The 56,694-nt window shown below is 59.3% G+C and carries 45 protein-coding genes, 2 other RNA genes and 3 pseudogenes; 14 read left to right on the forward strand and 36 right to left on the reverse strand.

Annotated elements, in window-relative coordinates:
- Positions 1 to 15 precede the first annotated feature (15 nt).
- Together HMPREF3142_RS07165 and HMPREF3142_RS07170 are read left to right on the forward strand one after the other, a co-directional pair.
- Positions 16 to 148: non-coding RNA, RtT sRNA (locus HMPREF3142_RS07165), on the forward strand.
- A gap of 43 nt (positions 149 to 191) precedes the next feature.
- A non-coding RNA gene (locus HMPREF3142_RS07170) (RtT sRNA) lies at positions 192 to 324 on the forward strand.
- A gap of 200 nt (positions 325 to 524) precedes the next feature.
- Here the strand turns inward: HMPREF3142_RS07170 and HMPREF3142_RS07175 are convergent.
- A complete protein-coding gene (locus tag HMPREF3142_RS07175; protein ID WP_070611925.1) occupies positions 525 to 968 on the reverse strand; it encodes an Lrp/AsnC family transcriptional regulator in 444 nt (147 codons plus the stop codon).
- A 107-nt stretch (positions 969 to 1,075) separates the two neighbouring features.
- On the opposite strand from HMPREF3142_RS07175, the gene HMPREF3142_RS07180 reads away from it, so the two are divergent.
- Entirely contained in the window at positions 1,076 to 1,972 is an 897-nt protein-coding gene (locus HMPREF3142_RS07180) for a DMT family transporter (RefSeq protein WP_012541354.1), read from the forward strand.
- On the opposite strand, the gene narI is transcribed toward HMPREF3142_RS07180, so the two are convergent.
- From narI to HMPREF3142_RS07205, 5 genes are all read right to left on the reverse strand, one after another.
- Complete coding sequence (gene narI, locus HMPREF3142_RS07185; protein ID WP_002910189.1) at positions 1,969 to 2,646, reverse strand: respiratory nitrate reductase subunit gamma; 678 nt, start codon at positions 2,644 to 2,646, stop codon at positions 1,969 to 1,971. The genes HMPREF3142_RS07180 and narI overlap by 4 nt on opposite strands.
- Complete coding sequence (gene narJ, locus HMPREF3142_RS07190) at positions 2,646 to 3,356, reverse strand: nitrate reductase molybdenum cofactor assembly chaperone (RefSeq protein WP_070611910.1); 711 nt, start codon at positions 3,354 to 3,356, stop codon at positions 2,646 to 2,648. Before narJ ends, narI begins: the two co-directional genes overlap by 1 nt.
- Complete coding sequence (gene narH, locus HMPREF3142_RS07195) at positions 3,353 to 4,888, reverse strand: nitrate reductase subunit beta (RefSeq protein WP_032735940.1); 1,536 nt, start codon at positions 4,886 to 4,888, stop codon at positions 3,353 to 3,355. Before narH ends, narJ begins: the two co-directional genes overlap by 4 nt.
- On the reverse strand, positions 4,885 to 8,628 hold the full coding sequence (locus HMPREF3142_RS07200; RefSeq protein WP_070611912.1) for a nitrate reductase subunit alpha: 3,744 nt from the start codon (positions 8,626 to 8,628) through the stop codon (positions 4,885 to 4,887). The genes narH and HMPREF3142_RS07200 overlap by 4 nt, the downstream gene beginning before the upstream one ends.
- Before the next feature lie 405 nt (positions 8,629 to 9,033).
- Positions 9,034 to 10,422, reverse strand: coding sequence for a NarK family nitrate/nitrite MFS transporter (locus HMPREF3142_RS07205; RefSeq protein ID WP_032733224.1), 1,389 nt, complete (start codon positions 10,420 to 10,422; stop codon positions 9,034 to 9,036).
- Positions 10,423 to 10,733: 311 nt separating this feature from the next.
- Between HMPREF3142_RS07205 and narX the strand changes: the two genes are divergently transcribed.
- Positions 10,734 to 12,512 (forward strand): nitrate/nitrite two-component system sensor histidine kinase NarX, encoded by a 1,779-nt coding sequence (narX, locus tag HMPREF3142_RS07210; protein WP_012541350.1) that lies wholly within the window; start codon positions 10,734 to 10,736, stop codon positions 12,510 to 12,512.
- Positions 12,513 to 12,522: 10 nt separating this feature from the next.
- The gene (narL, locus tag HMPREF3142_RS07215) at positions 12,523 to 13,173 is read left to right on the forward strand and encodes a two-component system response regulator NarL (protein WP_002910198.1); all 651 of its coding nucleotides are present in this window, start codon (positions 12,523 to 12,525) and stop codon (positions 13,171 to 13,173) included.
- Here narL and HMPREF3142_RS07220 read toward each other — a convergent pair.
- The 7 genes from HMPREF3142_RS07220 to nasR form a co-directional block, all read right to left on the reverse strand.
- Positions 13,170 to 14,552 carry a YchO/YchP family invasin gene (locus HMPREF3142_RS07220; protein WP_008804400.1) on the reverse strand — a complete coding sequence of 461 codons (1,383 nt, stop codon included), beginning with the start codon at positions 14,550 to 14,552 and terminating at the stop codon, positions 13,170 to 13,172. The genes narL and HMPREF3142_RS07220 overlap by 4 nt on opposite strands.
- A 151-nt stretch (positions 14,553 to 14,703) precedes the next feature.
- Positions 14,704 to 17,310 carry a nitrate reductase gene (locus tag HMPREF3142_RS07225; RefSeq protein ID WP_048330433.1) on the reverse strand — a complete coding sequence of 869 codons (2,607 nt, stop codon included), beginning with the start codon at positions 17,308 to 17,310 and terminating at the stop codon, positions 14,704 to 14,706.
- Complete coding sequence (gene nirB / locus HMPREF3142_RS07230) at positions 17,310 to 21,377, reverse strand: nitrite reductase large subunit NirB (RefSeq protein ID WP_077270030.1); 4,068 nt, start codon at positions 21,375 to 21,377, stop codon at positions 17,310 to 17,312. The genes HMPREF3142_RS07225 and nirB overlap by 1 nt, the downstream gene beginning before the upstream one ends.
- A gap of 10 nt (positions 21,378 to 21,387) precedes the next feature.
- Positions 21,388 to 22,176 carry an ABC transporter ATP-binding protein gene (locus HMPREF3142_RS07235; RefSeq protein WP_004145418.1) on the reverse strand — a complete coding sequence of 263 codons (789 nt, stop codon included), beginning with the start codon at positions 22,174 to 22,176 and terminating at the stop codon, positions 21,388 to 21,390.
- Positions 22,177 to 22,185: 9 nt separating this feature from the next.
- Positions 22,186 to 23,070, reverse strand: a complete 885-nt coding sequence (ntrB, locus tag HMPREF3142_RS07240; RefSeq protein WP_008804396.1) for a nitrate ABC transporter permease — start codon at positions 23,068 to 23,070, stop codon at positions 22,186 to 22,188.
- A gap of 1 nt (position 23,071) precedes the next feature.
- On the reverse strand, positions 23,072 to 24,328 hold the full coding sequence (locus tag HMPREF3142_RS07245) for a CmpA/NrtA family ABC transporter substrate-binding protein (RefSeq protein WP_023297843.1): 1,257 nt from the start codon (positions 24,326 to 24,328) through the stop codon (positions 23,072 to 23,074).
- 242 nt (positions 24,329 to 24,570) lie between these two features.
- Positions 24,571 to 25,752, reverse strand: a complete 1,182-nt coding sequence (gene nasR, locus HMPREF3142_RS07250; protein ID WP_008804394.1) for a nitrate regulatory protein NasR — start codon at positions 25,750 to 25,752, stop codon at positions 24,571 to 24,573.
- Positions 25,753 to 25,820: 68 nt separating this feature from the next.
- Here nasR and HMPREF3142_RS07255 point away from each other — a divergent pair, with 68 nt between their 5' ends.
- Both HMPREF3142_RS07255 and HMPREF3142_RS07260 read left to right on the forward strand, forming a co-directional pair.
- Positions 25,821 to 26,174, forward strand: coding sequence for a DsrE/DsrF/TusD sulfur relay family protein (locus HMPREF3142_RS07255; RefSeq protein ID WP_012541343.1), 354 nt, complete (start codon positions 25,821 to 25,823; stop codon positions 26,172 to 26,174).
- A gap of 238 nt (positions 26,175 to 26,412) precedes the next feature.
- Positions 26,413 to 26,655, forward strand: coding sequence for a DUF1883 domain-containing protein (locus tag HMPREF3142_RS07260; protein WP_002910387.1), 243 nt, complete (start codon positions 26,413 to 26,415; stop codon positions 26,653 to 26,655).
- A gap of 217 nt (positions 26,656 to 26,872) precedes the next feature.
- Here the strand turns inward: HMPREF3142_RS07260 and HMPREF3142_RS07265 are convergent, their stop codons facing one another.
- Together HMPREF3142_RS07265 and chaB are read right to left on the reverse strand one after the other, a co-directional pair.
- Positions 26,873 to 27,553 (reverse strand): gamma-glutamylcyclotransferase, encoded by a 681-nt coding sequence (locus HMPREF3142_RS07265; protein ID WP_004203203.1) that lies wholly within the window; start codon positions 27,551 to 27,553, stop codon positions 26,873 to 26,875.
- A gap of 136 nt (positions 27,554 to 27,689) precedes the next feature.
- Positions 27,690 to 27,920 (reverse strand): putative cation transport regulator ChaB, encoded by a 231-nt coding sequence (gene chaB, locus HMPREF3142_RS07270; protein WP_008804392.1) that lies wholly within the window; start codon positions 27,918 to 27,920, stop codon positions 27,690 to 27,692.
- 263 nt (positions 27,921 to 28,183) lie between these two features.
- Here chaB and chaA point away from each other — a divergent pair, with 263 nt between their 5' ends.
- Positions 28,184 to 29,284: a sodium-potassium/proton antiporter ChaA gene (chaA, locus tag HMPREF3142_RS07275; RefSeq protein WP_008804391.1), complete on the forward strand. Its 1,101-nt coding sequence runs from the start codon at positions 28,184 to 28,186 to the stop codon at positions 29,282 to 29,284.
- An 87-nt stretch (positions 29,285 to 29,371) separates the two neighbouring features.
- On the opposite strand, the gene kdsA is transcribed toward chaA, so the two are convergent.
- From kdsA to hemA, 6 genes are read right to left on the reverse strand one after another with little or no spacing between them, the layout of a single operon-like run.
- Positions 29,372 to 30,226, reverse strand: coding sequence for a 3-deoxy-8-phosphooctulonate synthase (kdsA, locus tag HMPREF3142_RS07280; RefSeq protein WP_002910393.1), 855 nt, complete (start codon positions 30,224 to 30,226; stop codon positions 29,372 to 29,374).
- Between the two features lie 39 nt (positions 30,227 to 30,265).
- Complete coding sequence (sirB1, locus tag HMPREF3142_RS07285; RefSeq protein WP_008804390.1) at positions 30,266 to 31,078, reverse strand: invasion regulator SirB1; 813 nt, start codon at positions 31,076 to 31,078, stop codon at positions 30,266 to 30,268.
- Between the two features lie 3 nt (positions 31,079 to 31,081).
- Positions 31,082 to 31,474, reverse strand: a complete 393-nt coding sequence (gene sirB2, locus HMPREF3142_RS07290; RefSeq protein WP_008804389.1) for an invasion regulator SirB2 — start codon at positions 31,472 to 31,474, stop codon at positions 31,082 to 31,084.
- Complete coding sequence (gene prmC / locus HMPREF3142_RS07295) at positions 31,474 to 32,322, reverse strand: peptide chain release factor N(5)-glutamine methyltransferase (RefSeq protein WP_032735945.1); 849 nt, start codon at positions 32,320 to 32,322, stop codon at positions 31,474 to 31,476. Before prmC ends, sirB2 begins: the two co-directional genes overlap by 1 nt.
- The gene (gene prfA / locus HMPREF3142_RS07300) at positions 32,322 to 33,404 is read right to left on the reverse strand and encodes a peptide chain release factor 1 (protein WP_008804387.1); all 1,083 of its coding nucleotides are present in this window, start codon (positions 33,402 to 33,404) and stop codon (positions 32,322 to 32,324) included. The genes prmC and prfA overlap by 1 nt, the downstream gene beginning before the upstream one ends.
- A 42-nt stretch (positions 33,405 to 33,446) precedes the next feature.
- A complete protein-coding gene (hemA, locus tag HMPREF3142_RS07305; protein ID WP_070611914.1) occupies positions 33,447 to 34,703 on the reverse strand; it encodes a glutamyl-tRNA reductase in 1,257 nt (418 codons plus the stop codon).
- Positions 34,704 to 34,974: 271 nt separating this feature from the next.
- Here hemA and lolB point away from each other — a divergent pair, with 271 nt between their 5' ends.
- The 4 genes from lolB to dauA all read left to right on the forward strand — a co-directional run bounded on the left by lolB (position 34,975) and on the right by dauA (position 39,495).
- Complete coding sequence (gene lolB, locus HMPREF3142_RS07310) at positions 34,975 to 35,586, forward strand: lipoprotein insertase outer membrane protein LolB (protein ID WP_008804385.1); 612 nt, start codon at positions 34,975 to 34,977, stop codon at positions 35,584 to 35,586.
- Positions 35,586 to 36,434 (forward strand): 4-(cytidine 5'-diphospho)-2-C-methyl-D-erythritol kinase, encoded by an 849-nt coding sequence (gene ispE / locus HMPREF3142_RS07315; RefSeq protein ID WP_012541338.1) that lies wholly within the window; start codon positions 35,586 to 35,588, stop codon positions 36,432 to 36,434. The genes lolB and ispE overlap by 1 nt, the downstream gene beginning before the upstream one ends.
- A 183-nt stretch (positions 36,435 to 36,617) precedes the next feature.
- The gene (gene prs, locus HMPREF3142_RS07320; RefSeq protein WP_002910407.1) at positions 36,618 to 37,565 is read left to right on the forward strand and encodes a ribose-phosphate diphosphokinase; all 948 of its coding nucleotides are present in this window, start codon (positions 36,618 to 36,620) and stop codon (positions 37,563 to 37,565) included.
- 250 nt (positions 37,566 to 37,815) lie between these two features.
- A complete protein-coding gene (dauA, locus tag HMPREF3142_RS07325) occupies positions 37,816 to 39,495 on the forward strand; it encodes a C4-dicarboxylic acid transporter DauA (RefSeq protein WP_077270031.1) in 1,680 nt (559 codons plus the stop codon).
- On the opposite strand, the gene HMPREF3142_RS07330 is transcribed toward dauA, so the two are convergent.
- Together HMPREF3142_RS07330 and ychH are read right to left on the reverse strand one after the other, a co-directional pair.
- Positions 39,496 to 40,542, reverse strand: coding sequence for a MerR family transcriptional regulator (locus tag HMPREF3142_RS07330; RefSeq protein ID WP_012541336.1), 1,047 nt, complete (start codon positions 40,540 to 40,542; stop codon positions 39,496 to 39,498).
- Positions 40,543 to 40,762: 220 nt separating this feature from the next.
- On the reverse strand, positions 40,763 to 41,038 hold the full coding sequence (ychH, locus tag HMPREF3142_RS07335; protein WP_002910437.1) for a stress-induced protein YchH: 276 nt from the start codon (positions 41,036 to 41,038) through the stop codon (positions 40,763 to 40,765).
- Between the two features lie 272 nt (positions 41,039 to 41,310).
- Between ychH and pth the strand changes: the two genes are divergently transcribed.
- Together pth and ychF are read left to right on the forward strand one after the other, a co-directional pair.
- Positions 41,311 to 41,895, forward strand: coding sequence for an aminoacyl-tRNA hydrolase (gene pth, locus HMPREF3142_RS07340; RefSeq protein ID WP_004180389.1), 585 nt, complete (start codon positions 41,311 to 41,313; stop codon positions 41,893 to 41,895).
- Between the two features lie 117 nt (positions 41,896 to 42,012).
- Positions 42,013 to 43,107, forward strand: coding sequence for a redox-regulated ATPase YchF (gene ychF, locus HMPREF3142_RS07345; RefSeq protein ID WP_008804380.1), 1,095 nt, complete (start codon positions 42,013 to 42,015; stop codon positions 43,105 to 43,107).
- A gap of 82 nt (positions 43,108 to 43,189) precedes the next feature.
- Here the strand turns inward: ychF and HMPREF3142_RS07350 are convergent, their stop codons facing one another.
- From HMPREF3142_RS07350 to HMPREF3142_RS27550, 13 genes and pseudogenes are all read right to left on the reverse strand, one after another.
- Positions 43,190 to 43,519, reverse strand: a complete 330-nt coding sequence (locus tag HMPREF3142_RS07350; protein ID WP_070611917.1) for a DUF1869 domain-containing protein — start codon at positions 43,517 to 43,519, stop codon at positions 43,190 to 43,192.
- Positions 43,520 to 43,602: 83 nt separating this feature from the next.
- Positions 43,603 to 44,517 carry a sugar ABC transporter substrate-binding protein gene (locus HMPREF3142_RS07355; protein ID WP_012541334.1) on the reverse strand — a complete coding sequence of 305 codons (915 nt, stop codon included), beginning with the start codon at positions 44,515 to 44,517 and terminating at the stop codon, positions 43,603 to 43,605.
- Positions 44,518 to 44,648: 131 nt separating this feature from the next.
- Positions 44,649 to 46,051: pseudogene (locus HMPREF3142_RS07360) on the reverse strand (VasL domain-containing protein).
- Between the two features lie 19 nt (positions 46,052 to 46,070).
- Positions 46,071 to 46,514 carry a type VI secretion system baseplate subunit TssE gene (gene tssE, locus HMPREF3142_RS07365; protein ID WP_032733231.1) on the reverse strand — a complete coding sequence of 148 codons (444 nt, stop codon included), beginning with the start codon at positions 46,512 to 46,514 and terminating at the stop codon, positions 46,071 to 46,073.
- 2 nt (positions 46,515 to 46,516) lie between these two features.
- Entirely contained in the window at positions 46,517 to 47,053 is a 537-nt protein-coding gene (gene tssJ / locus HMPREF3142_RS07370; RefSeq protein WP_077267007.1) for a type VI secretion system lipoprotein TssJ, read from the reverse strand.
- The gene (gene tssG, locus HMPREF3142_RS07375) at positions 47,034 to 48,050 is read right to left on the reverse strand and encodes a type VI secretion system baseplate subunit TssG (RefSeq protein ID WP_162535995.1); all 1,017 of its coding nucleotides are present in this window, start codon (positions 48,048 to 48,050) and stop codon (positions 47,034 to 47,036) included. The genes tssJ and tssG overlap by 20 nt, the downstream gene beginning before the upstream one ends.
- A 29-nt stretch (positions 48,051 to 48,079) precedes the next feature.
- Entirely contained in the window at positions 48,080 to 49,843 is a 1,764-nt protein-coding gene (gene tssF / locus HMPREF3142_RS07380; RefSeq protein WP_070611921.1) for a type VI secretion system baseplate subunit TssF, read from the reverse strand.
- A gap of 134 nt (positions 49,844 to 49,977) precedes the next feature.
- Positions 49,978 to 53,388 (reverse strand): ImcF-related family protein, encoded by a 3,411-nt coding sequence (locus HMPREF3142_RS07385; RefSeq protein WP_070611923.1) that lies wholly within the window; start codon positions 53,386 to 53,388, stop codon positions 49,978 to 49,980.
- The gene (locus tag HMPREF3142_RS07390) at positions 53,372 to 54,529 is read right to left on the reverse strand and encodes a hypothetical protein (protein WP_060619675.1); all 1,158 of its coding nucleotides are present in this window, start codon (positions 54,527 to 54,529) and stop codon (positions 53,372 to 53,374) included. The genes HMPREF3142_RS07385 and HMPREF3142_RS07390 overlap by 17 nt, the downstream gene beginning before the upstream one ends.
- 3 nt (positions 54,530 to 54,532) lie before the next feature.
- Positions 54,533 to 54,799 carry a PAAR domain-containing protein gene (locus HMPREF3142_RS07395; protein ID WP_004175522.1) on the reverse strand — a complete coding sequence of 89 codons (267 nt, stop codon included), beginning with the start codon at positions 54,797 to 54,799 and terminating at the stop codon, positions 54,533 to 54,535.
- A 297-nt stretch (positions 54,800 to 55,096) separates the two neighbouring features.
- A pseudogene (locus HMPREF3142_RS30080) lies at positions 55,097 to 55,546 on the reverse strand (DUF6392 family protein).
- Between the two features lie 114 nt (positions 55,547 to 55,660).
- A complete protein-coding gene (locus tag HMPREF3142_RS07400; protein ID WP_162536011.1) occupies positions 55,661 to 55,888 on the reverse strand; it encodes a DUF6392 family protein in 228 nt (75 codons plus the stop codon).
- A gap of 133 nt (positions 55,889 to 56,021) precedes the next feature.
- Positions 56,022 to 56,694 (reverse strand): annotated as a pseudogene (locus HMPREF3142_RS27550) (formylglycine-generating enzyme family protein); the annotation flags it as partial.

Here is a 56,694-nt window from a genome sequence, read left to right on the forward strand (position 1 = left end):
CTCTACGATATTTTATATTCTACCCTACGGGGAAGGATGAGAAGCTTCGACCAAGGTTCGACTCGAGCGCCAGCGAGAGAACGTTGCCGCAGGCAACGGCCCGAAGGGCGAGGAGCGATAGCGACGAGTTATCCTTCCCCCACCACCATCCTCTTAAAAACACCGCAATCCAATTACTCTACGATATTCTAGATTCTGCCCTACCGGGAAGGATGAGAAGCTTCGACCAAGGTTCGACTCGAGCGCCAGCGAGAGAACGTTGCCGCAGGCAACGGCCCGAAGGGCGAGGAACGATAGCGACGAGTTATCCTTCCCCCTCTATTCTCGCGCTCTCTGCAACCACCTGTACTGCTACCTGCTCGCTCGCGCTTCGCTTAGCGAGGCTACACACTGTTCTGCTCTCTCCTCGCTCGCGCTTCGCTTAGCGAGGCTACAAGCACTGTTTTGCTACCCCCTCGCTCGCGAGGCTACAGGTGGCGCCGTCTGGTAGCCCGGACAGGTGCGCAGCACCGCCTCCGGGAAACTCACAGCGGTGGCAAACGCCTTTTTACCGGCGAGCTTTTCACCACCGAGGTGTTACACTGCGCATACTCGGCCAGACCGTCCAGCAGGGTATCCAGCTGGGCAATATCGCGCACCACGAGGCGCATCACGAAACAATCTTCCCCGGTCACTTTGTCACTTTCAATGCATTCCGGCATCGCCTGGATATATTTATCCACTTTCTGCAGCAGCCCAGGCAGCGGCCGGACCCGCACCAGCGCCTGGAGGCTGTAGCCCAGCGCGGCGAGATTCACCCGCGCCCCATAGCCCTGAATGACGCCCCGCGCCTCCAGGCGCTTCACCCGCTCGGCCGTGCTCGGTGAGGTCAGCCCTACTCGCGCGCTCAATACCTTTAGCGAGACTCTGGCATCCTGAGTCAGGCAAGTGAGGATGGCCCGGTCAATTTCATCAAGTACGTCATTCATGTTTTTCACCTAATTATAAAAGGCATTCGCGTCTTTCTACCTTAATTCAGCCATATCACCCTGTCAGGGTTTTTCGCACAATAACTGAAAAATGATGGAGGTGAAAAATGCAACTTACCCGCGGCGTCTGGCAAATGAGCCTGGCAATGATAATCTCCGGCTCGATCGGCGCGTTCGTGCTGCTCTCTGGTTTGCCGGTGATGGATGTGGTGTTCTGGCGCTGCCTGATTGGCGCGCTAACCTTGCTGGTGTTTATCGTGTTAAGCGGCCAGCCCTTCAGCCGGCTAACGCGTTTCACTCTCGCTCTGGCAGTGATTGGCGGCGCGGCGCTGGTCGTCAACTGGTTGCTGCTGTTTGCCGCCTATTCGCGGATCTCAATCGGTATGGCCACCGTGGTCTATAACACCCAGCCGTTTATGCTGGTACTGATGGGGATGGTGCTGGGGGAACGGGTCAGCGCCGTGAAATGGGGATGGCTACTGCTGGCCTTTGGCGGCGTAGTGATCCTGTTGTCAAGCGAGCTGACGTCTGCGCATGGAGAGGGGCTTACCACCGGCGTTTTGCTGGCGCTGGGCGCGGCATTCTTCTATGCCCTGACCGCCATTATCGCGCGCAAACTGCATCCGCTCCCCGCGCAGCATATCGCCTTTATTCAGGTGCTCGTTGGCGTCGTGATGCTGCTGCCGCTGGTGCATGCCCCCGAATGGACGGCCAGCTTCCCCTGGCGCTATCTGCTGATCCTCGGCATCGTCCATACCGGGATCATGTATCAGCTTTTATATAGCGCGATACAGAAACTGCCGACGCCCATTACCGGTTCGCTCTCCTTTATTTATCCGCTGGTGGCAATGGTGGTCGACTATCTGGTCTTCCACCATGCGTTGACCCCTGTGCAGTTGATTGGCGGGATGCTTATTCTGTTTGCCGCCGCAGGGAATAACCTCGGCTGGGGCGAAAAAAAACCCCGCCGCGGCGGGGTCAGTGAGCAATCGCGGGCCAGTTAGCGACGGGCGCGGACAATCTGGTATTTGCGCGTCAGGTATTCGACCGGCGCGCTCCAGATATGAACCAGACGGGAGAACGGGAACAGCAGGAACAGGGTCATGCCCAGCACCAGATGAACGCGGAAAATAAATGCCACGCCATCCAGATGCTGTGACGCGCCGCCGTGGAACGTCACCACCGACTGCGCCCAGCCAACCAGCTTCATCATTTCACTGCCGTCCATATGCTGGGCTGAGAATGGGATCGTCAGCAGGCCGAGCGCACACTGCACCATCAGCAAGGAGAGGATCAGAATATCCGCTCCGGTGGTGGTGGCGCGAACGCGCGGGCTGAGCAGACGACGCTTGAGCAGCAGTAACCCGCCCACCAGGGTCATCACGCCGCAGGCGCCGCCGGCGATCATCGCCATCTTCTGCTTGACGTCGATCGGCAGAAAGGACTCATACATCCAGTGCGGGGTCAGCATGCCGAGGAAGTGGCCGGCGAAAATACCCAGGATGCCGATATGGAACAGGTTCGACGCCAGGTTCATCCCCTTACGGTCCAGCATCTGGCTGGAGGCGGCGCGCCAGGTGTACTGGCCATAGTCATAGCGCAGCCAGCTGCCGATCAGAAACACCGAGCCCGCAATGTACGGATAAATGTCAAAGAAGAACATATTCAGGAAGTGCATTATTGCTGTCCTCCGTTAGAGATATTCAGATATTGCGGGGCTACGGCTCCGGCAAAACGACGCTGGTGAGCGGAAATTTCCGACTCGCCGCAGCCCTGGTCGGCAAAGAATTTGACCTGTTCTTCTTCCCAGACCGCATCCAGCGCCTGCGGCGTATCGTCGCGCGCCTCGTCGGCAATCTTCTCCGCCACCTTCTGACTGTCGACCTGGGTATTGGCCAGCTTCAGCAACAGCTCGAACAGCACCGAATAGCGACTTTCGCGCTGCTGCAGGCGCGCGCTGAGCAGGCCGAGGATCGGCGCAACGTCCCGCAGGCCGCCGAGCGCTTCCTCTTCCGGCAGTTGCGCCAGATACTCCAGATACAGCGGCAGATGATCCGGCAGCTCGTGGCTGTCAAGCAGCAGACCGTGGCGCTCATACTGCGCCATCAGATCCACCATCGCCTGTCCGCGATCGCGGGATTCGCCGTAGACATGTTCAAACAGCAGCAGCGAGGTGGCGCGGCCGCGGTCAAACAATTCGCTATAGGCCGACTGGGCGTCCAGCGGATCCTGAGCCACTAAATCGCGCAGGAAAACGCCCAGCGCGTGGGCATCCTCTTTGCTGAGTTTCTCTGATGACGCGAGCGCCTCGAACATCTCCTGCTGATGCTGCCATAAGGCAGCGTCAGGGTATTCGAGCAGACGCGACATAATCACGAGTTCAATCATGCGTGCGGCTCCGTTTTGCTGGTCACGTCGATAGCGTCGATGCGACGGCTGTTGAACAGGTTGAACTGGCTGTCCGAGCCGTGGCAGCCATCGCCAAAGCTGAAGCCGCAGCCGTTTTTCTCCGGAAACGCTTCTCGCGCCTGTTCACGGTGGCTGCTCGGCACCACGAAACGATCTTCGTAGTTAGCGATCGCCAGATAGCGGTACATCTCCTGGGCCTGCGCTTCGCTCAGCCCCACCGCTTCCAGCGCGCGGGTATCGACGACGCCGTCAACGGTTTCCGCACGCTTATAGTGGCGCATCGCCAGCATGCGTTTCAGGGCCAGCAGGACCGGCTGGGTATCGCCTGCGGTCAGCAGGTTCGCCAGGTATTGCACCGGAATACGCAGGCTTTCCACGTCCGGCAGAATACCGTTGCTACCCAATTCGCCAGCGTCCGCAGCCGACTGAATTGGCGACAGAGGCGGCACGTACCAGACCATTGGCAGGGTGCGATATTCCGGGTGCAGCGGCAGGGCCAGCTTCCAGTCCATCGCCATTTTGTAGACCGGCGACTGCTGCGCAGCCTCAATGACCCCCTGCGGTACGCCATCTTTTAACGCCTGTTCAATTACTTTTGGATCGTTTGGATCGAGGAACACATCCAGCTGGCGCTGATACAGATCTTTCTCGTTCTCGGTGCTGGCGGCGTTTTCAATCGCATCTGCGTCATACAGCAGGACGCCGAGATAGCGGATACGGCCCACGCAGGTTTCGGAGCACACCGTCGGCATTCCGGATTCAATACGCGGGTAGCAGAAGATGCATTTCTCGGATTTCCCGCTCTTCCAGTTGAAATAGATCTTCTTGTACGGACAGCCGGTGATACACATCCGCCAGCCGCGGCACTTGTCCTGGTCGATCAGTACGATGCCGTCTTCTTCGCGCTTATAGATGGCGCCGCTCGGGCAGGTCGCGACGCAGGCCGGGTTCAGGCAGTGCTCGCACAAGCGCGGCAGATACATCATGAAGGTGTTTTCGAACTGACCGTACATCGCCTTCTGCATGTTGTCGAAGTTCTGATCTTTGGCGCGTTTTTCGAACTCGCCGCCGAGGATCTCTTCCCAGTTCGGACCGCTGGTGATCTTGTCCATCCGCTGGCCGGTGATCAGCGAGCGCGGACGAGCGATCGGCTGATGCTTGCTTTCCGGCGCGTTGTGCAGATTCTGGTAGTCATAATCAAACGGCTCGTAGTAATCATCGATCCCCGGCAGATGCGGGTTGGCGAAGATTTTACCCAGCAGCATCGCGCGGTTGCCCATGCGCGGCTGCAGTTTACCGTTGATTTTGCGGATCCAGCCGCCCTTCCATTTTTCCTGGTTTTCCCAGTCGTTCGGGAAGCCAACGCCAGGTTTGCTCTCCACGTTGTTGAACCAGGCGTATTCCATCCCTTCCCGGCTGGTCCAGACGTTTTTACAGGTCACCGAACAGGTATGGCAGCCGATGCACTTATCGAGATTCAGCACCATGCCGACTTGTGAACGAATTTTCATTTTACGCTCTCCTGTACCTGGTCGTTGCCTTCGCCGTCTAACCAGTTAATGTTCTTCATCTTACGTACCACTACAAACTCATCGCGGTTGGAGCCGACGGTACCGTAGTAGTTAAAGCCATAGGCCAGGTGGCCGTAGCCGCCGATCATGTGGGTCGGTTTTGGCGTAATGCGGGTGACGGAGTTGTGGATCCCCCCGCGCTGACCGGTGATTTCAGATCCCGGCAGGTTCACGATGCGTTCCTGCGCGTGATACATCATGGTCATCCCGGCCGGTACACGCTGGCTCACCACCGCGCGCGCCGTCAGGGCGCCGTTGGCGTTAAACACTTCAATCCAGTCGTTATCTTCGATACCCAGATCTTTCGCATCCGCTTCGCTCATCCAGACGATCGGCCCGCCGCGCGACAGGGTCAGCATCAGCAGGTTATCGCTGTAGGTCGAGTGGATACCCCATTTCTGGTGCGGGGTCAGGAAGTTCAGCGCCTTCTCCGGGTTGCCGTTGGACTTCTCGCCCATCACCGCTTTCACCGAACGGGTGTCGATCGGCGGACGATAGACCAGCAGGCTTTCGCCAAAGTCGCGCATCCACTGATGATCCTGATACAGCGACTGACGACCGGACAGCGTCCGCCACGGGATCAGCTCGTGAACGTTGGTATACCCAGCGTTATAGGAGACATGTTCATCTTCCAGGCCAGACCAGGTCGGGCTGGAGATAATCTTCCGCGGCTGCGCCTGAATATCGCGGAAGCGGATCTTCTCGTCTTCTTTGTTCAGCGCCAGGTGCGCGTGCTCGCGACCGGTGATCTCGCTCAGCGCTTTCCACGCCTTCACCGCCACCTGACCGTTGGTTTCCGGCGCCAGGGTGAGGATCATTTCCGCGGCGTCGATGGCCGTTTCCAGCTTCGGCTGGCCTTTCGCCGGGCCTTCCGCCTTGGTGTAGTTGAGCTTACGCAGCAGGTCCATCTCGCTCTGGGTGTTCCAGGCGATGCCTTTCCCGCCGTTGCCGATGGTTTCCAGCAGCGGACCGATCGAGGTGAAACGTTCGTAAGTCGCCGGGTAATCACGCTCAACCGGAATAATATGCGGCGCGGTTTTCCCCGGGATGAGATCGCATTCGCCTTTTTTCCAGTCTTTGACATCCAGCGGCTGCGCCATTTCCGCGGCGGAGTCGTGCTGGATCGGCAGCGTGACGACGTCGGTTTCTTTGCCGAGGTGGCCGACGCAGACTTCAGAGAATTTCTTCGCGATACCTTTATAGATATCCCAGTCGCTCTTCGATTCCCAGGCCGGGTCAACGGCGGCCGACAGCGGGTGAATAGACGGGTGCATATCCGAGGTATTCATGTCGTCTTTTTCGTACCAGGTGGCGGTCGGCAGCACGATGTCGGAGTAGAGACAGGTGCTCGACAGACGGAAATCGAGGGTCACCACCAGATCCAGTTTGCCGTCGAGGCCGTTATCCCGCCATTCGACTTCTTCCGGTTTCACGCCGCCCTGCTTGCCGAGGTCTTTGCCCTGAATGCCGTTCTCGGTACCCAGCAGGTACTTGAGCATATACTCATGGCCTTTACCGGAGGAGCCCAGCAGGTTGGAGCGCCAGATAAACAGGTTACGCGGGTGGTTTTTGCCGTTTTCCGGCTGCTCGGCCGCAAAGCGAATCGAGCCCTCTTTCAACGACTTCACGGTGTAATCCACCGGGGTCATGCCGGCTTTTTTCGCTTCATCAGCGATACGCAGCGGGTTCACCCCTAACTGCGGCGCAGACGGCAGCCAGCCCATGCGCTCTGCGCGCACGTTAAAGTCGATCAGGTGGCCGCTGTAACGGGATTTATCCGCCATCGGCGACAGCAGTTCCTGCGCGGTCACGGTTTCATAGCGCCACTGGCTGGAGTGGTTATAGAAGTACGAGGTACTGTTCATGTGACGTGCCGGACGCTGCCAGTCAAGGGCGAACGCCAGCGGCTGCCAGCCGGTCTGCGGACGCAGTTTTTCCTGGCCCACATAGTGCGCCCAACCGCCGCCGCTCTGACCGACGCAGCCGCAGAAGACCAGCATATTGATCAGGCCGCGGTAGTTCATGTCGAGGTGGAACCAGTGGTTGAGGCCCGCCCCGACGATAATCATCGAGCGACCATGGGTCTTATCGGCGTTATCAGCAAATTCGCGTGCAGTGCGGATGATGTGCGCGCGGGAGACGCCGGTGATCTTCTCCGCCCAGGCCGGGGTGTAGGCTTTCATGTCATCGTAGCCGGTGGCGCAGTTTTCATCGTTCAGACCGCGTTCCAGGCCATAGTTGGCCATGGTCAGATCGTAAACGGTGGTCACCAAAGCGGTGGAGCCGTCGGCCAACTGCAGGCGTTTGGCCGGCAGTTTGTGCAGCAGAATATTTTCGAGGTCGACTTTATTGAAGTGCTCAGAACCTTCGCCGCCGAAGTACGGGAAGCCGACACTCGCGACCTCGTCATGGCTGCCCAGCAGGCTCAGACGCAGTTCAATCTCTTCGCCAGTTTTACCGTCGCGCTGTTCGAGGTTCCATTTGCCTTTGTCGCCCCAGCGGAATCCGAGGGAACCGTTCGGTACGGTCATGTCGCCCTTCTCGTCAAAGGCGACGGTTTTCCATTCCGGATTGTTCTCCTGACCAAGGGAATCCACGAGGTCGGAGGCGCGCAGCGTACGGCCAGCGGCATAATAACCGTCGCGCTCCTCGAGCATCACCAGCATCGGCATATCGGTATAGCGGCGCACATAATCGGTGAAGTACTGGCTCGGTTTATCGAGATGGAACTCGCGCAGCATCACATGGCCCATCGCCAGCGCCATCGCGGCATCGGTACCCTGCTTCGGCGCCAGCCACAGATCGCAGAGTTTGGCGATTTCGGCGTAGTCCGGGGTGATCGCCACGGTTTTGGTGCCTTTGTAGCGGACTTCGGTAAAGAAGTGGGCATCCGGGGTACGGGTCTGCGGCACGTTGGAGCCCCAGGCGATAATATAGCTGGAGTTATACCAGTCCGCCGATTCGGGGACGTCGGTCTGTTCGCCCCAGGTCATCGGCGAAGCTGGCGGCAGGTCGCAGTACCAGTCGTAGAAGCTCAGGCAGGTGCCGCCGATCAGCGACAGATAACGGGCGCCGGAGGCGTAGGAAACCATCGACATCGCCGGGATCGGCGAGAAACCGGCCACGCGGTCCGGACCGTAAGTTTTGACGGTATAGACGTTGGAGGCGGCAATCAGCTCATTCACTTCCTGCCAGGAGGAGCGGACAAACCCGCCGCGACCGCGAGCCTGTTTAAAGCTTTTGGCTTTGTCGGCGTCTTCAATAATCGAGGCCCATGCCTCAACCGGATCGCTATGCTGAACTTTCGCTTCCCGCCACATCTTCATCAGACGTTTACGCATCAGCGGGTATTTCAGGCGGTTCGCGCTGTACAAATACCAGGAGTAGCTGGCGCCGCGCGGGCAACCGCGTGGTTCGTGGTTCGGCAGGTCCGGACGGGTGCGCGGGTAGTCAGTCTGCTGCGTTTCCCAGGTCACCAGACCGTTTTTCACATAAATCTTCCAGCTGCATGAGCCGGTGCAGTTGACACCGTGAGTGGAACGCACAATTTTGTCATGCTGCCAACGTTGACGGTATCCATCCTCCCAGTCCCGGTTGGTGTTTAGAAGCTGGCCGTGCCCATCGGCAAAGGTTTCACCCTTCTGTTTGAAGTAGCGAAACCGGTCCAGGAATTTACTCATCGGGTTTCTCCTGATATGGAGCCTGACGGCTCTCTGATAAATCGACATTGCTGGATTTGCAGCGAAGGTAACGCTATGAAAGAGGGCGAGAATTGATGGCGATCAATCCGGACTGGCTTGCTAAAGCGGAGGGAAACCGCGATTACCACCAAGGTGGTATGATATACTATTTTTTAATTTTATGTTTTATAAGCTCTTTTTCCTAAAAAGCCGTCATCATGGAAGGATTTGTTAACAAAGGAGGTATTAAGGGGTAGAGCCGTTTCGCTGGCAAGCCGTCCCTTCCCGGCTCTGTGGCCAATATGAATCAAATCATCCATTAGTATGTTGTAACTAACGAGTAACGTAAAAAAAGGCGCCGCCCTGGGAGCGCGCCTTTTCAAACTTCATGATGAACGCGGCGGATTACTGACGCTTACGGCCGTATACCGCCCAGGTGATGATCACGCAGGCGATATAGAAGATCAGGAAGATTTTCATCGCGCCGGCCGGCGAACCGGTCAGATCCAGCGAGATACCGAACGCTTTCGGGATAAAGAAGCCGCCGATGGCGCCAATGGCGGAGATAAAGCCCAGCGCCGCCGCAGTATCGGTCGCCGCCTCGCGCATCGCTTGCGCTTCGCTGCCGCCCTGGGCCTTCACGCGGTCCATGGTCAGCTTACGGAAAATCACGGAGATCATCTGGAAGGTGGAGGCGCTCCCCAGCCCGGCGGTCAGGAACAGCACCATGAACACCGCGAAGAAGGCGATGAAGTTGCCGCCCTGGCCGTTGGTCGGCAGGGTCAGGAACAGCAGCGCGCAGAAGACAGCCATCACCACAAAGTTAACCAGCGTCACACGGGTCCCGCCGAGGCGGTCGGAAATCGCCCCGCCCATCGAACGCGCCAGCGCGCCAATAAAGGGGCCGAAGAAGGCGTAGTGCAGGATCTGCACGTCCGGGAACTGGGTTTTCGACAGCATGGCGAAGCCGGCGGAGAATCCGATGAAGGAGCCGAAGGTCGCCAGATAGAGCAGCGCCATGATCCACAGGTGCAGGCGTTTGAGCACCGGCAGCTGTTCGCTCAGCGAGGCTTTAGAAGCCGACAGGTCGTTCATAAAGAACCACGCCGCCAGAGTGAAAATAATCAGGAAAGGTACCCAGATCCACGCGGCGTTTTCCAGATACAGCATTGAGCCGTCCGGCTGCTCGCTGCCGGTCCCGCCAAAAAAGGCAAACACTGAGACCGACACCACCAGCGGCGCGACCAGCTGCATCACGCTGACGCCCATATTACCAAGGCCGCCATTGACGCCGAGCGCCCCGCCCTGCTTCGCTTTCGGGAAGAAGAAGCTGATGTTAGCCATACTGGAGGCAAAGTTGGCCCCGGCGAAGCCGCACAGCAGCGAGATAATCACGAAGACGCTAAACGGCGTGGAAGTATCCTGGACCGCAAAGCCCAGCCAGACGCACGGAATAATCATGATCCCGGTGCTGAACGCCGTCCAGCGACGGCCGCCGAACAGCGGCACCATGAAAGCGTAAGGCACGCGCAATAAGGCGCCAGACAGCGCCGGCAGCGCGGTCAGCATAAACAGCTGATCGGTCGTAAACTGAAAGCCCACTTTGTTGAGATTAACGGCGACGGCGCTGAACAACATCCATACGCAGAACGCCAGTAACAGACAGGGAACGGAGATCCATAGATTACGGCTCGCCACACGGTGACCGCGCTGTTGCCAGAATTCAGGATCTTCAGGGCGCCAGTCGGTAATGACCGAGCGGTTAGCCTTCTCCGGTAGGGAAGATTGACTCATAGATACCTCTGATTATTCATATTTCCTGCCGCTACCTTAGGGGTTGCCCGGGGCGGTAAGTTGATATAAATCAAAGGAAAAGCGCGCACTAATTTGTGCAAAAATAAACCATGCTCCGAAGTGAGTAGAGAAAGGTGAGGAAAAAAGTGTGGTTTTTCACGCGGCTGCCGGGTTGCGTATAACCCCACCCCCAATAGCGCCTACCACCGACAATTAAGGAGTAACTCTTTAGGGGTATGGGTATACTCCAGGGGATAGCCGAGAATAAGCGCCACTCCCGGAGAGATCACCGGTCAGGAGCCACGCATTCCATGTTAAAACGTCTTTTTACTCCGCTGACGCTGGTCAATCAACTGGCGTTAATCGTGCTGCTCGCCACCATTATTGGCGTCGCCGGCATGGCGATCTCCGCGCGTCTGGTGAACGGCGTCCAGGGCAGCGCCCACGCGATTAACAAGGCCGGTTCATTGCGTATGCAAAGCTACCGGCTGCTGGCGGCGATCCCGCTGAATGAAAACGATCAAAAGCTGGTGTCGGACATGACCGCCACCGTCTTCAGCCCCGAGCTGCAAAATTCCGCCCGCCGCGACGGCCAGGAACAACAGTTAAAAGCGCTGCAGCAATACTGGCAGCAGGCGCTGGCCCCCGGCATGCAGCGTGCGATTAACCAGGCGGAAGTGGCTCAGGATGTCGCCGACTTTGTCGATCGTATCGACCAGCTGGTCACCGCATTCGACCACACCACCGAGCAGCGTATCGAGCGGGTAGTCTGGATCCATCGCATTCTCGCCATTGGTATGGCGCTGCTGCTGATTTTTACCATCATCTGGTTACGCGCGCGCCTGCTGCGGCCGTGGAAACAGCTGCTGGGCATGGCGCGGGCGGTCAGCCAGCGCGATTTCACCCAGCGGGCGCACATCAGCGGGCGTAACGAAATGGCGACCCTCGGCATGGCGCTGAATAACATGTCGGAAGAGCTGGCGGAAAGCTACGCGGTGCTTGAGCGGCGGGTGCAGGAGAAGACCGCCGGGCTGGAACAGAAGAACGAGATCCTTGCTTTCTTATGGCAGGCCAATCGCCGGCTGCATGCCAGCGCCCCGCTCTGCGAGCGGATTTCACCGGTACTGAATGGCCTGCAGGGGCTGACGCTGCTGCGCGATATCGAGGTACGGGTTTACGACCTGGAAGACGAAGATAATCACCAGGAGTTTACCTGCCACTCGGATGATGAGTGTGATGATAAAGGCTGCTACCTCTGTCCACGCAATCTGCCGCCGCTGCCGGATGGCGGAACAACGCTGAAGTGGCGGCTGTCGGATGCGCATAATCAGTACGGCATTCTGCTGGCGACGCTGCCGGTTGGCCGCCATCTCAGCCACGACCAGCAGCAGCTGGTGGACACTCTGGTGGAACAACTGACCAGTACCCTGGCGCTGGACCGCCATCAGGAGAAACAGCAGCAGTTGATCGTCATGGAAGAGCGGGCCACTATCGCCCGCGAGCTGCACGACTCCATCGCCCAGTCGCTGTCCTGTATGAAGATGCAGGTCAGCTGTCTGCAGATGCAGGGCGACGCCTTACCGGCGGAGAGCCGCCAGCTGCTGGGGCAGATACGCAACGAGCTGAATACCTCCTGGGCCCAGCTGCGCGAGCTGTTAACCACCTTCCGCCTGCAGCTGACCGAGCCGGGACTGCGCCCGGCGCTGGAGGCCAGCTGTCAGGAGTACAGCGCCCACTTCGGCTTTACGGTACAGCTTGATTATCAGCTTCCGCCGCGCTTTGTACCGTCGCATCAGGCCATTCACCTGCTGCAGATCGCCCGCGAAGCGTTAAGCAACGCCCTGAAGCATGCCAGCGCGACGGAAGTGACCGTGACGGTGTCACAACGCGATAATCAGGTCCGTCTGGTGGTGGCGGATAACGGCCGCGGCGTGCCGGATCACGCCGAGCGGAGTAACCATTACGGTTTAATTATTATGCGGGATCGCGCCCAGAGCTTGCGCGGTGACTGTCAGGTACGACGCCGGGAAACCGGCGGAACCGAAGTGATCGTCACGTTTATCCCGGAAAAAACGTTTTCCATCCAATAAGGAGACCCCCATGAGTCAACAGGAACGGGCAACCATCCTTCTCATTGACGACCATCCGATGCTGCGCACCGGCGTGAAACAGTTGATCAGCATGGCGCCGGACATCCAGGTGATTGGCGAGGCCAGCAATGGCGCGCAAGGTATCGAGCTGGCGGAATCGCTGGATCCGGACCTGATCCTGCTCGACCTCAATATGCCGGGCATGAATGGCCTGGAAACGCTGGACAAACTGCGTGAGAAATCGCTTTCTGGCCGGGTGGTGGTCTTTAGCGTCTCCAACCATGAAGAGGACGTTGTCACCGCCCTGAAGCGCGGCGCCGATGGCTATCTGCTGAAAGATATGGAGCCGGAAGATCTGCTGAAAGCGCTGCAGCAGGCCGCCGCCGGAGAGATGGTATTAAGCGAAGCGTTAACCCCGGTGCTGGCCGCCAGCCTGCGCGCCAACCGCGCCACCTCCGATCGCGACATCAGCCAGTTGACCCCGCGCGAGCGCGACATCCTCAAGCTGATCGCCCAGGGACTACCGAACAAAATGATCGCCCGTCGCCTGGATATCACCGAAAGCACCGTCAAAGTACACGTGAAGCACATGCTGAAGAAAATGAAGCTCAAATCCCGGGTGGAAGCCGCGGTATGGGTCCACCAGGAGCGAATTTTCTAAGGCGAGTCCGTCCAGGAGACGCCAGGCGTGGTGAACTTGACCAGCGGCTCGGTCAGCGCCAGAGCGATCTCATTGGAGGAGACGCGCTGCCCCTGTTTATCCTCCACCACCACCGACAGGCGCCAGCGGTTCGCGGCGCCCGGTTCACTGTTCCACACCGGCATGATCACGCTCCAGCCATCCGCGCTGCTGGCATCCACCGGCGGCGTCAGGCTGAGGGCCTGGGTGTCACCCTGCCAGTGCAGCGCCTTGATGCCATGCAGACTATGGATCTGCAGCTTCAACTGCACCGTCTCCCCGGACTGCAGATCCCAGGGCGGCGTGGCCAGATAGACCGTCAGATTTTTGCGCTGACGATACTCCACCACCGGCAGATTATCCCGCTCCGGACTATCGAAGCGGCTCCCGCGCAGCGAATTGCTGATCGCTACCTCGTCTGCGGCCAGCTGCTGCTTAAGGGGGACGCCAAAGCGATAGTTTAGCTTCAGGCCCACATTGTTCTGGCTGACACCATTTTCCCCCTGCTTATGCTTAGCGGTAACGGTGACCAGCGGGACCGGGGTGTAATTGAGCCCAACGGAGACGGCTACCGGGTTATGGTAGCCGGTACCGGTGTGAAAAAGATCGACGCTATCGCCGAAGTACTGTTCGACGCTGACGCTGGTATTAATGTGCTGGTAGAACGGTAGCCGCGCCTGGGCGGTGACGTCATACCCCGCGGCCATCCGCTGCTCCTGAGTCTGATTATCGCGCAGTTGCCAGTCGCCCAGCGGATGGTAATAGTTTGCCGACAGGCGAAGATATTCTCCCCACGCCTCCGCGCCGACGCTGCCGCGCGCCAGGCTTTCGCTCAACACTTTGTCGTAAAACGAGTTATAGCCCAGCAGCCAGCCGCCGACCCGCCAGCGCTGACCAAGCCCGATGTTGCCCACCAGATCGTTCTCGCGCCGGGTCACCGAATACTGGTTCCACGTCAGGTAACGGTCGTTATCCTGCAACGGCACGAACCAGCTCCCTTTACTGCCGGTGAATTTGCCCTCTTTATCGACCAGCAGGTCGACATTGGCGTTGCCCCACGGCGAGAGCCAGCTCTCCAGCTGATGGCTCACTTCATTGCCGATTTTACTGATGGCGAACAGCTGCGCCTGCTCGCCCGCCGTCAGGCCGTTATCGCTCATGCTGGCCTCGCCAAACTTCTTCGCCACCTCAGCAAAGTGCCGGGCGTCGTCATCGACCTGGGGAGCAATCCCCATATCGGGCAGCGGATCTTGCGCTGGCGCGGGGCGAGTGGTGTCGCTGGCGGTCAGCGCCCAGACGGGAACGCCCGGCAGCAGCAGGAGAAAGGTCAACGTTGGCAACAAACGGAAGGACACAGGCATCAACAGATTTTGAGCAGGCTCACAAAAATGGGAAGAAGTGTTAGTTTATCGTGTTTTCCCTGCTCCCGCAGCCCTGTGGGCAATTCCAGGAATATACTGAAACCGGTTGGGCAAGGTGTCGCCCAACCGGAGCCGTCGCTGCGCGCCACCGTTACGCCTGGGTTCGGGTTCGTTGCGCCGCCAGCAGCGCGTTGAGTTCCGGCACGCAGGAGCCGCAGTTGGTCCCGCATTTCAGCTTTCCACCCAGCGCCCCGACGCTGGCGCAGCCGCTGGCGATAGCCTCGTTAATTGACCGTTCCCCCACGCCAAAGCAGCTACAGACGATCCGCCCCCGCGGGGCGACGGCGGCGCCTGGTCGGCCGCTAAGCAACGCATGTCGTTGGACGGCATCGGACGGCGGCGCGGCAAAGGCGGCGCTTATCCATGCGCTATCCACCGCCGGCTCGCGCGCATCGCTCCACCAGCCGAGCATCAGCCTCCCCTGATGCCAGGCCAGCAGGTTCCATACCGCGCCGCCGTCAGCCACCTGTAGCTGCCAGCCGCGCCGGGCGCACCACGCGCTGATCCACTGTCGGGCAGACACCTCCCCGGCCAGCGAATAGTGCAGCACGCCAGGCGCCGCCCGCCGCCGCCAGTGCCAGGCGGCAGGAAACGGCAGCGGTTCGCGACAGAACAGCTCGCTGTGCCAGGCTGGTTGCCAGGCGGCGATGGCCACCGCCGCCTGTTTACTTTCCGGCTGGCCGGAATACGGGTCGGTGACGGCGGTCAGCAGGTTATTCACCCGCCCCTGACGGGCAAACTGGTTGTTCCAGTGCATCGGGACAAACAGCGAGCCGGGGCGCTGCCCTTCGCTGATCGTCACTTTCGCCACCATCACCCCATGCCGCGACCAGATCCGCGCCAGCCCGTCGGCGGGAAGCTGGTAGCGAACGGCATCCTGCGGCGTCACCTCCACCACCGGCTCCGCAATATGCTGCATCAGCCGCGGCACCGCGCCGGTACGGGTCATGGTGTGCCACTGATCGCGGATCCGCCCGCTGTTGAGGATCAGCGGATAAAAGACATCGGTGGTCGCCCGGGTCGGTTGAGGCGTCACCGGCACCATCCGCAGCCTGCCATCGCCATGCCAGCCGCGCGCGATATCCCAGGCGGCCTCGCTGCGACTGACCGGCCAGCGCACCGGCGCCATAGCCTCCCACGCCTCACGGCTGAGATCCGCCAGCGCGCCGATATCAAACGCCCGCTGACCGTCGTTTTCGAAACCGGACAGCGCCGCATGCTCGCGGAAGACGTCATGCGGATGCTGCCAGGCAAACGCCTCGCGATACCCTAGCGCCTGCCCCACTCTGGCGATGATCCACCAGTCCGCTTTCGCCTCCCCCGGCGGCGGCAGGAAGCTGCGCTGACGGGAGATCCGCCGCTCCGAGTTGGTGACCGTGCCATTCTTCTCGCCCCAGGCCAGCGCCGGAAAGCGGATGTGGGCGAAATGTCCGGTATCGGTCTGGGCGGCGACATCCGAGACGATCACCAGCGGACAGGCGGCCAGCGCCTGGCTCACCGCGTGGCTGTCAGGGAGCGACACCACCGGGTTGGTGCCCATGATCCACACCGCTTTGACCTCGCCGCGGCCAATGGCGGCAAACAGCTCCACGGCGGTCAGCCCTGGGGTCTGCGCCAGCCGTTCCGTCCCCCAGAAGCGGGCCAGCCGCTGCAGATCGTCTGGCACAAAATCCATGTGCGCGGCCAGCATCGTCGCCAGCCCGCCGACTTCGCGGCCGCCCATGGCGTTGGGTTGACCGGTCAGCGAAAAGGGGCCGCAGCCGGGGCGGCCATACTTCCCGCTGGCCAGATGGACGTTGATGATGGCGTTACATTTGTCGCTGCCGCTGGCGGATTGATTGATTCCCATGGTGTAGAGGGTGATCGCCCGCGGGGCGGCGATAAACTCGCGATAGAAGGCCGCCACCTCATCGACAGTCAGGCCGCAAAAATCCGCTACCTTCGCCACGTCCCAGCCTCTCGCCTCGGCCAGCGCCTGTGAGCCATCGCGAAAGCCGTCGATGCAGGCTCCGGCCTGCGCCACGGCGTTAAGCAGCCCCACGAACAACCCACCGTCGCTCCCCGGGGCCAGCGCCAGATGGCGGTCGGCGATCTCGCAGGTGGCGGTGCGCCGGGGGTCGATCACCACGATCCGCAGTCGGGGATTATCCCGCTTCGCCTGCGCCAGCCGCTGGAACAGCACCGGGTGCGCCCAGGCGGCGTTCGAGCCGACCAGCACCACCAGATCGCTGTTTTCCACATCCTCATAGCTACAGGGCACCACATCGGCGCCAAAGGCCCGTTTGTAGCCGGTCACCGCCGACGACATGCACAGCCGCGAATTGGTGTCGATGTTCGCCGCGCCGATAAATCCCTTCATCAGCTTGTTGGCGGCATAGTAATCCTCGGTTAACAGCTGGCCAGAGGCGTAGAAGGCCACCGCCTGCGGGCCGTGCTGGTCGATAACCTGTTGCAGGCGCGCAGCGGTCTCCGCCAGCGCCTGAGGCCAGGCTACTTGCTGGCCGTCCACCTCCGGCGCCAGCAGCCGCCCCGCCAGGCCCGTGGTCTCCCCGAGGGCCGCCCCTTTGACGCACAGGCGGCCGAGGTTGGCCGGGTGCTGATCGTCGCCGCGCACGCTCACCTGCCCCGCATCGTCCACGCTCGCCAGCACCCCGCAGCCTACGCCGCAGTAGGGGCAGGTCGTTCGGATGGTCTGCATCAGGAGGCCTCCGCTCGGGCCAGCAGCTGCTGGCTGCCCACCCACACTTTGCCGTTTTCCACTTTCACCGGCCAGGCGCGTACCGCCTGTTCACTGCCGTCGCACGGCCAGCCGTCGCGCAGGCGGATCCGCTGTTTGTACAGCGGGGAAATCACCACCGGCTCGCCGCCGACGTCCCCTAACAGCCCGCGTGACAGCACGTTGGCCGCGCTGCCCGGCTCGCGGTTGTCCAGGGCGTAGACCCGATCGCCAAAGCGGAACAGGGCAATCTGCCGCTCCCCTAAGCGGGCGCCGATCCCCGCCTGCGCCGGGATGGCGTCAAGGTCGCATACCGCCTGCCACGGCCGGGATGGGAGTTCGCCCTCGGGCAACGTCTCAGTCTGTAACAGCTGCGGCTGACCACGCAGCTCGTGGCGCTGCACCGCCTCGTCCGGCTGGTCGCTGTTCACGAAGGAGCGGAACAGCGCCAGACGCTGCGGATCGTTGAGGGTGGTCTGCCACTCGCACTGGTAGCTGTCGACGATCCGGGCCATCTCCTGCTCCAGCTCCTCGCCAATGCCGAGACTATCCTCCAGCACCACCTGCCGCAGATAGGCGACGCCGCCCTCCAGGTTATCCATCCAGGTGCTGGTCCGCTGCAGGCGATCGGCGGTACGGATATAGAACATCAGCAGACGATCGATGCTGCGGATCAGCGTCGCTTCGTCGAGATCGCTGGCAAACAGGTCGGCGTGACGCGGTTTCATCCCGCCGTTGCCGCAGACGTACAGATTCCAGCCTTTATCGGTGGCAATCACCCCGATATCTTTTCCCTGGGCTTCGGCACATTCGCGGGTGCAGCCGGAGACCGCCATCTTGATTTTGTGCGGGGCGCGCAGCCCTTTATAGCGATGCTCGAGCCGCACGGCGAGCCCGGTGGAGTCCTGCACGCCGTAGCGACACCAGGTTGAGCCGACGCAGGATTTCACCGTGCGCAGCGACTTGCCGTAGGCGTGGCCGGTTTCAAACCCGGCGTCGGCCAGCTCGCGCCAGATAGCCGGCAGCTGTTCCAGCCGCGCGCCAAACAGATCGATACGCTGGCCGCCGGTCACTTTGCTGTAGAGCTGGTAACGTTTGGCGATCTGCCCGATAGCGATCAGCCCGTCCGGCGTCACTTCCCCCGCCGCCATCCGCGGCACCACCGAATAGGTTCCGTCCTTCTGAATGTTGGCGAAATAGCGGTCGTTGGTATCCTGCAGCGGCAGGTGCGCCGGCTTCAGCAGGTACTCGTTCCAGCAGGAAGCCAGCACCGAGGCCACCAGCGGTTTGCAGACATCACAGCCGTGCCCCTGGCCGTAGCGGCTAATCAGCTGCTCGAAGGTATGGATATGATTGACCCGTACCAGGTGGTAGATCTCCTGGCGCGACCACGGGAAATGCTCGCAGACGTCTTTTTTCACTTCGACGCCCTGCTCCGCCAGCTGGTACTCCATCACCTGTTTCACCAGCGCGCTGCAGCCGCCGCAGCCGGTGGCCGCTCTGGTGCAGCTTTTTATCGCCGCCATATCCCCCGCCCCATTGTTCACCGCCTGGCAGATATCGCCTTTGCTGACATTATGGCAGGAGCAGATCGGCGCGCTATCGGGCAGCGCCGCGACGCCGAGCGCCTTCGGCGCGGCGCCCTCCAGCGCGGGCAGGATCAGGCTCTCCGGACGCGGCGGCAGCGCCATGCCGTTCAGCATCATCTGCAGCAGCGTGGCATAGTCGCTGGCCTCCCCCACCAGCACGCCGCCAAGCAGGGTTTTGCCGTCCTGACTGACGACGATTTTTTTGTACACCTGCTGCGGACCATCGGTCCATTGATAGCTCTGGCAGCCCGGCGTGCGCCCCTGCGCATCGCCAAATGAGGCGACGTCCACCCCCAGCAGCTTCAGTTTGGTACTCATGTCGGCGCCGCTAAAGCAGGCGTCTTCTCCCGCGAGGGTGGCCGCGGCGATACGCGCCATCTGATAGCCCGGCGCCACCAGACCGTAAATTTTATTGTCCCACAGGGCGCATTCGCCTATCGCCAGCACGTCCGGGTCAGAGGTGCGGCACTGGCCGTCGATGTGAATGCCCCCGCGTTCGCCCACCTGCAGCATGCAACCGCGGGCCAGCGCGTCCTGCGGACGGATCCCCGCCGAGAAGACCACCATGTCGGTCCGCAGCGCGCCGCCGTCGGCAAAGTTCAGCCGCAGGCCGTCGGCCTCGCGCACGATGGCGGTGGTCGCTTTGCTGGTATGCACCCCCACGCCGAGGGCGACGATCTTCTCCCGCAGCATCGCCGCCCCGCCGTTATCCAGCTGGACGGCCATCAGGTTCGGGGCAAACTCCACTACGTGCGTGTCCAGCCCCAGCTGTTTCAGGGCGTTAGCCGCCTCCAGCCCGAGCAGGCCGCCGCCGATAACCACCCCGCTCTTCGCCGCGGCGGCATGGGCGGCGATACGGTCGAGATCGTCAAGAGTGCGGTAGACAAAGCACCCCGCGAGATCGTTACCGGGGATTGGCGGAACAAAGGGATAGGAGCCGGTCGCCAGCACCAGTTTATCCCAGTGGATTTCATGCCCCTCGGCGTCCCGTACCAGCCGTGCGTCGCGGTCGATGGTCGCCACCGCCTCGCCGAGGCGGAGTTCAATACCGTGTTCAATAAAGAAATCCCCGGCCGCCAGCGACAGCGACTCGGCGCTGCGTCCGGCAAAATACTCGGAGAGGTGTACCCGGTCGTAGGCGGGGTAACGCTCTTCGCCAAACACCACGATTCGATATTGCTGATGCAGATTGCGGCTCACGCATTGTTCGAGAAAATGGTGGCCGACCATGCCATGTCCCACCAGCACTAATACAGGTTTCGTCATCGTCATTATTCCTGCAGCCTGCGGCTGCGTTGAAGAGGGGTCAAAAAGCCAGTCCGCGGTGGCGGGCTCGTCGCTTTCCAGGCGCGCGGTGAGCGCGGCGGCGGCGGTGCAGTCGCCCATCAGCAGCACGCCGCGCAGGCGGCCGTCGCGCAGCAGCAGGCGACGGTAGTGGCGATCGATGGGGTCCCAGCTGGTATAGATGTCATCCTGTTCGCCGGCCTGCTGCTCCCCGACGCTAAAGAGTTCAATGCCGGTAACCTTCAGGCGGGTCCCGGCGTCCTGCCAGACAAAGCCCTCACCGGGGGCGCCGCACAGGCGATCCGCCAGTACCTCGGCCTGGCGCAGGCAGGGAGCCACCAGCCCCCAGGTCTGGCCGTCAATTTCGCAACATTCCCCGACGGCGCTGATCCCCGGCAGCGAGGCGGCCATCTGGCGGTCAACCACGATCCCCCGCTGACACAGCACGCCGCTCTGCGCCGCCAGACGGCTGTTAGGCTGCACGCCGGCGGCCAGCACCACTCTGGCGGCACGGAAAGCGCGCCCGTCCGCCAGCCGCACGCCATCCTCTTCGATGGCGGCGATCCGGCATTCCAGCACACAGCGGATGCCGCGCGCTTCAAGCTGCTGCCTGAGCTCATCGGCGGCAAAAGCGTCGGTCAGCGGCGCCATTAATCCGCTGCCACGATGCAGAAGAGTGACCTCCCCGCCGTGGCGACGCAGCGCCGCCGCCGCTTCCACACCCAGAACCCCACCGCCAATCACCACCGCCGGCCCGGGTATCGCCAGAATACGTTCCACGTCCGCCAGGGTGCGGAAGGGGATAACCTGCGGACGATCACTGCCCGGCAGCGGCGGGATAAAGGGCCGCGAACCGGTGGCGAACACCAGCTCGTCCCACGGTAGCCAGGTTTCCGCGATGCGCAGCCGCCGTTGCTCAACATCGACTTCATCGACCGCCTCGCCGGACCGCAGGCACACCCCGTGCCGGGTGTACCACTCCGCCGGCAGCAACGGGAGCTGCGCCGCCGTTTTTTCGCCAGCCAGCAGCGGCGAGAGCTGAATGCGGTTATAGGCCGGATGCGGCTCGTCGCCGACGACAGTAATGGCAAACTGCGCGGGGTCGCGCTCAACCAGTCGCTGCACCAGTCGGGTGGCTGCCATGCCGTTACCGATCACCACCAGTCGCCGCGTCATGACCGCCTCCTCACGCCGCTTTCGGCTGTTTTTCATACAAAAAATGCAGGATCTGCTGGCGCAGATGGTGATACCGGCTGTCGTCCGCCAGCTGAACGCGGTGACGCGGACGCGGCAGATCGACCGCGAGGATCTCACCGACCGTCGCCGCCGGACCGTTGGTCATCATCAGCACCCGATCCGAGAGCAGCACCGCTTCATCAACGTCGTGGGTGATCATGACGATGGTAGTATTAAGCTCCTGCTGGATATGCATCACCGTGTCCTGAAGGTGAGCGCGGGTCAGCGCATCCAGGGCGCCGAAGGGCTCATCAAGCAACAGCACCTTCGGCTTCATCGCCAGCGCCCGGGCGATACCTACCCGCTGCTTCATGCCGCCGGAGATCTCCCCGGGACGTTTGTGCAGCGCATGCCCCATCTGCACGCGCGCCAGGTTGTGTTCGATCCACTCCCGGCGCTCACTCTTGCTCATGGTGCGACGGAACACCTGATCCACCGCCAGCGCCACATTATCGAAACAGCTCAGCCACGGCAGTAGCGAGTGGTTCTGGAAAACCACCGCCCGCTCCGGCCCGGGCCCGGCGATTTCCCGGTTATCGCACAGCAGTCCGCCCTCGGTGGGCGTCGTGATCCCGGCGATCAGATTCAGCAGGGTCGATTTTCCGCAGCCCGAGTGGCCGATCAGACTGATGGTCTCCCCTTCGACGATATCGAAGGAAACATTCTGCAGCGCCAGGAACTCGCCGCTGGCGGTGTTAAAGCGCTGGCTGACGGCCTGCACCTGAATTAATGGTTTCATGTTGGCTCCTTATTTGTCCTGCCAGCTAAAGCGGCGGGCGAGCAGCATCAGACCCTGCTCCAGCAGCAGGCCGACGACGCCGATAATGACGATGGCGATGATGATGTTTTCCACATTGAGGTTGTTCCACTCGTTCCAGATCCAGAAGCCGATCCCCAACCCGCCGGTGAGCATTTCCGCCGCCACGATCACCAGCCAGGCGATGCCGATGGAGAGACGCACGCCGGTGAGCACCGCCGGCAGCACCGCCGGAAAGAGAATTTTGCGCATCACCGTCCACTCTGAGAGCTGGAGGACGCGGGCGACGTTGAGATAGTCCTGCGGGATCCGCCGCACGCCTTCCGCGGTGTTGATCACCATCGGCCAGATGGAGCAGATAAAAATGGTCCAGCTGGAGGCCGGCTCCGCCTTCTGGAACAGCAGCAGGCCAATCGGCAGCCAGGCCAGCGGGCTGACCGGGCGCAGCAGGGCAATCAGCGGATTAAACATGCGGGCGAAGAACAGCGAACGGCCGATCAAAAACCCCAGCGGAATGCCCGCCAGCGCCGCCAGGCCGAAGCCCACCGCCACGCGCTGCAGGGAGGCCAGCACGTTCCAGCCGATGCCCATGTCATTGGGCCCGTCCTGATAGAACGGATCGGCAAACAGCGTCAGCGCCGAGTCCAGCGTGCTCAGCGGCGTGGGAAAACCTTTGCTGTGCATCGCCGCCAGCTGCCAGGCCAGCAGCAGCACCCCCAACCCCAACAGCGGGGGCAGCAGGCGCTGAATGAGCTCACGCAGCCAGCGCGTGACGGTTGGCGTGGTGCGCCGGACCTGCACCGGCGGCAGGATAATCACTTCGCCAGGCGCGTTCTCCACGCTGACGACCGGTTGCTTACGTTGTGCCTGCTTCATCTCATGCCCCCTTACGTTGAATGGCAAAATGGCGGGCGTAGCCTTCCGGGTCAGACCCGTTCCAGACCGTACCGTCCATCAGTGTGCTGTTACGCATCGTGGCTGCCGGGGTGCTGATCCCGCCGACCGCCTGGGCGGCAGCCTGCCAGACGTCGATGCGGTTAATGCGCGACGCCACCGCGAGGTAATCCGGAGCCTGCTTCAGCAACCCCCAGCGGCGGAACTGGGTGAGGAACCACATTCCGTCCGACAGCCAGGGGAAACTCACCTCGCCCCCGGCCCAGAAGCGCATCGGATGGGCATCCTGCCAGCGGCGGCCGAGACCGTTGTCATACTCCCCCAGCATCCGGCCGGTGAGGTACTGTTCCTTGGTATTGAGCCAGCCGCGTCTGGCGAGCAGGCGGGCCGTCTCCTGAGTGTTCTCCGGCGAGGCGGCGATCCAGCGCTGCGCCTCCATCAGGGCCGCCACCAGCGCGCGGGCGGTGTTCGGGTTACGTTCCACCCAGTCGCGACGGGTGCCCAGCACCTTTTCCGGATGCTCGGGCCAGATATCCTGGGAAGTGGCCGCGGTGAAGCCAATGCGGTCGTTAATGGCGCGCGCGTTCCACGGCTCGCCGACGCAAAAGCCGCTCATATTGCCGATGCGCATGTTCATCACCATCTGCGGCGGCGGCACCACGACGGTGCGCACATCGTTAAAGGGATCGATACCGGCGCTCGCCAGCCAGTAGTAGAGCCACATGGCATGGGTGCCGGTGGGAAAGGTATGGGCGAAGGTGTAGCTGCCCGGTGCGCTGCGGTCGATCAGCCGTTTCAGCCCGCTGAGGTCGGTTACCCCTTTCTCCTGCAGTTCGCTGGAGAGGGTAATCGCCTGACCATTGCGGTTGAGGGTCATCAGATTAGCCATCGCCTGCGGCTTGCTGGCGATCCCCAGTTCAAGACCGTACAGCAGGCCGTAGAGAATATGCGCCGCGTCCAGCTCACCGGCCACCAGCTTGTCGCGCACCGCCGCCCAGCTGGCTTCCTTACTCGCCACCAGGGTGATGCCATACTTTTTGTCAAACCCCTTCGCCGCGGCGATAGCCAGCGGCGCGCAATCGGTCAGCGGAATAAATCCGACCCGCACGCGGGTTTGCTCCGGTTTGTCCGATCCGCCGGCCCATGCGGCCTGCATCACCCCCGGCAGCAGCATCGCGCCGCCCAGCGCGGCCCCTGCCTGCAGCAAGCGCCGCCGGGAAATTGAAAACTTGTCGCTCATATCCGCTCCACCACGCGCAAAAAAAAAGCGTCCGACAGTGCATACGCACTGCAGGACGCCTTTATCCACGGACACCCGAACCGCCATTGGTTCGTTGTCCGGACTTTTATTCACTCAATAAGTAATGCAAACGGGATGCCAGCTTTGGCAATCGCGCGCTGGCAGGCTTTTTCCCAACATTGGCCGGTTTTTCACGTAAAAGTGCACCGCCGACAGGCAGAGAATGCCCATCGATTGTGCATCTACTCCTTTGGTGTTAGCGGCCAAATCGCCTTCACCATCAGCAGCGCGCGGGCTATCTCAACCATGCGCTGATTTTTGTCCATGGCCATCTTGCGCAGCGTCTGCCAGGCCTGCTCCTCCTGCATTCCCTGGTGCGTCATCAGCAGGCTTTTCGCTTTTTCGATCAGCTTGCGTTCTTCGAGCGCGTCTTTCAGCGAGGCCAGCTGGCTGGAGAGCTGCTGCAGCTCATAGGCCTGCTGGCGCACCAGCGGCAGCAGCTGTTTATCCAGATGCGGAGTCAGGGTATCGACTTCCTCGCCGGCCAGCCAGCCAGGCGCGTCGTCCACTAACAGCGCGTCGGTGGCGTTCAGCAGATCGTCGATCAATTGCTCTTCCACTTCGCGCAGGTGTTCAAGCCGCTGGGTTTGCAGGCCAAACCAGCGCAGCGCCGTTTCCCCGCCGTCGGCGGCCGGCTGGCGGGTACAGGCGATCCGCCGCAGTTGCTCAATGTCCAGGCCGGCCTGGCATTGGGTGATAAACAGCTGGACGGTCGCCGGGCTGCCCAGCGCCTGAAAGCTATCGAAGCAGGGCTGCTGACCGTCAATACGGTCCACCAGCTGCTGGCGCAGGCTGTCGCTGAACTCGCCGCGGGTAAAGCCCAGAGCGCCCAGCGCGCGCTCCTGACCCACCAGCTCTTTACCCTGCATAAAGCTGTACAGGGCGACCATGCGGCCGGCCACAGGCGGATCGTCAATGCTGTCATTGAGCTGCGGGACGATGTTCAGCAGATGGCGGATGACACGGCTGAACTGCTCCGTCGCGGCTTCCGCGGCAATCTGCCGGCGGGCGATCTGCTCGCGCAGCGCCGGAAGCTGCAGCAGATCGCCAACCGCCCTGGCAATGCGCCAGCACAGCGCGCTGCCGGCGACCGTACGTGCCCGTTCGAGACTGGCATAGAACAGCGCTAACCGCTCATCAACCAGCGCCCCGCCCGCCCGACACTCCGCCGCATACAGTTGGCCGCCCGAGCAAAGAAAAATATTCGACGCCCCGCGCTCGCACTGCAGCATATGCACCAGCGCGCTGAGCTGGCTGGCCAGTTCCCCCAGTTGGCTAAGCTGCTGAAGTTGTTGTTTTTGCAGGCGACGCGCCAGCTGCAGCCAGGCCGTCTCATCGTGCGCGTGACCAGTCGTATTATTCATACCCCTCCTCCGGGTTAACGCTTTATACTGCGGTAAAGCAATAACCGTGCCTTTAAGAAGGAGTTTGTATGCAACGTATTGTGATTATCGCCAACGGCGCCGCCTATGGCAGCGAATCCCTGTTCAACAGCCTGCGCCTGGCCATTGCCCTGCGCGAGCAACAGTCCGACCTCGATCTCAAGCTGTTTCTGATGTCCGACGCCGTCACCGCCGGGCTGCGCGGGCAGAAGCCGGCGGAAGGATACAATGTGCAACAGATGCTGGAGATCCTCACCGCCCAGCAGGTGCCGGTGAAGTTGTGCAAAACCTGCGCGGACGGCCGCGGCGTCAGCGCGCTACCGCTGATTGACGGCGTGGAGGTCGGTACTCTGGTTGAGCTGGCCCAGTGGACGCTGGCGGCAGATAAAGTGCTGACCTTCTGAATGTAGGCCATCGAACGGGATGAAATGTCACGTATTGGCGCTTGAAGAGACAAAAAAAACGTTAGCTGAATGCTTTCAGGAACAACGTCATTTTTGTTTAATCTTTATCCCTTTTTTTGATCAAAATCAGCATCCCGGCCCGCGCCGTTTGGTGTGATGCACAGAGCAAAGTGTGAACAATATCACGCGAGGACTGGGTGGGCAGGATGCTGTAGCGGGACAGAAACGGGGTACAAAAATGGCGATGGTTAAAGCAAGTTTGACGTTATTTGGTGGTGACACACTGGTGGTGCGGTGTTCAGAGCGCTGCCATATTCATCTAATGAGCGCGAAGGTCCCGGGCGATAGCCATGCGGATATTCTGAGCGTGCAGGATCGGGATAGCGCCTATCTGACGGTGCCCTACAGCGGCACCTGGAACGTGCTTATCGACAGTCACAGCCAGTCACTGGAGCACTCCATCAGCTACGTGCCAGCCTGACAGTTACTATCAGAACATACGCCCGGCCGTGCCGGGCGTGAGATTCATGACAAACCTCATGCAATCATTGTGCTTGCAGATTGCACCAGAAAAATAACAAGGAAAATCAATTTATTGATTTTCGGCTGATAACCACCAGTAAGGAAAAACCACGCTTTTTCCTTACTGGTCAGCAATCGGACGCCCGGCCATGCCGGGCGTTTTATTTTCCGCGCGCTCAGGCCAGGCCCGGCGTCGGACTCTCGCCCAACAGCGCGCGTACGCTGGCCACCAGGTCATCAAGACTGGCGTCGTGCATCCCCAGCTTGCTTAGCGCCTGCTCGAGCGAAAACAGATACTGGGCGTTGGTGCCGAGCGGCCCGCTGGCCCGGGCGATCAGCGGGGCGATAACCTGGGCGCTGGTATCCGGTTCAAACAGTGGATGGCGCGGATCCATAATAAACACCAGGGCATTCACCGTCCGTCCGTCGTCCAGCTCCAGCTTGCACCAGGTGGGCAGATAGCAGCCGGTGATCATCTCCCGCTTCCACAGCAGGGTCAGCTCTTCTTCCAGCGTGTCGTCAGGCAAACGATAGGCGACGCCGGTGGTTCGGCCGCCCTCTTTGAGAGCCAGCATGCGGCCCGGCTGGCAGGCGCTACCGCGCCCGGCGGTCAACCGCAGGCAAAACGCACGATGCCAGCCCGGCAGCGTCCCGGTGCAGGACTCGCGATAATTGAGCGCCGGGTTCCAGATAAGCGAACCGTAGCCAAAGATCCACACTGAGCCATCATCCGGGCGGCAGGCCAGCGTCGCCGCCAGCGAGGCTGCACGTTGTTCTGCCGACCAGAGTAGCGATTCCTCAATAGCGCCAAACGCTGTCTTACAATCCGCATTCATTAAGAAATCACGAGTTAACACTGTTTACTACCTCCGCCACTGCCCGCTTCCCGGCGTTCGTCTCATGCATCCGTTAATATTGCTGAAATATTATCCAGCTTTATCCTTCAATAAGCAATCAGCGGGGCGCTGGCAAGCATAAAAGCGGCGTCAGCAATTATTTTTTCTTATGCCACTTATCATCATCGCCTTTCTCGTAGCTGTTCTTCACCGCCGCCCAGGCGACTTTGTGCGCCGTCTCTTCGCGGCTGGCGTCATCGCGCCGCTCATCTTTATCTTTATATTGATCCCAGGCGCTGTTAAACGCTTCTTTATAAATTTCCTGCGCATGAGCAGGCAGAACATGCTGAACGCTGTCGGGGAGTTCTTGTTTATTGCGATAGGGCATACTGACCTCCTGTTTGAGCATTAAATTTAAGTCTGGTACGCAAGCGGCTGGCTATCAAGGTCAAAATGAGTAGAAAAATTATTTTAGTAATTATCTGAATAGTAAGAACTAAATAGTGGTAAACATAAATTATAATAAACTAATCAAGATATCACTCGATACCCGTAAATTTAAGTAAAAAACCAGCGGTAATTTATCAAAATCTGTTACTTTACCGCCCTACGTTTTTATAATTATAACACCTGCATAAATGGAGATGGTTCATGACCCATGCACATGAGGCGGTAAAAACCCGCCATAAGGAGTCTTCCCTCGTCTTTCCGGTGCTGGCGCTGGCGGTGCTGTTTTTCTGGGGCAGCAGCCAGTCACTGCCAGTGGTTATCGCAATTAATATCCTCGCGCTGGTCGGTATTTTAAGCAGCGCCTTCAGCGTGGTCCGCCACGCCGACGTCCTCGCCCACCGCCTGGGCGAACCCTATGGCTCCCTGATTCTCAGTCTGTCGGTGGTTATCCTTGAGGTCAGTCTGATCTCCGCCTTAATGGCCACCGGCGACGCCGCGCCGACCCTGATGCGTGATACGCTCTACTCCATTATTATGATCGTCACCGGCGGTCTGGTCGGTTTCTCTCTGCTGCTGGGCGGGCGTAAATTTGCCACCCAATATATGAATCTGTTCGGCATTAAGCAGTATCTTATCGCCCTGTTTCCGCTGGCGATTATCGTGCTGGTGTTTCCGATGGCGCTGCCGGGCGCAAACTTCAGCACCGGGCAATCGCTGCTGGTGGCGGTGATCTCGGCGGCCATGTACGGCGTTTTCCTGCTGATTCAAACCAAAACCCATCAGAGTCTGTTTGTTTATGAGCATGAAGACGACAGCGACGATGACGACCCGCACCACGGTAAACCGTCTGCCCACAGCAGCGGGTGGCATACCGCCTGGCTGCTGGTGCACCTGGTGGCAGTGATCGCGGTCACCAAAATGAACGCCAATCCGCTGGAAACGCTGTTGACCAGCATGAACGCCCCGGTGGCCTTTACCGGCTTCCTGGTGGCCCTGCTGATCCTGTCGCCGGAAGGCCTTGGCGCCCTCAAAGCGGTGCTCAACAATCAGGTACAGCGGGCGATGAACCTGTTTTTCGGCTCCGTACTGGCCACCATCTCGCTGACGGTCCCGGTGGTCACCCTCATCGCCTTCCTGACCGGCAATGAGCTGCGCTTTGGCCTTGGCGCCCCGGAGATGGTGGTGATGGTCGCCTCGCTGGTGCTGTGCCATATCTCCTTCTCCACCGGGCGCACCAATGTGCTGAACGGCGCGGCCCACCTGGCGCTGTTCGCCGCCTATCTGATGACCATTTTCGCCTGACCCCGCTTACCCGCCCGGCGGAGTCCGGGCGAAAAAAAAGCCTGCCGGTGTTAACACCGGCAGGCTTTTTCTGTGATGCGGTCAGGCTTACTTGCTGGTATCCAGCTCGTCGAAGCTTTTCACCAGATCGTCAATCGCTTTCATCTGCTTGAGGAACGGCTCCAGTTTATCCAGCGGCAGCGCGGACGGGCCGTCGCATTTCGCGTGGTCCGGATCCGGATGCGCTTCGATAAACAGACCGGCGATACCTACCGCCATACCGGCGCGGGCCAGCTCGCTCACCTGCGCGCGGCGACCGCCGGAGGCAGCGCCAAACGGGTCGCGGCACTGCAGCGCGTGGGTGACGTCGAAGATAACCGGCGAGTTGTTGGAGGCTTTCTTCATCACGCCGAAGCCGAGCATATCCACGACCAGGTTGTCGTAACCGAAGTTAGCGCCGCGGTCGCAGAGGATCACTTTGTCGTTACCGCCTTCGATAAACTTATCGACGATATTGCCCATCTGACCCGGGCTGACGAACTGCGGCTTCTTGACGTTGATCACCGCCCCGGTTTTGGCCATCGCTTCCACCAGGTCAGTCTGGCGCGCGAGGAAGGCCGGAAGCTGGATCACGTCCACCACGTCAGCCACCGGCTGCGCCTGGCTGGCTTCATGAACGTCGGTGATGATTTTCACGCCAAAGGTCTGCTTCAGCTCCTGGAAAATCTTCATCCCTTCTTCCAGACCCGGACCACGATAGGAGTGGATGGAGGAACGGTTGGCTTTATCAAAGGAGGCTTTGAAGACGTAGGGGATGCCAAGCTTCTGCGTAACGGTGACGTAATGTTCGCAGATGCGCATCGCCAGGTCGCGCGACTCCAGCACGTTCATCCCGCCGAACAGCACGAACGGCAGGTCGTTTGCTACGTTGATATCACCAATGCTAACCACTTTTTGTTTCATAAGTTCGCCTTATCAGGGTGTAACCGGAATGGTTCCAGACTAATGCAATGTAATTTGTTTGTGCGAAATCGTGTTGATCTGCGCGCGGATCATCTCACTGATCGGATCCTCCGGGCACTGCTCAACGAAATAGCTCAGATCCAACAGCGCCACGTGATCGCAGTCCAGCTGGGCGTATATCAGCCCGCGGTCGCGGATCTCATACGGATCTTCCGGGTTAAACTGCAGCAGCGCTTCGCTGGCGCGCAGAGCCAGCTCCATCTGCCGCTCTTCCATCAGCGCCGACTTCAGGGTGTCCAGCAGCTTGCGGATCACCTCGGCGTTATCCGCTTCGTCGAGATCTTCATTAAACAGTTCCGCCACCGGCCCGATGTTGCCCTTCAGCCATACCTCCAGGGTATGTTCGTCGAGGGTCTCGCCGTTAAACGGATTAATCAGCCACATCTCTTCGCTGGTTTCCGGATCCGCACGCAACAGCATTTGGGTCGGGAAGATCACCGGCACCACCGGCAGCGCCAGGCGCTGGGCGATCCACAGCAGGATCGCGCCTAACGACACCGCGCTCCCCTGACGGTTGACCAGCACTTTATCCAGCCATAACGCGTCGGAAAGACGATAAATGCCCTGCGACGCGCCAAAGCCCCACTCGTCGTAAAACAGCGCCAGCAGGCGTTCTATCTGGCGTTCCTGGTCCCACGACGGCGCAATCTCCTCCTGCGCGAGGCGCAGCAGCCGCTGCAGCTCTTCCTCGACAAAACGCGACGGAAAATCGTCGCGGACCTGTTCAGAAATGAGGACCATGCCATCACACAATGGCGCTTTGTTAAATTCGAAATCCGCTAATGACCCCATGCCCTACCCCAGTATCGGTATTCTTGTGATGGCGAGTTGAATGATAATAAACAACACCACCAGCGCCAGCAGGAACGCGATAAAACGGCTCTGCTGGCTGCGCGGACGACGGCGGCCCAGCGCGATAAAACCTAATGCGATGTAAATGATAACGCCAAACAGCTTTTCAGTCAGCCATGCGCCGTCTTCGGTGAACGGCAGGTAGTGCGTTATCGCCATTAAACCCGCACCGCTGAGAAACAGCAGCGTATCGCTGCAGTGCGGCGCAATTCGCACCCACCGCTGGTTCAGCAGCGGGCTCTGATGATACATCCACCAGTAACGTAAAACGAACAATCCTACCGACACCACCACGCTGGCGATGTGCAGGTAGAGGACAGCCGTGAATAAGTTCATCAGCCAACGTTCTCCATGTCGGGTAAACGTCCGAGAGTCAGACGTTCATTGTCGCCATAGTCGCGACAGGTCGCGACGTCGAGATAGCCCGCTTCGCGGAACAGGGCGCGAACCGCCTCGCCCTGGGTCCAGCCATGCTCCAGCAGCATCCAGCCGCCGGGCAGCAGATACTGCCGTCCCTCGCGGATAATCTGCGCCAGATCCGCCAGCCCCTGATCGGCAGCAACCAGCGCCGTCAACGGCTCAAAGCGCACATCGCCCTCGGCGAGATGCGGGTCGGCGGCGTCGATATAGGGTGGATTACTGACGATCATGGCAAAACGCTGCCCGGCCAGCGCGCTAAACCAGTCGCTTTGCCGTATCGTCACGTTAGCGATGTCCAGATGAGCGGCATTGCGCAGTGCCAGCGCCACGGCGTCCGGCATCACATCCACCGCGGTGACCTCGCAATCCGGACGCTCGCTGGCCAGCGCCAGAGCAATGGCGCCGGTCCCGGTGCCGAGGTCGAGAATACGGCACGGCGCGGCAGGCAGTCGCGCCAGCGCCTGCTCCACCAGACACTCGGTATCCGGTCGGGGGATCAGCGTCGCCGGGGAGACGAACAGCGGCAGCGACCAGAACTCACGCTGCCCAACCAGGTGGGCAATGGGTTCTCCGCGCTGACGTCGCTGCAGGAGCGCCTCCAGCGTCGTCGCCTCGTCAGCGGACAGCGTCGTTTCGCCGAAGGCCAAAATCCAGGTGCGCGCCCGGCCGGTAACATGTCCCAGCAGGATCTCGGCATCGCGTCGCGGGCTGTCGCTTTCACGCAGCCGGGCGATCGCCTGCTGCAGCCAGGCCTGAAAGGTCATCATTCCTGCTCGGACAGCGCCGCCAGCTGATCGGCCTGATATTCCTGAACAATTGGCTCAATCAGCATATCGAGTTTGCCTTCCATGGTTTCATCCAGACGATAAAGCGTCAGGTTGATGCGGTGGTCGGTCACGCGCCCCTGTGGGAAATTGTAAGTGCGGTTACGGTCGCTACGATCGCCGCTGCCCAGCAGGTTACGGCGCGTGGAGGCTTCCGCCTGCTGACGCTTGGCCACTTCGGCGGCGCGGATACGCGCCCCCAGCACTGACAACGCCTTGGCTTTGTTTTTATGCTGGGAACGTTCGTCCTGACACTCCACCACGATGCCGGTCGGCAGGTGAGTAATACGGATAGCTGAGTCGGTGGTGTTGACGTGCTGACCGCCCGCGCCGGAGGAGCGGAAAGTATCGATGCGCAGATCCGCCGGGTTAATGTCCGGCATTTCGGCTTCCGGCAGCTCCGGCATCACCGCCACGGTGCAGGCGGAGGTATGAATACGCCCCTGCGATTCGGTGGCCGGCACACGCTGCACGCGATGGCCGCCGGATTCAAATTTCAGCCGACCGTAAACGCCGTCGCCGCTGAATTTGGCGATCACCTCTTTGAATCCGCCGTGTTCACCTTCGTTGGCGCTGAGGATCTCCACCTGCCAGCGGCGCGATTCGGCGTAGCGGCTGTACATGCGGAACAGATCGCCGGCAAACAGCGCCGCTTCGTCGCCGCCGGTTCCGGCGCGCACTTCCACGAAAGCGTTACGCTCGTCATCGGGATCTTTCGGCAACAGCAGCACCTGCAGCTGTTGCTCCAGCTGGTCGCCTTTTTCTTTGGCGTCACGCAGCTCTTCCTGCGCCATTTCGCGCATCTCCGGATCGTCGAGCATCATCTGCGCAGTTTCGATATCCTCCTGCACCTGACGCCAGTCGGTATAGCAGCGCGCCACATCGCTCAGTTGAGCGTATTCCCGCGACAACGCGCGGAATTTATCCTGATCGGCAATCGTCGCGGCATCGCCGAGCAGCGCCTGCACTTCTTCATGGCGCTCGTACAACGCTTCCAGTTTGGCAACAATAGAAGACTTCATAGGCGTGAATTCACCCTGTCCTGAAAATAAGAGAAAGGTGCGCTATTCCAGCCCGAGGCTGTTGCGCAGAATATGCAGGCGTTCGTCGTCCCCGTCACGGGCGGCCTGCTGAAGAGATTTGGTTGGCGCGTGGATCAGGCGGTTGGTCAGCTTGCGGGCCAGATCCTGCATAATTTCCTGGGCATCACCGCCCTGCTCCAGCGCGGCCAGCGCCTTCGCGGTCAGCTCCTCACGGACCTGCTCAGACTGAGAACGGTATTCGCGAATCGTCTCGCTGGCGCTCTGCGCGCGCAGCCAGGCCATAAATTCGCTGGTCTCCTGCTCGACGATCGATTCCGCCTGCACCGCCGCGGCTTTACGCTGCGCCAGGTTATGCTGAATGATGTTTTGCAGATCGTCGACGCTGTAGAGGTAGGCGTTGGCCAGTTTGCCGACCTCCGGTTCGACATCGCGCGGAACGGCAATATCCACCAGCAGCATCGGCTGGTTACGCCGCGCCTTAAGCGCGCGCTCCACCATGCCTTTGCCGATGATCGGCAGCGGGCTGGCGGTGGAGCTGATAATAATGTCGGCCTCTTTCAGCCGTTCGTCGATATCGCTGAGGGCAATCACCCCGGCGCCCACTTCGTCCGCCAGCGCCTGGGCGCGTTCGCGGGTGCGGTTGGCAATCACCATTTTGCGCACGTGATGTTCGCGAAGATGGCGCGCCACCAGTTCGATGGTTTCACCGGCGCCGACCAGTAACACGGTGACGCTGGAGAGCGATTCAAAGATTTGCCGCGCCAGGGTACAGGCGGCGAACGCGACGGAAACGGCGCTGGCGCCGATATCGGTTTCGGTACGCACACGCTTTGCCACCGAGAACGACTTCTGGAACATCCGCTCCAGTTCGCTGACGTTCAGATGACCGCGGCTGGAATCAGCAAACGCTTTTTTCACCTGGCCGAGGATCTGCGGCTCGCCCAGCACCAGCGAATCGAGGCCGCTGGCGACGCGCATCAGATGGCTGACGGCGTCGTTATCCTGGTGCCAGTAGAGGCTCTTACGCAGGTCTTCTTCGTTGAGGCCGTGATAGTTGCACAGCCAGCGGATCAGCGCTTCCTGCAGATTGTCCTGCTCTTCGACGCTGAGATAGAGTTCCGTGCGGTTGCAGGTCGACAGCACTACCCCACCCTGCACCATCGGCTGAGCCAGCAAGCTCTCCAGCGCCTGATCGAGCGTTTCCGGCGAAAACGTCACACGTTCTCGCAGGTCGACCGGCGCTGTTTTGTGATTGATGCCAAGAGCTAAAAGGGTCATTGTGAGGGAGTAGTACCAGCGTTGCTAAGGTTAGTCTGAGTGCATCATACAGGATGCGCGTAATCAATAAAAGAGAGGCTCCCCTTTTGGAGTAATAGCCAAAGCAAGACCGCCATTAACGTTAATTTTTTGATTTCAGACAACTTGAACGTAGACGCTATCGCCCGGCGACGCTAGCATTAAGGGTTATAAATGTAACCTGCTACACAAATCGGCCCGCTGTTCCCCTGCCGCCGTTTTTCCCTGTAGACATCAAGGATTTGTCATCATTATGAATCGACTGTTCCGCTTGCTGCCGCTGGCCAGCCTCGTCCTCACCGCCTGTTCTCTTCATACGCCGCAAGGGCCTGGCAAAAGCCCGGATTCGCCGCAGTGGCGTCAGCACCAGCAGGCTGTTCGCAGCCTCAACCAGTTCCAGACTCGCGGGGCGTTTGCCTATCTTTCCGATGAGCAAAAAGTCTATGCTCGCTTCTTCTGGCAACAGACCGGCCAGGACCGCTATCGCCTGCTGCTGACCAACCCGCTGGGCAGCACCGAGCTGTCGCTGACCGCGCAGCCAGGCAGCGTGCAGCTGATCGATAACAAAGGCCAGACCTACACTGCCACCGATGCCGAAGAGATGATCGGCCGCCTGACCGGGATGCCGATCCCGCTGAACAGCCTGCGCCAGTGGATCATCGGCCTGCCGGGCGACGCCACCGACTATTCGCTGGACGATCAGTACCGTCTGCGTGAACTTAACTACACGCAAAATGGCAAAACCTGGCACGTCACCTACGGCGGCTACACCAGCGATACCCAGCCAGCCCTGCCGTCTAATGTCGAGCTGAACAATGGCGCTCAGCGCATCAAGCTGAAGATGGATAACTGGATCGTGAAATGATGAGCCGCTGGCCCTCTCCTGCAAAACTGAATCTGTTTTTATATATCACCGGCCAGCGGGCCGATGGCTACCATACCCTGCAGACGCTGTTTCAGTTTCTCGACTATGGCGACACCTTGACCATCGAACCGCGAACTGACGGTCAACTGCGCCTGCTGACGCCGGTGGCCGGCGTGCCGGACGAGGAGAACCTGATCGTTCGCGCTGCGCGTCTGCTGATGCGTGCCGCCAGCGAAAGCGACCGCCTGCCGGCGGGTAGCGGCGCCGATATCAGTGTCGACAAGCGCCTGCCGATGGGCGGCGGCCTGGGCGGCGGCTCATCCAATGCCGCCACCGTGCTGGTGGCGCTCAACCATCTCTGGGGCTGCGGTCTCTCGGAAGAGGAGCTGGCGACCCTGGGCCTTCAGCTGGGGGCCGATGTGCCGGTCTTCGTGCGCGGCCATGCCGCCTTTGCCGAGGGAGTCGGCGAAATTCTGACACCGGTGGAGCCCGAGGAAAAATGGTACCTGGTGGCGCACCCGGGGGTCAGTATTCCGACGCCAGTCATTTTTCGCGATCCGGAGCTACCACGAAATACCCCGCGCCGGTCAATTAATACGTTATTAAATTGTGAATTCAGCAACGATTGCGAGCTTATCGCAAGAAAACGTTTTCGCGAGGTTGATGCAGCGCTTTCCTGGCTGTTAGAATATGCGCCGTCACGCCTGACCGGCACAGGGGCCTGTGTGTTTGCTGAATTTAACACCGAATCCGCTGCCCGTCAGGTGCTGGACACTGCCCCGGCATGGCTAAACGGCTTTGTGGCGCGCGGAGTTAACCTTTCGCCGCTCAAGCAGGCCCTGCTCTGAATCCTGCGCCGTGATGGCGCAACGATAACGAGTCAACCGGGGAAATTGAGTTACGGTGACAACGTCACCCTGTTCCAGACGTTGCATCGTGCTCTTTAAATACACCGACTGGATCGAATGGCGCCAGCCCGCACATTATTGGCCCACTCATCCACCACTGGACGCATGCCTGAGGTTCTTCTCGTGCCTGATATGAAGCTTTTTGCTGGTAACGCCACCCCGGAACTAGCACAACGTATTGCCAACCGCCTGTACACTTCTCTTGGCGACGCCGCTGTAGGTCGTTTTAGCGACGGCGAAGTCAGCGTACAAATCAATGAAAACGTACGCGGTGGTGATATTTTCATCATCCAGTCCACTTGTGCTCCCACCAATGACAACCTGATGGAACTGGTTGTTATGGTTGATGCTCTGCGTCGTGCTTCGGCAGGTCGTATCACCGCCGTTATCCCTTACTTCGGTTATGCTCGCCAGGACCGTCGTGTTCGTTCTGCTCGTGTGCCAATCACCGCGAAAGTGGTGGCAGATTTCCTGTCCAGCGTCGGCGTTGACCGCGTGCTGACCGTTGACCTGCACGCAGAACAGATCCAGGGCTTCTTCGATGTGCCAGTTGATAACGTGTTCGGCAGCCCAATCCTGCTGGAAGATATGCTGCAGCTGAACCTGGACAACCCGATTGTGGTTTCTCCGGACATCGGCGGCGTCGTGCGTGCCCGCGCTATCGCTAAACTGCTGAATGATACCGATATGGCTATCATCGACAAGCGCCGTCCGCGCGCCAACGTCTCCCAGGTGATGCATATCATCGGCGACGTGGCTGGTCGTGACTGCGTGATGGTCGACGATATGATCGACACCGGCGGCACCCTGTGTAAAGCGGCAGAAGCGCTGAAAGAGCGTGGCGCGAAACGCGTATTCGCTTACGCAACACACCCGATCTTCTCCGGTAACGCTATCCAGAACATCAAAAACTCTGTGATTGATGAATTTGTCGTTTGCGATACCATTCCGCTGGCACCCGAAATTAAAGCGCTGGATAAAGTGCGTACTCTGACGCTCTCCGGTATGCTGGCTGAAGCTATTCGCCGTATCAGCAATGAAGAATCTATCTCTGCTATGTTCGAACATTAATCGAGCCGAGCATAAAAACCCGCTGCGGCGGGTTTTTTTGTCTCTGAATTTTTAATTCTTCCACAAAATCATTCGGCATGCGTCAAGGCGGCAAGTGAATGAATCCCCGGGAGCGTACAGGCAGTACGTGATCGGGGTAAATGAACGCAGCCAACACAGAGGCATCCCGAAGGATGACGTGGAAATGACCAATGCCTCCTTCACCTGCCATTTAGTTGACAGATGATGCGCTCATGGATGAAACATTATTGTGAACAGATTATTTTCCTCACATGTGATGCCTTTCCGCGCCCTCATCGACGCTTGTTGGAAAGAAAAGTACACCACCGCCCGCTTTACCCGCGACCTGATCGCCGGGATCACCGTCGGGATCATTGCGATTCCGCTGGCGATGGCGCTGGCGATTGGCAGCGGTGTGCCGCCGCAGTACGGCCTCTATACCTCAGCGGTGGCAGGGATTGTGATCGCCATAACCGGCGGGTCGCGCTTTAGCGTTTCCGGTCCGACTGCCGCCTTTGTGGTGATCCTCTATCCGGTTTCCCAGCAGTTTGGTCTGGCGGGGCTACTGGTGGCGACGCTGATGTCGGGGATCTTTTTAATTCTCTTTGGTCTGGCGCGCTTTGGCCGTCTGATCGAATATATCCCGCTGTCGGTGACTCTCGGTTTCACCTCCGGGATCGGTATCACCATCGGTACCATGCAGATTAAAGACTTCCTCGGCCTGCAGATGCCCCATGTGCCGGAGCATTACCTGCAGAAAGTGGCGGCGCTGGCGATGGCCCTGCCAACGATTAACCCCGGCGATGCCGCCATCGGCGTCGTCACTCTCGGCACTCTGCTCCTCTGGCCGCGGCTGGGTATCCGTCTGCCGGGCCACCTTCCGGCGCTGCTGGCCGGCTGCGCGGTGATGCTGGTGGTTAATTTGCTCGGCGGCGATGTCGCCACAATTGGCTCGCAGTTCCACTATCAGCTGGCAGACGGCACTCAGGGCAACGGCATTCCACAGCTGCTGCCGCAGCTGGTATTGCCCTGGGATATGCCGGGTTCAAACTTTACCCTGAGCTGGGCCTCGCTGCAGGCTCTGCTGCCTGCCGCCTTCTCCATGGCGATGCTCGGCGCCATTGAGTCTCTGCTGTGCGCGGTGGTGCTCGATGGCATGACCGGGACCAAGCATAAAGCCAACAGCGAGCTGATTGGCCAGGGGCTGGGTAATATCGTTGCGCCGTTCTTCGGCGGGATCACTGCCACCGCGGCGATTGCCCGCTCGGCGGCGAACGTCCGCGCCGGCGCCACATCGCCGGTGGCCGCCGTGATCCACGCCCTGCTGGTGATCCTGGCGCTGCTGATCCTCGCCCCGCTGCTCTCCTGGCTGCCGCTGTCGGCGATGGCCGCCCTGCTGCTGATGGTGGCATGGAATATGAGCGAGGCGCATAAAGTGATCAACCTGCTGCGCCACGCGCCGAAAGACGACATCGTAGTGATGCTGATGTGCATGTCGCTGACGGTGCTGTTTGATATGGTGATTGCCATCAGCGTCGGGATCGTGCTGGCCTCGCTGTTGTTTATGCGTCGTATCGCACGCATGACCCATCTGGCGCCGGTCAACGTCGAGGTGCCAGACGATGTGCTGGTGCTGCGGGTGATTGGGCCGCTGTTCTTTGCCGCCGCCGAAGGTTTATTCAACGATCTGGAGACCCGGATCGCCGGCAAGCGCATCGTGGTGCTGAAATGGGACGCGGTGCCGGTTCTCGACGCCGGTGGTCTGGATGCCTTCCAGCGCTTTGTGAACAAACTGCCGGAAGGCTGTGAATTGCGCGTATCTAACCTCGAGTTTCAGCCGCTGCGCACGTTAGCGCGCGCCGGCGTCAAGCCGCTGCCCGGACGCCTGAGCTTCTACCCCGATCGTCAGGCCGCGCTGGCTGACCTGTGATCACCCGGCGGCAGGCCCCTGCGCCTGCCGCATCAAGGCTCCGGTCGCCTGCTGCAGCCAGCTCAGCACCGCCGGCGTCATCCAGGTGCCCTTCATCAAATGCGGCTCCTGCTCCATTGCCCGACGAAACTTCTGCAACGTCTGCGGCCGGGTACCGGCATAGGACTGAAACAGTTCAAGCCACGCCCGGGCCAGCGCCTGACCCGACGCCGAGTCCGGCGCTACGCCCTCCCGGCACGCCTGATGCAGCTTCGCCACCAGCGCAGGCCACTCCTGTAGCCGGTCGAAATAGTGCCGGCGGGTGAACGCCATCTCCTCGTCGTCGAGGTAACGCGCCCAGATGGCCAGTTTGCTTTCGGCAAAGGCCTCGGTGATAAAGGCGATGATGGCCGGGGTGACGCCGGTCTGTTCAACCATTTGCGGCTCGGCGGCATGCATCTCGTTCAGGCGGGTCAGAAACTCCGGGCGCCCTGCCGTATCCTGCTCCAGGCGCTCCATCCAGCGCGTCGCCAGACTCATCGCCTGCGGACTGTCCGTCGGGCAGCCGCTCGCCATCAGCGTCTGCACCTCCTCTGTTAGCTCGCGCCACGCCTGCGCGCGCTGTTCATCCTGTGCCGCAAACGGCAGCGCGGCTAACTCCTGTTGACTAAACCAACGATCGTACATTTTCATTAACTCCAGCGTCTGTAGCCAGGACTCCAGATCGGGTTCATTGCCGCCCGCCAGCGCCTCGCGCAGCACCAACAGCCGGTCGCGCAGCCTGCCGACATCGCGCAATTGGGCGTTGAGCGTCTCTATCTGCTGCGTCAGCAGCTCGGGTAGCGACAGCGTTTGCCGATCGAGATAGTCCTTGATGGTGGCGAGCGTCAGCCCGGCCTGCGCCAGCGCCTTTATCATATGCAGGCGCTGAACCGCGGACAGGTTATAGAGCCGATAGCCCGCCTCGCTTCTGGCCGAAGGCGTTAACAGCCCCGTCTGTTCATAATGATGCAGCGTACGCACCGTCATTCCGGCGCGCTTCGCCAGCTCTCCCACCTGAATTAACATGACTGCTCCTCTCTGTGGCCAGGTCCGCTACTCTGCTGCCTCACGTAACGTCAGGGTCAAGCGAAAACCTCATTAGCTATTCATTTTGGTGGCAACCTTAGCAGCACGGAGGTCAGGACGGAATGGGGTCGTATGGTGATGGGGAAAAGAGGAGGAAATAACGAGAGTCACAGGAAAACGCATCGGCCTTCAGGGGCCGATGCGGGAAATCATGCTACGGTTAGCTGTGGCGATGCTGATTACGACGGCAGCGTTTATCATAGTGGCGCACCCACCAGTAGCGGTCGCTGACCTGCTCGTGGCCGCCAATACGGGCACCGGCCAGCCAGAGCACGGCGCCAACGAAGATGCTTAAGATTGCGCCATGTGCAAAGAATTGCGGCAGGTTAAGCTGCGGAAGCTGGTTCAGAATGGAGTAACCTACCCCCACAACCATCACCACCAACCCTAACCCCATGAGTACGTTACCGAGTAACGAAGCGTTTTTGCGTTTCATGTGTCACCTCCGGACTTTGGGTTGCCAGGGAATATCCCCAAATCTTATAGGTGTAGTATAGACAGGGTCCCTGCCCTGGAGTGCGCCCACGATCACATTAGTGAACACCGATTAGACAAATATTTACAAATAAGCCTCTGAACAATATCAAATTCTAATGATTCAGGTGGGTAATCATCAATGCTGGTATTGTCTCGTGGGCAGAACTTTGTCAAGCGCGCCCGCAGACAGTACACTACGCGGCAGAGAATGCCCCATGCAGGAAAGAAAACGTGACCATTAAACTGATTGTCGGCCTGGCCAACCCCGGTGCGGAATATGCCGCCACCCGGCACAACGCTGGCGCCTGGTATGTCGATTTACTGGCGGATCGCCATCGTGCGCCGCTGCGCGAAGAGAGCAAGTTCTTCGGCTACACCTCGCGCATCAATCTGGCGGGCGAAGACGTTCGCCTGCTGGTTCCTACGACGTTTATGAACCTCAGCGGTAAAGCAGTGGCTGCAATGGCGACCTTTTATCGCATTAACCCGGATGAAATTCTGGTCGCCCATGATGAGCTGGATTTGCCGCCCGGGGTGGCGAAATTCAAGCTTGGCGGTGGCCATGGCGGCCACAACGGCCTAAAGGACATCATCAGTAAGCTCGGCAATAACCCGAACTTTCACCGCTTACGCGTCGGGATCGGCCATCCGGGTGACAAAAACAAGGTTGTCGGCTTTGTACTCGGCAAACCGCCGGCCAGCGAGCAGAAACTGATTGATGATGCTGTCGACGAAGCGGCGCGCTGCACCGAAATCTGGTTAAAGGACGGGCTGACCAAAGCCACCAACCGCTTACATGCCTTTAAGGCGCAATAAGCCGTTGTCGTGCGGCATTTTTGCCGCGCACCGTGTATAATAGGCAAAGCTATTCAATTTTCTGCAATCTGTTGCTTATAACAGATTGATTATCCAAAGATTAAGGTGATTTAAATCATGGGATTCAAATGCGGTATCGTCGGTTTGCCCAACGTCGGCAAATCCACCCTGTTCAATGCGCTCACCAAAGCGGGTATTGAAGCGGCCAACTTCCCCTTCTGTACCATTGAGCCGAACACCGGTGTCGTACCGATGCCCGATCCGCGTCTGGACAAGCTGGCTGAAATCGTCAAACCGCAGCGCATCCTGCCGACGACGATGGAATTCGTTGATATCGCGGGCCTGGTGAAAGGCGCGTCCAAAGGTGAAGGTCTCGGCAACCAGTTTCTGACCAACATCCGTGAAACCGAAGCCATCGGCCACGTGGTTCGCTGCTTTGAAAATGACAACATTATCCACGTTAACAACAAAGTGGATCCGGCTGACGACATCGACGTTATCAACACCGAGCTGGCACTCTCCGATCTGGACACCTGCGAGCGCGCTATCCACCGTGTGCAGAAGAAAGCTAAAGGCGGCGATAAAGACGCTAAAGCTGAGCTGGCGGCGCTGGAAAAATGCCTGCCGCAGCTGGAAAATGCCGGCATGCTGCGTTCACTGAAAAACCTGACCGACGAAGACAAAGCAGCGATTAAATACCTCAGCTTCCTGACGCTGAAGCCGACCATGTATATCGCCAACGTCAATGAAGACGGCTTTGAGAATAACCCTTATCTCGATAAAGTCCGTGAAATTGCCGCCGCCGAAGGTTCTGTGGTCGTCGCCGTTTGCGCCGCCGTTGAGTCCGATATTGCCGAGCTGGACGACGCTGACCGCGACGAGTTTATGGCCGAGCTGGGTCTCGAAGAGCCAGGCCTCAACCGCGTGATCCGCGCCGGTTACGAGCTGCTGAATCTGCAGACCTACTTCACCGCAGGCGTGAAGGAAGTTCGCGCATGGACCATCCCGGTCGGAGCGACCGCGCCGCAGGCAGCCGGTAAGATCCACACCGACTTCGAAAAAGGTTTTATCCGCGCGCAGACCATCGCCTATGAAGACTTTATTACCTACAAAGGCGAACAGGGTGCAAAAGAAGCCGGTAAAATGCGTGCAGAAGGCAAAGACTACATCGTGAAAGATGGCGATGTGATGAACTTCCTGTTCAACGTCTGATCCCGCTGGCTGGCGTTTTCGCCACCATCGCGCCATAAAAAATCCACGCAGCGGCGTGGATTTTTTTTACCCGGACGACACGCTACTCCACAATATGGGTCTCTTCAGCCGCCTCATAGCCATCAACGATCTGCACAATTTTCTTTAACTCGCCCTCGATGAAAGCCGGGGTGGCGCTTTCCCCTGAGGCCGGGTGATGAAGCTCGACCGAGATGCCGCTGGCGGCATTGGTCAGTGACAGACTGATCTCCTGCTGTCCCGCTGCGGAAGATGGTCGCCCGATTTGCTGCACGATGGCCGCCGCCGCCGCGCGCGTATCAACGTCTGCGAGATGCCCCCACCTCATTTCAACATGTCCCTGCTGCCCTGCCTTTATCGCCTGCAGCGTATAGCCGCTTCTTTCCGTTGCCATGTCTTTTCCTCCGGTTTCGTTGCCCGGGCGTCACATTATCAGCCCGGTTTTATCAGCAAAGTTCGTTCACGTGCGCCTTGCCGTTAATGACTTTTTTCCACATAGGTCTGCATGTTTTCTTTGGTCACTAACTCAAACGGGATCCAGACATGAGACTCGACCTTTTCTCCTTTAATCAGCTTCAGCGCTACCGCTAAGGCCGTTTTGCCCTGACCGACGGCGTCCTGGAAGACCGTCACCTGGATCTTATCGCTGGCCAGGGCTTTCAGCCCGTCCGGCGTGGCGTCGATCCCACCGATCAACAGCTTCTTCTGGCTCTTCTCCAGCGCCATCGCCGCGCCAATCGCCATCTCGTCGTTGTTCGCCGCCACAATATCAATCGCTTCCCCGTTGCCTGTCCAGTTCTGCATCAGATCCATTCCCTCGCTGCGGGAATAGTTGGCCGGCTGTTTCTGCACCACTTTCATTGCCGGATATTTGGCCACCACCTGCTCGACGTCTTTGGTGCGCTGCAGCGCGCCGGCGTCAGTGAGATTGCCGATCATGATGGCGACATTGCCTTTGTAGTTCGCCAGCTTCGCCAGCGCCTCCATCTGCAATGTGCCGGACTCCCGCTCGTCCGAACCGACAAACACCACGCCAGGCGGTAACGTTTTATCCCCCGGCGTCCGGTTCACATACACCAGCGGCATTTTGGCCTGCTGCGCCATCTTCGTCAGCTGCGGGGTGCTGGCGGAGTCCACCGGGTCGACGATGATCGCGTCCACGCCAGAGGCGATAAAGCTCTGCACCTGATCGGCCTGACGTCCGGTGTCGCCGCGGGCGTCTTCAAACTGCACGTCGACGTGGCGGGCTTGAGCTTCTTTCTCAATGGACTGGCGGATAATGGTGAGAAAGTTTTGATCGAAGTAGGCCATTGAGACGCCGATCTTCTCCGCCAAAGCCGAGGCGGAACAGGCCAGTAACCCCACTAACAGGATGATTTTACAGTGCTTCATAGCATGCCCTCAGAGGTCGAAATGAAATTTTCAATATAAACACAAATGGTATATTTAAATCATTTTCAGACTACGAAGGGCGTTCGGTTCTTGCAATCATGATGTAAAGAAAATGTTGCCATGCGCACACTTTATTTCACCGCCTCACTCACTGAGGGCTTACCGGTAGGGGGATCTCAGCGGGCGGCGACTGCTTTCGCTTCAGCAGGGCATACTCCACGATCAGCTGTTGCAGATGCAGCTCCGCGAGGCTTCCCCGGGCGGCAGGCCAGGGTTGATCAACGGGAAGCGCGACCAGCTGGCGTAGCTCCTCCTCCAGCGGAACGGCGCGGTTAAACGACTGCATGATGGCAAACACTGCGGTTTTCAGTTCGCTCACCGTGAGGTATCTCCCCTTCTGCTCGTCGAGGGCATTGAGCTGGCCGGCGAGCCGCTGCAGCTGCTGCATTCCCTCGGACCAGCCGGTGAGGTTTTCCGCGGGCAATGCGGCAGCGCTCAACTGCTGCCGCCACTGCTGCGCCAGCGGTTGTGCTTGATCCGGCCAGCGACTCAGGGCCTGCCGGACCAGCTGGTCGCCGTAGCTTACCGCCCAGTCCGGCGCCAGGCGGGCGAGCTCGCCAAGCTGGCGCTGCGTCTGAGGCAGATCCACCGGCATCAGGGGAGATGCCCCCGGCAGGCCCGGTATCACATTTTGGGTCACCGAAATGGGCGGTAAATCGGACTGACGCAACGCCAGCCATCCACCGACGGCGATGCCCGTCACCGCCAGCATGGTGACCATCCCGGCGACAAACGGCTTCCAGCGCGGCGCGGTTGCCGGAGAAGACGCCACCACTGGCGCGGGCCGCTTTGCAGGTAAAGGCGGCGCCAGCGGCTCAGCCTTTGGCCTACGTTTTAGTTCTGGCACGGGTTCAACCTTCGCCGCATCCTCTTCGCTGACCAGAGCGCCGGGAAGTTCCGCGTCAGACACCGCCACCGGCGGCGCGGTGGGGAGCGCTGGCGCAGGGTCGAGATTCTCGAAGCGGCTTACCGTGCTGTGCAACAGCGCCCGCAGGTCGCTCAGCGGGTTTTCAGGCGCGATCTCAAAGCGCTGGAGCACTGCGTCGAAGCTTTGCAGCGAACGTTCAGCCTGACCAAGCGATTCGAGATCCGCCGGGGCGAGACTGAGAGTGCGGATCACCTGCCGCAGCCGCTTGCTCAGGGTGCGGAAGATCTCTGTCCGGGCCGGGAGCGCCTGCGGCCACAGGTTTTTCCCCTGGTGGGCCAGCAGCGACTCCATTAGCGACAGCCCCTCGTGGATCCCTGCCAGCCCGCCCAGCCTGGCGCGGGCCAGCGTATACCAGGCGACAGTCTGCAGATCCGCGCCGTGATGCTCCAGCAGCGAGCGGGCAAGCTGCTCGGCATACGGCCAGTTAATATCCGGCCGCGCCGGGTGGCTGAGCTTGTTCATTTCCGCACGCAGGGCAATAAAATCAGCCAGCGTGCGCGGGTCGCCACCGGTTTTATAGTGGCGTTCGTCGTGTGTTGTCATCATGATGTCTTTCTGCGAGAGATTAGAGGGCGGAGCGGGCGTCAAGGTACTGCTGGCGTTTGAGGTGGCGGATCAACACCCTGCCCTCGGGCATAAACTCTGTGCCGTAACGCACCAGGCCAATATCCTTCAGCTCCGCATCAATGGCATAGCGCAGTTCGCCGGGCGCATGCTGATCGAGCATCACCACCGCGATCCGCTGCAGGCGCGGTTCGTACTTCAATAATACCGCCGACAACGTGCTCATCAGCTGATGCGCCGACGCCGGCATGCCCTGGAGGATAGCGGTCATATCCGGCAGGCCGTAGTCCGGCAGATGCGCCAGCGTTCCAGCCCGACAGTTGAGGATGCGCTGCATGTTATCGAGCACCGACAGGAGGACCTGATCCGTTTCGCTGACAGTATTCAGGTCAAGCCCGCCGGCGAAGTTGCCGTACAGGATGTCATACAGGGAGGGACGAGGCATTTTCACTTCTCCTTAAGCGGGTGCAGCGTCAGTTGATTTTGGCTGGCTTCGATAATGCGCGGCCTCGCCGGGTCAAGATCGTCCCGGGTGAGTACCAGCCGCCAGCTGTTTTGCGTCAGGTCTGGATCGATAAACATGGCCGCCACCGCCACAAACTGCGCGCGGGTTTCCATGGGCATATCGACGGTCACCGACTCGCCCGGACGCAGGCGAACATCTTTTTCCGCCACCCGGTCCGCCTGCAGCACCTGGCCATCGCCAGCAAACAGCGACGGGTAGTCAGTATTGTCGAACGCCTGCCGGTCCTTAAGCTGGTAAATACGCACCACCGTCGCCAGGGAGGCGCCTTTGGCGTTGTTATTCACCCCTTCCCGGGCGCGAAGATCCAGATGCAGGGTTTTCACCTGGGGGTAAAAAATGGACTGGGTCACGGAAACGGCGCCGTCTTTCACGGTCTGCGTCAGGCCGCAGCCGGTTAAGACGGTAACCATAAGGAATGCCAGCAACCTGGCGGAGGGTTTAACTGCGGTAATCGCCATCTTCATCGCTCTCCCTGCGGTGGATATTTTCCCGGACGCGCTGATAGCGCCCCAGATAAATCGTGATCCTGTCGTCAGCCTGTTTTTGCGCATCCAGCGGACGCAGCACAGCGGTACGGCCAAGCTGGACGGCATGCGCCTGCTGGCAGCAAAGTTGCGCATCCGGCAGTAAATGGCGGGCGACGCAAAGCTGCAGCCGCACGTCGAGATGAGATCCGAGCCAGACGTGCAGGAGCGCCATCAGGTCGCTGAACAGTTCGCCGCCGGGCAGCCAGCCGCGGACCTCATCAGGCTTTTCCGTCGCCAGCTGCAGCAACACCTGACCGTTCACATCCGTGGCGTGGGTTCCCATCACTGGCCTATGTTGCAGGCTAACCGGCTGGCGGACGCTCATCGTTAACGGCTGCGACAAGGGGATCCGGCAGGGATCGTGGTGGTACACCGTCGCCCGGGTCCCCGGGGCCAGGAGCGCCACCAGCGCCTCCATGCCTTCCCCGGATCTCCCCGGCAGCATCATCACCGGCAGCAGCGCCAGAAATCGCGACAGCGGCGCTGCGGCAACGGCGGCACTTCCCGGTATGCCCAGCCCCGCCAGGCCCAGCAGATACTGCGAGGTGTTGTCCGTGCCACCCGCCCGAAAGGTTGCCGGGTAGGAATATTTGCGCCAGATACGGTAATACTGGGCGATCAGCCGATGGTTAAAGATATCGAGAAAATCCTCGGTCGCCTCGACGCCTTCCCGCCGTTGCGCAATGTCATCGCTATAGTGGGTCGGCAGCGGGGATTCCACGCCGTAGAGCCCCATAAAAGCAACGCGCACCGCCGGCGGTCGGGGCGGTTCAGGATCGTCCATTCCACGGATTTCGCCGGCCGGGAAACCCATCCCCGGATGCGGGCGAAAGCGTATGGGCTCATCACCCAACTGCCAGTCGCTGCCGATGACCGGCGCCTTCGGCTGGATCTTCTCCAGCAACTGGCAGAAGCGGTAAAAATTCATGTATGGCAACTGAGGCCGGAGCTGATCCATCAGCCGGGCAGGCGCAGACTGTGATTCTCTTTCCACCGGATACATTTCCCTTCAGGTTGAACAATGAGCGTCAGCTGGTTGAACTGATTCATATCGGCATACAGTGCGAAAAAGCGGTTGAGCATGTCGCCAAACAGGTGGACATCGCCCGCGCCGGTAAATCCGCTACCGTCGAGCGTCACTTCGATATCCAGCCCGCGCAGTAGGAATCCCTGTTCGAAACGCTGAATTCGGTGATGGCTGACCGCCAGAATAGCGTCCAGACGACGGTTATTGAGCTCATCCTCCCGCCAGTTGTAGAGCGACAGCGTACCGCGCAGTACCTCGGCGCTGCTCATCATATTGAGAAAACGGGTGCCCAGATGGCTCATGACCCGCCAGTGATAGCGGTCTTCCGCCGGGGGATATACCGGCAATGTGGGCTTACAGAGATTGCGGACGGTAAGCGGCGTGGCTGATATCGACTCACAGCGATCCAGCAGCGTGCTCTGTAGCGCCCGGCGCGGCAGCTGGCCGTTAGTGCCGGTGATGCGCAAGGAGACCGTTTCCCGCGCCAGCGCCCGGTCAGCCTCCCATTGCTGTCCGCCGAGGATAAGCCAGGTATCGTGCATGCCGGTGACGCCCCGTTTGACGCGGGTGTGGTAGTAGCGCTCCGGCGCATGGAGACGCATCATTCCCCCCTGGTGACGAAAGCGGGTGAAAGGCACATAGCGCGCCTCCCCGGTGCGCCCGGAGCCGGTCACGCTGTCGACAGAATAGATTTCGGTATGCCCGTCCTGCAGGCGCTTCGGACGCAGGAGGTATTCGCTCTCCAGCCCGCTGATGGTCAACGGATCAGCCTCGAGGGTAAACAGGTTAATCACCGGCACACAGTGCAGGCGCAGGCTGCTTGCGCTGACGGGTAAATCGCTTTGCCAGACCTCGCTGAACACCACCTCAAGCGTGAAATGCGATATCCCCGCCGGCAGGGTGATGTTTTCCAGGCCATTTAGCTGCACGAACATAAATTTTTCGCGAAAGGTGAAATACTCGAGCAGCAACTGATAGCCGCTGAAAGCGCTCTCCCCCTTCGGCCATAAACGATCTTCCTCGCTGAATCCTCCCGGGAAAAAATAGCCGTCGAGGCTTACCCGCTCTGTCTGACCCGGCAGGCGCAGGTACAGCGCGGCCTGGCGTCGGGTCAGCCACTGATGGAGGGCGCTGCCGGTAACGGCGTCTTCCCCCAGGTACAGCGGCAGGCGGCGGAGATCGGTCTGCGACCAGTCCGCCAGCTCGCTACAGGCGAATCGTAGTCGCAGAGCCGAACGTCCGTCCGGCTCCGCCGTCATCACCGCCTCCTCTATCGCCAGCGGGTTAAGCGTCAGATCGCGGGTGGTTCGGTACCGGCACACGGTATTTTTCGGCCCCAGTGGGCGGGAGCTAATCTCAAACCCGACGGGCACCGTTTCCGCCATCTTCATCGCCGGCAGCGTTGGGGTCAGCGCCACGATCGATAACGACGGAATGGTGCGCAAATAGTGCGGCCACAGCATGCTGACCAGCCCCTCGGTCAGCTCCGGCAGATCATCATCAATTTTTTCGCGCAAGCGACCTACGGAAAAGGCAAAGCCTTCAAACAGGCGCTCAACGTAAGGGTCCGGCGTACCGGCTTTATCGAGATCCAGCATCGCCGCCCGATCGGGGTGAGCCTGCGCGAACGCTTTTGCCGCCTCGCGCAGGTAGCGCATTTCAGCGTCAAAATATCGCAGGGTTAAATCGTCCATTATGAATATTCCATTATTCGTCTACAGGGAGACACGCAGCATGGCTGCGCGGTCAGATTAGTTGGCCGCCGGGCGGCCATGAGCAGAGGAGGCCCGGCGTCGCAGGTCAACGCCAATCAGTGAGGGAGGCGGTTTCAGTATCCCTCTTCGCCGGGTATATCGTCGGTCAGCGGAACACGCTCAGCAGGCGCGCGCACGCTGAATATCGTCTCCGGTAGCGTAAAGTTTCGCAGAGACAGCAGCGCCAGCGGTCCTTCCCCCGCCTCGGTACGCAGCGTGTAGTTCAGCAACAGACCATCCGGCGCTTTCCAGCTCAGGCTCCAGCTGCTGCTCGTTCCGGGATAAGCGCTGACTACCGCCTTATCCAGCAGTCGGATCCAGCCCCAGGCGCCCGGGAAATCGCCATACTGGCGGGTGCCCGCCCGGGTACTGATCCAGCTGAGACTGGCGCCCGGCGCTTCGGTGTCGGCGGGCCAGCTGAACCGCCGCCAGGCCGGCATCTGGTTCATATAGACAAGTTTCTGACTGTCGATGACCAGCTCCGTCTGCATCACGCCGTCCGCCGTGCCGGGGCGAAGCGCAAAATGCAATCCCGCTTCGCCGTTGGCGAACGCGACGTCGGAGAGATGGCTCAGGGTATTCATCGCCTGCAGAAAGGCCGGGTTAAATGTCAGTCCCTGAGCATTGATACTGTCCGCCATCCAGCGGCTCCCCTCTTTATGCAGCACACCGTTCAGCCGGGTCTGCAGAAAGCGGGCGATGCGCCCGGTCTCGCTATTGAGATATTTTGCCAGCAGCGGCAGAGAGACTTCACTGCTGGTATTTTTAAAGGGGTAGCGACCGCCAAAAGCGCTATTCCAGTCCTCCACCACCGCACTGCGCCACAGGGCGTTGAGACTTTCCGCCGCCGGGGTCAGCACCTGCTGCCAGGCCTGCTCCATCGGGCGAACAAACAGCGTCTGCCCAAATCCACTCCACTGCTGGCCCAGCCCCGCCGCCACCAGGCTGCCGTAGTCGCGCGTTTCGGTTAAATCCACGGCCTTGCCCTGGAACACCGTCTGCGCAAGCAGGCGGGTCATCGCCTGCGGGTCGGTGGCGTTGGTGACCTGCTGCAGGCGCAGACGCACCTGGGTGACGCGGGTCAGGAAGGTCTGCAGGCTAAGGCGGCTGGTGGGCGTCCCGCCGTCGCGATTGTCCAGCAGCGCCAGCACGGGCCCGAAGGTGGCATCCAGAGGACCGCGCGCGCCGGACCGTTGATCGATGACGGGTGAGTTATCACGGTTAAACAGCTGCCTGGCCGATTTGACCAGCGAATCGGCGATGGCTTCCCCGGTCTGGCCGGTTCGCCCCTGCACGCTCAGGGTGTTCATCAGCGCCACCAGCGGCGACTGGCGCACATCGGCCATCAGGGTCAGCTGGTCAATGGCATCAGAGAGGGTCGCCGCGCGCTGCCAGCGCAAGCTGTTGAGAAAATCAAGCCAGGCGCCGTTGAAATCAGCGAAATAACGCTCCGCCAGCCGGGCTCGCAGAGTTTCCGGCGACATCAACTGCGCGGCAGTTTGCTTCGTGTCGCTCAGCACCCAGTCCATTTCATCGCGGCGTTCCGCGACCACTTTCTCAATGGCCGGCTGCACGGCCTGCTCCCAGGCCTGACGGGTAAACATTCCCGGCACCACCTCATCAGTGCTGAACAGACGCGAAGCATCGGTGTCGGCAGTCATATCCGCCAGGCGCATATCGGCATACTGATTCGCCACCTGCGCGAGCATCTTCTGGTAAAGCGTGGACTCACTGTTGCGCTGGCCCATCTGTCGAATTAACCGTGTGCGCACCTGGCTGACCAAACCGTCATCGACAGGCAGACGCCACTGCGGATGCGACGCCAGACTGGCGGCATAAAATGCCAGCAGCGAAGGGCCGCTACCCTTCCAGACGCCGTCCGCCACGCCGGAACGCTGCGGCCACTCGCGCATCAACGCTCCCGCAAACCACGCAGCATCCATTCTCTCCGGGCGGGCCAGCATCAGGTACAGTTTCAACTGGTCGTAAGCGGTCTTCGTCATCGTCTCACGCAGCGGGCTGTCCGACGGCAGCTGTGCGAAGGCGTTCAGCTGCCGCTGAAGGTGCGCTGCTGCCGCATCGCGCAGCAGCGGCTGCGCCATCTCCCCGTAGCGCGGGAACAGCGCCGCCAGCAGGCCATCATTCTGGCTGAGACCAGCGCGAGCGTACCACGGCGCGCCGTGCTGCGAGCGGTATTCCAGTTTAGAAAGCGTTTTCTGTATCGCGGAGAGCGCATGCAGGCGTACGGCCAGCGGTTGTTTTCCCGCCGAGGCCTGCTGCACCTGCTGATGTGCGGTCGCCACCAGCTCGCGGTTGGCGATAAAAGAGACCAGCAGAGTGGCGGCCCAAAATAACATCAGGGCGGCAGTGGCCACGCTCATCCCACGCATCCAGTTGACTCCCTGTTTGCGCGGACGTAGACCGGCTGGCAACCACAGCACTGAGTCTGGTATCGTTTCCCAGCGGTTATCCCGTCCCCAGTGATGACGGACACTGCGACCAGCCTCTACTGACGCCTCACTAAATACCACTCCGGCCAGCGGCTGCGGGCGGTAAGGATTAAGCAGTACCGATAACGGCTCCGTCACCGTTTCCGGTTTACGGGTCAACTGATCGGCCAGCGCGAGTAAAAAATTGTGCTGTGGTTGCCCGCATATCTGCTGGATGCCCTGCTCTATCAGTAACGGCGCCAGGGCAGTGAACTGTTCGGCAACTATTTGCGGCGTACTACCTGCAGGTAACAGGCAGCCTACAGGCTGAGTGATACGTCCATTTTTTTCGTTGCCCCCCTCATACAGCGACCAGACGTATAGGGGTAGTTTCCAGCCAAGAGCTTCGTAGCGTAGCTTTAGAGAGTGAGACACACTGTCCATTTCATCTGGCGTGAGCCTGGGCTTCGTTCTGTTCATCGTTGTCAAAACGCCGTCAAAGCCCGATGTTACCCACACCATACCATCAGCCGGGCGATAACGCAGTTTACGCAGCGCTGTGAACCAGGCGTTATCTACCGCTGCCCCAGGGTCTCCACCCCACAGCAATAATGTACCCTGATCTTCCTGCCAGAGTTCCTGCGTGAGCTTTGGGGTCAGTTGTTCTACGTCTCTGACTGAGCCAATTATCAGCAGAATACGGACTTTGCGGGACCAGGCGCGTCCATACTGATAGCGTAGAGTCTGGCGAATTTCCCCCACCGTAATATGATGGGGAGGTGTCAGCGCCACGCGCCCTTCTTCGCCGGGTAAGACGCTGGCCTGCTGCGACTGCCGGCGATATAAACTCTCCTTCACACGGCGGGACATTGCAGGAAGGTAAAAAACAAATACCAACGCCAGACAGACCAGGACAAACGCCAGTACCTGCTCGCCCCGCGTATTGATATTCAGCATGCCGCCATAGCGGGTGATCCCCCACCATATTGCAGCCATCCCGGCCAACGTAAGCCCGGCCAGGCCAAACCGGCCCAGGCCATTACCCGGTATATTCATCTTCACTCCCTGGGGTGATGGTACTGATAAAATGTTCCTGTTCGCTGGAAAATAACGCCAGCAGGGGCTGTTTACGGAGGCTGACCAGATCGGCTGCCAGGGCGGCCAGGAGCCAGGGCGCTGCGGGTCCCGGAATACCGCACCATTTTTCCAGCAGCGCGATATCTTCAGCTTTCCATGGGGTATGCATTTTGCCGCCCTGCGTGATAAGCGCGGCGCTTCTTTCCGTCCATTTTTTTGCGTCCCCGATAACGGAGGGCGTCTGGCAGGCGACAGTCTGGGTTTCCAGAAACAGGGTGATATCGTCTTCAAAGTTCGTCATATCTAAGGGCATAGGACGTAACAGCCGTGATGAGTGCGGCAGATGGTATTTTTGCGCCACATCATCGCTGGTCAGCAGCAGCACGGCCAGCCCGTCGGAGTATGCTGTACCACCGTTGAGCTGGATGACCAGGAGTAAATTGACCGTCAGTACAGGCTGCTTCAGGCGCTCCTCCACTTCCGACAGTGAGAATGAGCCGGTAACGGTAATATCATCAGGCACGGCGCGGCCAGGAATGTGTTCTTTCCAGAGATTACTGAAACTGCTGGTCAGCTCAGGCGAGGGATTATCCGTGATCAGGGTGACATACAGCGGTAGCTCTTCCGGCAGGCACTGCACGCGCTCTTCTATACTGGTCAGCAGCGCATGCATCGCACTCAACTGCACCGGCTCTTCTACCGGAAGGTAATTAATCCTGCGGGTAAGTCCGTATTGCTGAGGCCGCTCACTTCCCCAATGCGCCGCAGAAATATGATCCGGCAACAGCACTGCACTGCCCAGAACGGCCAGCCAGCGCCCGGCCCAGTCTTCCCACCTCTGCTGTCCGTATTCCGCCTCTTTCAGCAAGAACTGATGCGCTTTCAGATCCCTGTCCCACAGGTAGCAACGCAGACAAAAAATCAGCAACCAGCATCCTGCAGGCATCAGGGATACCCACCAGATATTTATCACTGAGAGAATTTTTACGGTGCCGGAAGCATGGAGGATAAAGAGCAGGACACCGATAATCGCCATCAGTACACCGGCAAACAGCCATCGGGTCAGTGAAGGAGCCGATGGCTGCTCCATGGTCAATGCTTTTGTTCGTACCCAGCCCATTTTTTATCCTATCGCGCATTCCGGCGCGCCGGAAATCACCTGGCAACCGCACTGACATTTGCAGCCATCGACCACGATGGCTTTACCATCGGAAGACCATTCCGGCGCTCCCTCAATAATGGCATTAGTGCCATGTCCCGGAATCGGGCAGCTGACTTTATCCCCCACCAGCGCTACAGGCTTTCCATTTACAATCATGGTGGAGGATGCGGAAATAACAGCACCGCCGTGCGTAGTTTTATCGCCGAGTAATACAAAACCTTTGGACATTGAATTTCCTTTTATATATCAGCGATACAGTAGTTATTAATTAGAATACTCAATCGCATCTATTTCAACCTAAAGAGTGAGGCAATAACATTTAATAACAGACAAAAACCGGCTACTCCTATCAAAGAAAGAATAATAAACATAAAATAATATCTGGAATAGCTGCACGCCTCTCTTTACTTAATATATACTTCTTCCCCCAGGTGATATCCCCTACATTAATAACTTTTCACTTCGAACGCCAATTGCCAGACGACCTTATACTCGCGAGATCCGCCTTAATTTCTATTGCATGCTCTATACAATAAAAAATACACTAACAACAAAATAATCAGAATTATAAGAAAATAAAACAGACATTTTCTGATTAGGTGGCAACAGTGGGTATACCTCGCTAATACGACGACTATAGCTCTCTATCGTTTTGCGTTCGCCATAACCTATGGGAAATCCGAAGCGTTCGCGCATCCATCGCTGCGTCATTACTGATTCAAGACTAAATGGCAGCGGATTAGGAAATAACCAAGCCGTTTTTTTTCATCTTCTAACCGCAAAGTCACTTCCTCAAGATTTTTTCTGGTTATTGATAAAAGATAAAAATATTCCTTACCGCCTCATATCCAGCCTGAAAATATCATCACCAACAGTAATCGTTGGTTTTGTTTTGTAGGGAATTAAACCTTGTTCATAAATATCCTGATAAGGTTTACCTAATTGCTTCACAAGTGTTTCGATATCAATATTCATTTGCCACAAAGTCGCTTTTTCTCCAGCGCAATATGAATCTCCTTTGCTCGCTTCAGTGGATAAAAAGTCACGGTTTCTGCAAATAAATCATTGTTATAGATAAATCCGACAGAACTATTTTGATGAGGCATAGGTAAGGTATATATCTCTTCCCCCCCTATAAGCAGTCATAACAATTTTTGCTTCAACGTAAACCATCGGAAATCCTAGATAAGCCCGCACCCACTGCTGAATCATAACTCGTTCCAGACCAAACGGCATAGGATTAGGAAACAGCCAGTCAGTTTTGGCTTCATCTTCAAACCTTAACATTTCTTCTTTCAGATTTTTAATGAGCACCACTTTTTTCCGTTGACAATCATCGTTGATGACGATGAAATAATTTCACTACTGTACATGATTTTACCATCCATTAGAAAAAAACCTTATATGTTGAACGCCACCGATTTTTTAAAATAAGATATAGCATCACACATTATTTATTAACGACACAACGAAATACATACTGCGGACCAACACCATATTTTTCATAGTCATCGTCTTTATCGATCTTCGGAACTGGCAATTTTGATTGCCTGAACATGGTTAAAGCGTACTGTCTGTCGCCGCCAATATATCCACGCAGGACTTTTTTAGTACCCTGCGCAGGCCCCTGAGGATCGTTTACCGGAGAATGAGAGTAATAATCTGCTGCATACCAGTCATTAGTCCATTCAGAGCCACTAAGCCCCATATCATACAGACCCAGGGGGTTTGGGGGATATTTGCCTACTGGGTAAAATGGGAAACCAAAACCATCTGTATATTTATCTAATTCATCTTTACCCGGAACATTTTTTCCAGGTAAATAGTCACCATTATTTGTTGGAAACTGAAAATATTGACCTCTGGATCTTGCTGCATATTCCCATTGCGCCTCTGTTGGTAAATCAATCTTTTTACCAGACTCCTTACCTAACCACTGACAATAGTCTTTTGCCTATTGCCAGGTAACACCAACAGAATAATATCCTTTTTGCAAGGATGGATAATTTTTTAAAAAATATGGATGGGTGCTTTTTTTACCCCTGTTATCTGCAAATATTTATTATAATCATCATTGGTGATTTTGTATTTTGATATCGAAAAATCGCTTAATACAACCTTAT

Origin of the sequence: Klebsiella sp. HMSC16C06, assembly GCF_001808325.1 — a bacterium.
Classification (GTDB): domain Bacteria; phylum Pseudomonadota; class Gammaproteobacteria; order Enterobacterales; family Enterobacteriaceae; genus Klebsiella; species Klebsiella variicola.

What these genes read in the sequence shown, in the direction of transcription:
- nasR (WP_008804394.1), bottom strand. Translation starts at nt 25,752, where the DNA reads ATGAATAATACGACTGGTCACGCGCACGATGAGACGGCCTGGCTGCAG.
- chaA (WP_008804391.1), top strand. Translation starts at nt 28,184, where the DNA reads ATGACCCATGCACATGAGGCGGTAAAAACCCGCCATAAGGAGTCTTCC.
- kdsA (WP_002910393.1), bottom strand. Translation starts at nt 30,226, where the DNA reads ATGAAACAAAAAGTGGTTAGCATTGGTGATATCAACGTAGCAAACGAC.
- lolB (WP_008804385.1), top strand. Translation starts at nt 34,975, where the DNA reads ATGAATCGACTGTTCCGCTTGCTGCCGCTGGCCAGCCTCGTCCTCACC.
- HMPREF3142_RS07175 (WP_070611925.1), bottom strand. Translation starts at nt 968, where the DNA reads ATGAATGACGTACTTGATGAAATTGACCGGGCCATCCTCACTTGCCTG.
- tssE (WP_032733231.1), bottom strand. Translation starts at nt 46,514, where the DNA reads ATGCCTCGTCCCTCCCTGTATGACATCCTGTACGGCAACTTCGCCGGC.
- tssJ (WP_077267007.1), bottom strand. Translation starts at nt 47,053, where the DNA reads ATGGCGATTACCGCAGTTAAACCCTCCGCCAGGTTGCTGGCATTCCTT.
- narX (WP_012541350.1), top strand. Translation starts at nt 10,734, where the DNA reads ATGTTAAAACGTCTTTTTACTCCGCTGACGCTGGTCAATCAACTGGCG.
- HMPREF3142_RS07245 (WP_023297843.1), bottom strand. Translation starts at nt 24,328, where the DNA reads ATGAGCGACAAGTTTTCAATTTCCCGGCGGCGCTTGCTGCAGGCAGGG.
- tssG (WP_162535995.1), bottom strand. Translation starts at nt 48,050, where the DNA reads ATGAATTTTTACCGCTTCTGCCAGTTGCTGGAGAAGATCCAGCCGAAG.
- narI (WP_002910189.1), bottom strand. Translation starts at nt 2,646, where the DNA reads ATGCACTTCCTGAATATGTTCTTCTTTGACATTTATCCGTACATTGCG.
- prmC (WP_032735945.1), bottom strand. Translation starts at nt 32,322, where the DNA reads ATGACCTTTCAGGCCTGGCTGCAGCAGGCGATCGCCCGGCTGCGTGAA.
- ychH (WP_002910437.1), bottom strand. Translation starts at nt 41,038, where the DNA reads ATGAAACGCAAAAACGCTTCGTTACTCGGTAACGTACTCATGGGGTTA.
- HMPREF3142_RS07350 (WP_070611917.1), bottom strand. Translation starts at nt 43,519, where the DNA reads ATGGCAACGGAAAGAAGCGGCTATACGCTGCAGGCGATAAAGGCAGGG.
- HMPREF3142_RS07390 (WP_060619675.1), bottom strand. Translation starts at nt 54,529, where the DNA reads ATGGGCTGGGTACGAACAAAAGCATTGACCATGGAGCAGCCATCGGCT.
- HMPREF3142_RS07255 (WP_012541343.1), top strand. Translation starts at nt 25,821, where the DNA reads ATGCAACGTATTGTGATTATCGCCAACGGCGCCGCCTATGGCAGCGAA.
- HMPREF3142_RS07220 (WP_008804400.1), bottom strand. Translation starts at nt 14,552, where the DNA reads ATGCCTGTGTCCTTCCGTTTGTTGCCAACGTTGACCTTTCTCCTGCTG.
- narH (WP_032735940.1), bottom strand. Translation starts at nt 4,888, where the DNA reads ATGAAAATTCGTTCACAAGTCGGCATGGTGCTGAATCTCGATAAGTGC.
- ispE (WP_012541338.1), top strand. Translation starts at nt 35,586, where the DNA reads ATGAGCCGCTGGCCCTCTCCTGCAAAACTGAATCTGTTTTTATATATC.
- sirB2 (WP_008804389.1), bottom strand. Translation starts at nt 31,474, where the DNA reads ATGAACTTATTCACGGCTGTCCTCTACCTGCACATCGCCAGCGTGGTG.
- HMPREF3142_RS07225 (WP_048330433.1), bottom strand. Translation starts at nt 17,310, where the DNA reads ATGCAGACCATCCGAACGACCTGCCCCTACTGCGGCGTAGGCTGCGGG.
- HMPREF3142_RS07200 (WP_070611912.1), bottom strand. Translation starts at nt 8,628, where the DNA reads ATGAGTAAATTCCTGGACCGGTTTCGCTACTTCAAACAGAAGGGTGAA.
- HMPREF3142_RS07395 (WP_004175522.1), bottom strand. Translation starts at nt 54,799, where the DNA reads ATGTCCAAAGGTTTTGTATTACTCGGCGATAAAACTACGCACGGCGGT.
- ychF (WP_008804380.1), top strand. Translation starts at nt 42,013, where the DNA reads ATGGGATTCAAATGCGGTATCGTCGGTTTGCCCAACGTCGGCAAATCC.
- narJ (WP_070611910.1), bottom strand. Translation starts at nt 3,356, where the DNA reads ATGATTGAACTCGTGATTATGTCGCGTCTGCTCGAATACCCTGACGCT.
- HMPREF3142_RS07330 (WP_012541336.1), bottom strand. Translation starts at nt 40,542, where the DNA reads ATGTTAATTCAGGTGGGAGAGCTGGCGAAGCGCGCCGGAATGACGGTG.
- chaB (WP_008804392.1), bottom strand. Translation starts at nt 27,920, where the DNA reads ATGCCCTATCGCAATAAACAAGAACTCCCCGACAGCGTTCAGCATGTT.
- prfA (WP_008804387.1), bottom strand. Translation starts at nt 33,404, where the DNA reads ATGAAGTCTTCTATTGTTGCCAAACTGGAAGCGTTGTACGAGCGCCAT.
- HMPREF3142_RS07355 (WP_012541334.1), bottom strand. Translation starts at nt 44,517, where the DNA reads ATGAAGCACTGTAAAATCATCCTGTTAGTGGGGTTACTGGCCTGTTCC.
- narL (WP_002910198.1), top strand. Translation starts at nt 12,523, where the DNA reads ATGAGTCAACAGGAACGGGCAACCATCCTTCTCATTGACGACCATCCG.
- HMPREF3142_RS07205 (WP_032733224.1), bottom strand. Translation starts at nt 10,422, where the DNA reads ATGAGTCAATCTTCCCTACCGGAGAAGGCTAACCGCTCGGTCATTACC.
- sirB1 (WP_008804390.1), bottom strand. Translation starts at nt 31,078, where the DNA reads ATGGGGTCATTAGCGGATTTCGAATTTAACAAAGCGCCATTGTGTGAT.
- HMPREF3142_RS07235 (WP_004145418.1), bottom strand. Translation starts at nt 22,176, where the DNA reads ATGAAACCATTAATTCAGGTGCAGGCCGTCAGCCAGCGCTTTAACACC.
- HMPREF3142_RS07385 (WP_070611923.1), bottom strand. Translation starts at nt 53,388, where the DNA reads ATGAATATACCGGGTAATGGCCTGGGCCGGTTTGGCCTGGCCGGGCTT.
- HMPREF3142_RS07180 (WP_012541354.1), top strand. Translation starts at nt 1,076, where the DNA reads ATGCAACTTACCCGCGGCGTCTGGCAAATGAGCCTGGCAATGATAATC.
- ntrB (WP_008804396.1), bottom strand. Translation starts at nt 23,070, where the DNA reads ATGAAGCAGGCACAACGTAAGCAACCGGTCGTCAGCGTGGAGAACGCG.
- hemA (WP_070611914.1), bottom strand. Translation starts at nt 34,703, where the DNA reads ATGACCCTTTTAGCTCTTGGCATCAATCACAAAACAGCGCCGGTCGAC.
- tssF (WP_070611921.1), bottom strand. Translation starts at nt 49,843, where the DNA reads ATGGACGATTTAACCCTGCGATATTTTGACGCTGAAATGCGCTACCTG.
- HMPREF3142_RS07260 (WP_002910387.1), top strand. Translation starts at nt 26,413, where the DNA reads ATGGCGATGGTTAAAGCAAGTTTGACGTTATTTGGTGGTGACACACTG.
- nirB (WP_077270030.1), bottom strand. Translation starts at nt 21,377, where the DNA reads ATGACGCGGCGACTGGTGGTGATCGGTAACGGCATGGCAGCCACCCGA.